Annotated in this window: 47 protein-coding genes and 1 pseudogene (2 of these 48 running past the window's edge); 31 read left to right on the top strand and 17 right to left on the bottom strand. The window is 73.2% G+C overall.

Annotated elements, in window-relative coordinates; all coding sequences use genetic code 11:
- Positions 1-349, top strand: partial view of a hypothetical protein gene (locus HNR13_RS18415; protein ID WP_179608092.1) — the final stretch only. Its footprint begins 584 nt before the window's first position; the window shows 349 of its 933 coding nt (coding positions 585-933); its start codon lies beyond the left edge, outside the window; the stop codon is at positions 347-349.
- Between the two features lie 41 nt (positions 350-390).
- On the top strand, positions 391-2,721 hold the full coding sequence (locus tag HNR13_RS18410; RefSeq protein WP_343063612.1) for an FUSC family protein: 2,331 nt from the start codon (positions 391-393) through the stop codon (positions 2,719-2,721).
- A 34-nt stretch (positions 2,722-2,755) separates the two neighbouring features.
- Here the strand turns inward: HNR13_RS18410 and HNR13_RS18405 are convergent, their stop codons facing one another.
- Complete coding sequence (locus HNR13_RS18405) at positions 2,756-3,427, bottom strand: FadR/GntR family transcriptional regulator (protein WP_179608091.1); 672 nt, start codon at positions 3,425-3,427, stop codon at positions 2,756-2,758.
- Between the two features lie 286 nt (positions 3,428-3,713).
- Here HNR13_RS18405 and HNR13_RS18400 point away from each other — a divergent pair, with 286 nt between their 5' ends.
- On the top strand, positions 3,714-5,387 hold the full coding sequence (locus HNR13_RS18400) for a 2-isopropylmalate synthase (RefSeq protein WP_218881265.1): 1,674 nt from the start codon (positions 3,714-3,716) through the stop codon (positions 5,385-5,387).
- Between the two features lie 17 nt (positions 5,388-5,404).
- Here the strand turns inward: HNR13_RS18400 and HNR13_RS18395 are convergent, their stop codons facing one another.
- Positions 5,405-6,133 (bottom strand): ABC transporter ATP-binding protein, encoded by a 729-nt coding sequence (locus HNR13_RS18395; protein ID WP_179608089.1) that lies wholly within the window; start codon positions 6,131-6,133, stop codon positions 5,405-5,407.
- Positions 6,130-7,215: an FtsX-like permease family protein gene (locus tag HNR13_RS18390; protein WP_179608088.1), complete on the bottom strand. Its 1,086-nt coding sequence runs from the start codon at positions 7,213-7,215 to the stop codon at positions 6,130-6,132. Before HNR13_RS18390 ends, HNR13_RS18395 begins: the two co-directional genes overlap by 4 nt.
- Positions 7,216-7,367: 152 nt before the next feature.
- Here HNR13_RS18390 and HNR13_RS18385 point away from each other — a divergent pair, with 152 nt between their 5' ends.
- The 5 genes from HNR13_RS18385 (at position 7,368) to HNR13_RS18365 (ending at position 13,074) form a co-directional block, all read left to right on the top strand.
- Positions 7,368-8,558, top strand: coding sequence for a sensor histidine kinase (locus HNR13_RS18385; RefSeq protein ID WP_179608086.1), 1,191 nt, complete (start codon positions 7,368-7,370; stop codon positions 8,556-8,558).
- Positions 8,555-9,175: a response regulator gene (locus tag HNR13_RS18380; RefSeq protein WP_179608085.1), complete on the top strand. Its 621-nt coding sequence runs from the start codon at positions 8,555-8,557 to the stop codon at positions 9,173-9,175. Before HNR13_RS18385 ends, HNR13_RS18380 begins: the two co-directional genes overlap by 4 nt.
- A gap of 195 nt (positions 9,176-9,370) precedes the next feature.
- Entirely contained in the window at positions 9,371-10,489 is a 1,119-nt protein-coding gene (locus HNR13_RS18375; protein ID WP_246312807.1) for a hypothetical protein, read from the top strand.
- An 84-nt stretch (positions 10,490-10,573) separates the two neighbouring features.
- A complete protein-coding gene (locus tag HNR13_RS18370; RefSeq protein WP_179608083.1) occupies positions 10,574-11,953 on the top strand; it encodes a flavin monoamine oxidase family protein in 1,380 nt (459 codons plus the stop codon).
- 467 nt (positions 11,954-12,420) lie between these two features.
- The gene (locus HNR13_RS18365) at positions 12,421-13,074 is read left to right on the top strand and encodes a hypothetical protein (RefSeq protein WP_179608082.1); all 654 of its coding nucleotides are present in this window, start codon (positions 12,421-12,423) and stop codon (positions 13,072-13,074) included.
- Here the strand turns inward: HNR13_RS18365 and HNR13_RS18360 are convergent.
- Positions 13,071-13,985: an aldose 1-epimerase family protein gene (locus HNR13_RS18360; RefSeq protein WP_179608080.1), complete on the bottom strand. Its 915-nt coding sequence runs from the start codon at positions 13,983-13,985 to the stop codon at positions 13,071-13,073. The two genes, HNR13_RS18365 and HNR13_RS18360, sit on opposite strands and share 4 nt — an antisense overlap.
- Positions 13,986-14,131: 146 nt before the next feature.
- Here HNR13_RS18360 and HNR13_RS18355 point away from each other — a divergent pair, with 146 nt between their 5' ends.
- The 5 genes and pseudogenes from HNR13_RS18355 to HNR13_RS18335 form a co-directional block, all read left to right on the top strand.
- Complete coding sequence (locus HNR13_RS18355; RefSeq protein WP_179608078.1) at positions 14,132-15,853, top strand: circularly permuted type 2 ATP-grasp protein; 1,722 nt, start codon at positions 14,132-14,134, stop codon at positions 15,851-15,853.
- Positions 15,853-16,779 carry an alpha-E domain-containing protein gene (locus HNR13_RS18350; RefSeq protein WP_179608077.1) on the top strand — a complete coding sequence of 309 codons (927 nt, stop codon included), beginning with the start codon at positions 15,853-15,855 and terminating at the stop codon, positions 16,777-16,779. The genes HNR13_RS18355 and HNR13_RS18350 overlap by 1 nt, the downstream gene beginning before the upstream one ends.
- A complete protein-coding gene (locus tag HNR13_RS18345) occupies positions 16,776-17,621 on the top strand; it encodes a transglutaminase N-terminal domain-containing protein (RefSeq protein ID WP_179608075.1) in 846 nt (281 codons plus the stop codon). The genes HNR13_RS18350 and HNR13_RS18345 overlap by 4 nt, the downstream gene beginning before the upstream one ends.
- A gap of 106 nt (positions 17,622-17,727) precedes the next feature.
- Complete coding sequence (locus HNR13_RS18340; protein WP_179608074.1) at positions 17,728-18,720, top strand: D-alanine--D-alanine ligase family protein; 993 nt, start codon at positions 17,728-17,730, stop codon at positions 18,718-18,720.
- 84 nt (positions 18,721-18,804) lie between these two features.
- Positions 18,805-19,107, top strand: a pseudogene (locus HNR13_RS18335) (hypothetical protein); the annotation flags it as partial.
- Between the two features lie 115 nt (positions 19,108-19,222).
- Here HNR13_RS18335 and HNR13_RS18330 read toward each other — a convergent pair.
- Entirely contained in the window at positions 19,223-20,674 is a 1,452-nt protein-coding gene (locus tag HNR13_RS18330) for a PucR family transcriptional regulator (RefSeq protein WP_179608070.1), read from the bottom strand.
- 95 nt (positions 20,675-20,769) lie between these two features.
- Between HNR13_RS18330 and gabT the strand changes: the two genes are divergently transcribed.
- From gabT to HNR13_RS18305, 5 genes are all read left to right on the top strand, one after another.
- On the top strand, positions 20,770-22,131 hold the full coding sequence (gene gabT / locus HNR13_RS18325) for a 4-aminobutyrate--2-oxoglutarate transaminase (protein ID WP_179608069.1): 1,362 nt from the start codon (positions 20,770-20,772) through the stop codon (positions 22,129-22,131).
- Entirely contained in the window at positions 22,128-23,618 is a 1,491-nt protein-coding gene (locus HNR13_RS18320; protein WP_179608067.1) for an NAD-dependent succinate-semialdehyde dehydrogenase, read from the top strand. The genes gabT and HNR13_RS18320 overlap by 4 nt, the downstream gene beginning before the upstream one ends.
- A 95-nt stretch (positions 23,619-23,713) precedes the next feature.
- Entirely contained in the window at positions 23,714-24,571 is an 858-nt protein-coding gene (locus HNR13_RS18315; protein ID WP_179608066.1) for a universal stress protein, read from the top strand.
- Between the two features lie 123 nt (positions 24,572-24,694).
- A complete protein-coding gene (locus HNR13_RS18310; protein WP_179608064.1) occupies positions 24,695-25,618 on the top strand; it encodes a ZIP family metal transporter in 924 nt (307 codons plus the stop codon).
- Between the two features lie 70 nt (positions 25,619-25,688).
- Positions 25,689-26,150 (top strand): phage tail protein, encoded by a 462-nt coding sequence (locus HNR13_RS18305; protein WP_179608062.1) that lies wholly within the window; start codon positions 25,689-25,691, stop codon positions 26,148-26,150.
- A gap of 21 nt (positions 26,151-26,171) precedes the next feature.
- Here the strand turns inward: HNR13_RS18305 and HNR13_RS18300 are convergent, their stop codons facing one another.
- Positions 26,172-26,405 carry a three-helix bundle dimerization domain-containing protein gene (locus tag HNR13_RS18300; protein WP_179608061.1) on the bottom strand — a complete coding sequence of 78 codons (234 nt, stop codon included), beginning with the start codon at positions 26,403-26,405 and terminating at the stop codon, positions 26,172-26,174.
- Positions 26,406-26,440: 35 nt separating this feature from the next.
- Between HNR13_RS18300 and HNR13_RS18295 the strand changes: the two genes are divergently transcribed.
- Entirely contained in the window at positions 26,441-27,136 is a 696-nt protein-coding gene (locus tag HNR13_RS18295; protein WP_179608059.1) for a PhzF family phenazine biosynthesis protein, read from the top strand.
- Positions 27,133-28,020 (top strand): Vgb family protein, encoded by an 888-nt coding sequence (locus HNR13_RS18290; protein WP_179608058.1) that lies wholly within the window; start codon positions 27,133-27,135, stop codon positions 28,018-28,020. Before HNR13_RS18295 ends, HNR13_RS18290 begins: the two co-directional genes overlap by 4 nt.
- Positions 28,021-28,491: 471 nt before the next feature.
- Here the strand turns inward: HNR13_RS18290 and HNR13_RS18285 are convergent, their stop codons facing one another.
- Positions 28,492-29,985, bottom strand: a complete 1,494-nt coding sequence (locus tag HNR13_RS18285) for a catalase (protein ID WP_179608056.1) — start codon at positions 29,983-29,985, stop codon at positions 28,492-28,494.
- A 13-nt stretch (positions 29,986-29,998) separates the two neighbouring features.
- The gene (locus tag HNR13_RS18280) at positions 29,999-30,445 is read right to left on the bottom strand and encodes a Fur family transcriptional regulator (RefSeq protein WP_179608055.1); all 447 of its coding nucleotides are present in this window, start codon (positions 30,443-30,445) and stop codon (positions 29,999-30,001) included.
- 115 nt (positions 30,446-30,560) lie between these two features.
- On the opposite strand from HNR13_RS18280, the gene HNR13_RS18275 reads away from it, so the two are divergent.
- On the top strand, positions 30,561-31,613 hold the full coding sequence (locus HNR13_RS18275; RefSeq protein ID WP_179608053.1) for a P-loop NTPase family protein: 1,053 nt from the start codon (positions 30,561-30,563) through the stop codon (positions 31,611-31,613).
- Here the strand turns inward: HNR13_RS18275 and HNR13_RS18270 are convergent.
- Together HNR13_RS18270 and HNR13_RS18265 are read right to left on the bottom strand one after the other, a co-directional pair.
- Positions 31,595-33,322 (bottom strand): cation:proton antiporter, encoded by a 1,728-nt coding sequence (locus tag HNR13_RS18270; RefSeq protein WP_179608051.1) that lies wholly within the window; start codon positions 33,320-33,322, stop codon positions 31,595-31,597. The genes HNR13_RS18275 and HNR13_RS18270 overlap by 19 nt on opposite strands.
- 82 nt (positions 33,323-33,404) lie before the next feature.
- On the bottom strand, positions 33,405-34,001 hold the full coding sequence (locus tag HNR13_RS18265) for a TetR/AcrR family transcriptional regulator (RefSeq protein WP_343063611.1): 597 nt from the start codon (positions 33,999-34,001) through the stop codon (positions 33,405-33,407).
- 183 nt (positions 34,002-34,184) lie between these two features.
- Here HNR13_RS18265 and HNR13_RS18260 point away from each other — a divergent pair, with 183 nt between their 5' ends.
- The gene (locus tag HNR13_RS18260) at positions 34,185-35,861 is read left to right on the top strand and encodes an MFS transporter (protein WP_179608050.1); all 1,677 of its coding nucleotides are present in this window, start codon (positions 34,185-34,187) and stop codon (positions 35,859-35,861) included.
- Positions 35,862-36,260: 399 nt separating this feature from the next.
- Here the strand turns inward: HNR13_RS18260 and HNR13_RS18255 are convergent, their stop codons facing one another.
- Positions 36,261-36,794, bottom strand: coding sequence for a GIY-YIG nuclease family protein (locus HNR13_RS18255; RefSeq protein WP_179608048.1), 534 nt, complete (start codon positions 36,792-36,794; stop codon positions 36,261-36,263).
- Between the two features lie 138 nt (positions 36,795-36,932).
- Between HNR13_RS18255 and HNR13_RS18250 the strand changes: the two genes are divergently transcribed.
- The 5 genes from HNR13_RS18250 (at position 36,933) to HNR13_RS18230 (ending at position 45,950) form a co-directional block, all read left to right on the top strand.
- Complete coding sequence (locus HNR13_RS18250; RefSeq protein ID WP_179608047.1) at positions 36,933-38,333, top strand: LLM class flavin-dependent oxidoreductase; 1,401 nt, start codon at positions 36,933-36,935, stop codon at positions 38,331-38,333.
- A 66-nt stretch (positions 38,334-38,399) separates the two neighbouring features.
- Positions 38,400-41,438 carry an FtsX-like permease family protein gene (locus HNR13_RS18245; protein ID WP_179608045.1) on the top strand — a complete coding sequence of 1,013 codons (3,039 nt, stop codon included), beginning with the start codon at positions 38,400-38,402 and terminating at the stop codon, positions 41,436-41,438.
- Entirely contained in the window at positions 41,438-44,197 is a 2,760-nt protein-coding gene (locus HNR13_RS18240) for an FtsX-like permease family protein (protein WP_179608044.1), read from the top strand. The genes HNR13_RS18245 and HNR13_RS18240 overlap by 1 nt, the downstream gene beginning before the upstream one ends.
- Before the next feature lie 5 nt (positions 44,198-44,202).
- Positions 44,203-45,198, top strand: a complete 996-nt coding sequence (locus HNR13_RS18235) for an ABC transporter ATP-binding protein (RefSeq protein ID WP_179608042.1) — start codon at positions 44,203-44,205, stop codon at positions 45,196-45,198.
- Positions 45,195-45,950, top strand: a complete 756-nt coding sequence (locus HNR13_RS18230; RefSeq protein ID WP_179608041.1) for an ABC transporter ATP-binding protein — start codon at positions 45,195-45,197, stop codon at positions 45,948-45,950. The genes HNR13_RS18235 and HNR13_RS18230 overlap by 4 nt, the downstream gene beginning before the upstream one ends.
- Here the strand turns inward: HNR13_RS18230 and HNR13_RS18225 are convergent.
- On the bottom strand, positions 45,932-46,675 hold the full coding sequence (locus HNR13_RS18225) for a DUF4386 domain-containing protein (protein WP_179608039.1): 744 nt from the start codon (positions 46,673-46,675) through the stop codon (positions 45,932-45,934). The genes HNR13_RS18230 and HNR13_RS18225 overlap by 19 nt on opposite strands.
- Before the next feature lie 128 nt (positions 46,676-46,803).
- On the opposite strand from HNR13_RS18225, the gene HNR13_RS18220 reads away from it, so the two are divergent.
- Positions 46,804-47,469: a TetR/AcrR family transcriptional regulator gene (locus HNR13_RS18220; RefSeq protein ID WP_179608037.1), complete on the top strand. Its 666-nt coding sequence runs from the start codon at positions 46,804-46,806 to the stop codon at positions 47,467-47,469.
- A gap of 13 nt (positions 47,470-47,482) precedes the next feature.
- Here HNR13_RS18220 and HNR13_RS18215 read toward each other — a convergent pair whose 3' ends face one another.
- Positions 47,483-48,406, bottom strand: a complete 924-nt coding sequence (locus HNR13_RS18215) for a Ppx/GppA phosphatase family protein (RefSeq protein ID WP_179608035.1) — start codon at positions 48,404-48,406, stop codon at positions 47,483-47,485.
- A 46-nt stretch (positions 48,407-48,452) separates the two neighbouring features.
- Complete coding sequence (locus HNR13_RS18210; protein ID WP_179608034.1) at positions 48,453-49,634, bottom strand: ROK family protein; 1,182 nt, start codon at positions 49,632-49,634, stop codon at positions 48,453-48,455.
- 273 nt (positions 49,635-49,907) lie between these two features.
- Between HNR13_RS18210 and HNR13_RS18205 the strand changes: the two genes are divergently transcribed.
- The 3 genes from HNR13_RS18205 to HNR13_RS18195 all read left to right on the top strand — a co-directional run bounded on the left by HNR13_RS18205 (position 49,908) and on the right by HNR13_RS18195 (position 53,619).
- Positions 49,908-50,909 carry an ABC transporter permease gene (locus tag HNR13_RS18205; RefSeq protein WP_246312806.1) on the top strand — a complete coding sequence of 334 codons (1,002 nt, stop codon included), beginning with the start codon at positions 49,908-49,910 and terminating at the stop codon, positions 50,907-50,909.
- Positions 50,903-51,853 (top strand): carbohydrate ABC transporter permease, encoded by a 951-nt coding sequence (locus HNR13_RS22080; protein ID WP_343063610.1) that lies wholly within the window; start codon positions 50,903-50,905, stop codon positions 51,851-51,853. Before HNR13_RS18205 ends, HNR13_RS22080 begins: the two co-directional genes overlap by 7 nt.
- 83 nt (positions 51,854-51,936) lie before the next feature.
- Positions 51,937-53,619, top strand: coding sequence for a type 2 periplasmic-binding domain-containing protein (locus HNR13_RS18195; protein ID WP_246312805.1), 1,683 nt, complete (start codon positions 51,937-51,939; stop codon positions 53,617-53,619).
- A 75-nt stretch (positions 53,620-53,694) separates the two neighbouring features.
- Here HNR13_RS18195 and HNR13_RS18190 read toward each other — a convergent pair whose 3' ends face one another.
- The 3 genes in view from HNR13_RS18190 to HNR13_RS18180 are tightly spaced (at most 16 nt apart) and all read right to left on the bottom strand, a layout consistent with a single transcriptional unit that may run on beyond the window.
- Positions 53,695-54,612, bottom strand: coding sequence for an acetylxylan esterase (locus HNR13_RS18190; protein ID WP_179608032.1), 918 nt, complete (start codon positions 54,610-54,612; stop codon positions 53,695-53,697).
- Entirely contained in the window at positions 54,609-55,244 is a 636-nt protein-coding gene (locus tag HNR13_RS18185; RefSeq protein ID WP_179608030.1) for an SGNH/GDSL hydrolase family protein, read from the bottom strand. Before HNR13_RS18185 ends, HNR13_RS18190 begins: the two co-directional genes overlap by 4 nt.
- A gap of 16 nt (positions 55,245-55,260) precedes the next feature.
- Positions 55,261-56,270, bottom strand: partial view of a X2-like carbohydrate binding domain-containing protein gene (locus tag HNR13_RS18180; RefSeq protein WP_179608029.1) — the final stretch only. It continues 1,561 nt past the right edge of the window; 1,010 of the gene's 2,571 nt are visible here — the last part of the coding sequence; the start codon falls outside the window, past its right edge — the gene reads right to left on this strand; it ends in the stop codon at positions 55,261-55,263.

Below are 56,270 nucleotides of genomic sequence, written 5' to 3'. Positions count from 1 at the left end.
TGACACCGGTTCCGCGGCCACGGGCACCGTGTTCGGGAACGGCGCCGCCGGCGGCGCGGGCACGTCGTCCCGCGACGGATCGTCCACGGGGGCGTCGGGCTCGTCCACGGGGGCGTCGGGCTCGTCCTCCGGAAGGTCGGGCGCCGTGACCGGGAAGTCCGGCAGCGGGGGCCAGCCAGCCGGAGACGGCACCACCGCCGAGAAGCCGGCCCCCGCCCGCAACGCGACCGGCTCCGCGCCGCCCTCCTCGGCCCGCCCGGGAGGCTCCGGCAGCTCCGGCAGCTCTGGCAAGCCCGGCAAGGCCCCCTCCGCAGGCGACTCCCAGGGCTCCGCGGGCTCGGACCGCTGATCCCGCTGCCGTCCGCGCCTCTCGCCGGGCTAGGGTGTCCGGTGACGAGCGAGGAGGTGCGGATGCGCGCGGCGACCTGGCTGAAGCGCCACGATCCCGACTACTCCGCCCTGCGCCGCGCCGGCCGCGCCGCCATCGTCATGCCGCTGCTGTTCGCGTTCGGCGGTCTCGTGCTGCACGACCCCCAGGTCGCGACCTTCGCCGCGTTCGGCTCCTTCGCGATGCTGCTCCTCGTCGACTTCACCGGGCCCCTCGTCGAGCGCGTCCAGGCCCAGCTCGCGCTCGCCGTCGTCGGCGCCGTACTCGTCTGCCTCGGCACGCTCGCGTCGCGTCCGGTGTGGCTCTCCGCCGTCGCGATGGCCGTCGTGGCGTTCGCCGTGCTGTTCGCGGGCTCGGTGAGCTCGGTCACGGCGTCTGCGAGCACGTCCCTGCTGCTGGCGTTCATCCTGCCGGTCACCCTGCCGGGGACCGTCGCCTCTCTCGGCCCGCGGCTGCTCGGCTGGGGGATCGCCGCCGCGGTCGCGGTCGTCGCGATCGTCGCGCTCTGGCCGGCGCCCGCCCGCGAGCCGCTGCGCGGGCCGGCGGTGGACGCCTGCCGGGCGCTCGCCGCCCGGCTGCGCGCCGAGGCCGCCGCGATGCTGCGCGCCGGGAACCCGGAGCTGGCGGCAGAGCGCGACCGCGCGATCGGGGAGGCAGACGCGGCGGTCGACGCGCTGCACACCGCGTTCCTGCGCACGCCGTACCGGCCGACCGGGCTGAGCACGTCCGCGCGGACGATCGTCCGCCTGGTGGACGAGCTGAACTGGCTGAACTCGGTGATCGCCCAGTTCGACCACGTGCGGATCCCGAACGCGGCCACGCCCGGGCCGGTGCACGTCGCCGCGTTCGAGGTGAAGAGCACCGCTGCGGCGGTCCTGGAGGAGGGGGCCGCCCTGCTCGCCCGGCACGGCGGGGACCCGGCCGCGCTGGAGCGGGCGCTCGCCCTTCTGGTGGAGGCGCGCACCGGCGTGGAGGCCGCCACGATGGCGCTGCCGGTCGCGGCGGACCCGGACGGGCGGCACAGGGTCGCCGACGACATCGTGACGGCGCTCGATCCCGGGTTCCGCGCGCAGGAGCTCGCCCAGGCGGTCGAGACGGTCGCCGGGAACATCGCGCTCACCGCCCGCGCCGAACGCCGCAGCTGGTGGCAGCGCGCCCTCGGCCGGCAGCCCGGCGACCTGGCCGGACCTGTTGCGGTGGCGGCCGAGCGCGCGAGCGGGTTCATCGGCTGGAACTCCGTGTGGCTGCGCAACAGCATCCGCGGCGCGATCGCGCTCGGCCTCGCCGTGCTGCTCGCCAATCTGACCGGAGTGCAGCACTCGTTCTGGGTGGTCCTCGGGACGCTCTCCGTGCTCCGCTCGAACGCCCTGAGCACCGGACAGACCGTGCTGCGCGGCGTGGTCGGGACGGCGGTCGGCGTCCTGCTCGGCGCGGCGGCTATGGTCGCGATCGGTGACAACCGAATCGTGATCTGGTTCCTGCTGCCGCTCGCGATCCTGGTGGCGGGCATCGCGCCCGCGGCGATCTCGTTCGCGGCGGGGCAGGCGGCGTTCACCATCCTGCTGGTGCTGCTGTTCAACCTGATCGCGCCGTCCGGCTGGACCGTCGGACTGATCCGCATCGAGGACATCGCGCTCGGCTGCGCCGTCAGCCTGGTCGTCGGGCTGCTGTTCTGGCCGCGGGGCGCCGCTGCGTCGTTGCGGCAGGCGCTGGCGGAGGCCTACCGGGAGAGCATCCGGTATCTCGCCGCCACCGTCGCGTTCGGGCTCGGGCGCTGCGAGATGACCGCCGCCGACCAGCCGGAGCCGCGCCAGCAGGCGCTCCGCGCGGCCGCCGCCGCCCGCCGCCTGGACGACGCGTTCCGCACCTACCTGGGCGAGCGCGGCGCCAAGCAGCGGCCGCTCGCGGAGGTGTCGGCGTCGGTCGGAGGCGTGGCGGGCGTCCGGCTGGCGAGCGACGCGATCCTCGACCTGTGGCGGCGGCAGGAGATCGCGGGGGAGGAGCGGGCGAGCGCGCGCCGGTCGCTGGAGGCCTCGGTCGAGCGGCTGGACGGCTGGTACGGGCAGCTCGCCACCAGCCTGGTCGCGCGCGAGCCGCTCCCGGAGCCCGTCCCGGCGGACCCGGCCGACCGCCACCGCCTCGCCGACGTCGTCGCCGACGACCTCGGCGACGGCACCGGCCACATCGTCGCGCGCGCGGTCCGGATCATCTGGACCGGCGACTACCTCGACGTCGTCCGGCGCCTGGAGTCGGTGATCGTCGGCCCCGTCCACGCGCTGGGCGACGACCTGGCCGCGGGAAGGCGGGTGTCCGGGGGCGACCGCGCGGGCTAGACGCAGGCGGCCGGGAGGTCGTCGACGCGGCGACTCATCCGGTCAGGTTCGTCGTGAGTGACGCGAGATGCTCACGTGCGGCGGCGGCTGCGGACGCGGGGTCTCCGTCGGCGATCGCGTCGTAGATGCGGTGGTGCGAGGCCTGGTCGGCGTCGCTGCCGTGATCGCCTCGTCTGCGGAGCATGGCGATCATGGCTTCGCGGCTGCGCGGTGTGAAGCTGTCGAACATCTCCAGCAGGATCGGATTGCCGGCCGCTGCGACGATGGCGCGGTGGAAGGCGGTGTCCGTGTCGACGTGCTGTTCGATTCGCTCGCGGTGCGCCTCACGGGCCTCGAGCGCCTTCTTCAGGCGGCGCAGCTCTGCCGGGGTGCGGCGTTCGGCCGCGAGTGCCGATGCTTCGACTTCGATGGCGATGCGGGCCTCGATCACGGCGCGGATGTCGGCACGGCCGATCTTCTGCGTCCAGTCCTCCGAAGCGTCGAGCGCCGTGACGAAGACGCCGGCGCCTTGCCGGGTGGCGAGGATCCCGCGGCCGGCGAGCTGGCGGATCGCCTCGCGGATGGTGGAGCGGCCCACGCCGAGCTGCGGCGCCAGTGTGGTCTCTCCCGGCAGCTTCGCTCCGAGTGCCCACTCGCCGGCGCGGATGCGGTCGAGCAGGAGTTCGGCGGCCTGATCGGCGAGCGGTTCGCGGCGAACGGTGGTCATCAGCCCATCATCCCAGAACCACCGACTCCTCTACTTGTCTGAGGAGTTGTGGTAGCCTGCTGGCCATGCGCTCCTTCGAGCTCCTTCTTAGCCGCCGCGGCGGGGCATAGCCGGACCGGCTCCCCGACGCGGAGCCGAAACGCGCGCCGGTCCCTCTCTCATCCGACCGAAGAAGGACCCTGTGCACAACACGAAAACGAACACGAACACGTTCTCTCGCCTCTCCACCCCGTCCGGCCCGATTCCCGCCGATGTGCCCGCGTGGAATCGTCAGCGTCGTTCGCAGATGCCCTCGCACCGGTACCGCGACGTCTACTCCCGCGTCGAGGTGCCCCTGACCGAGCGCGAATGGCCGACGAAGCGCTTCACCGCAGCACCGCTGTGGGTGCCGGTCGATCTGCGGGACGGCAACCAGGCGCTCGCCGAGCCGATGGACCCCGAGCGCAAGCGGCGCTTCTTCGAGCTGATGGTCCGGATGGGCTACACGGAGATCGAGGTCGGCTACCCCTCCGCGTCGCAGACCGACTATGACTTCGTGCGCCTGATCGCCGAGACCGGCATCGCGCCGGACGACGTGACGATCGTCGTCTTCACCCCGGCCCGCCGTGACCTGATCGAGCGCACCGTCGAGTCGATCCGCGGCATCCGCAACGACGTCGTCATCCACCTGTACACCGCGACCGCGCCGACGTGGCGCGACGTGGTGCTCGGCCACGACCGCGCGGCGCTGAAAGAGCTGATCCTCGCGGGCGGCCGCGACGTGCTGGAGTTCGCGGGGGACCTGCCGAACGTGCGCTTCGAGTTCTCTCCGGAGGTCTTCAACCTCACCGAGCCGGACTACGTGCTGGAGGTGTGCGATGCGATGACCGGGCTCTGGGACGCGACACCCGAGCGGCCCGTCATCCTGAACCTCCCCGCGACGGTCGAGATCGCGACCCCGAACGTCTATGCCGACCAGATCGAGTACATGCACAAGAACCTCGCCCGGCGCGAGGCCGTGATCCTGTCCGTCCACCCCCACAACGACCGCGGCACCGGCATCGCCTGCGCCGAGCTCGCCGTGCTCGCAGGAGCTCAGCGCATTGAAGGGTGCGTGTTCGGGAACGGGGAGCGCACCGGGAACGTGGACATCGCGACGCTCGCCCTCAACCTGCACGCCCAGGGCATCGACCCGATGATCGACTTCTCCGACATCGACGAGATCCGCCGCACGGTCGAATACTGCAACCGCATCGAGATCCACCCGCGCCACCCCTACGTGGGCGATCTCGTGCACACGGCGTTCAGCGGCACCCATCAGGACGCGATCAAGAAGGGCTTCGCCGAGCACCGCGCGCGTGCCGCAGCCGAAGGCCGCGCCGAGGCCGAGATCGAGTGGCGAGTACCGTACCTCCCGATCGATCCCGCCGACCTCGGGCGCAGCTACGACGCCGTGATCCGCGTGAACTCGCAGTCCGGCAAAGGCGGAATCGCCTACCTGCTGGAGAACGAGTACGGCATCGAGCTGCCGCGCCGACTCCAGATCGACTTCGCCCGGCATGTCCAGCGGCACACGGACGCCAGCGGCGGCGAGGCCACGGCCGCCGAGCTCTGGGAGATCTTCCGCGAGGCGTATCTGGCGCAGCCGGACGAGCCCGACGCACCCGCGCTGCACGCATTCGACACCACAGACACGGCGACGACGATCACGCTCCGCATCGACGGTGCCGAGCGCCGCAGCGTCCACGAAGGCATCGGCCCGGTGGAAGCGCTCGCCCACGCCCTCGCACAGCACGGCATCCGCATCGAGATCGTCAGCTTGCATCAGACCAGCATCGGCGCCGGCGCCGGCACCGACGCCCTCACGCTCATCGAGTACCGCGACGGCCGCGACACCCGATGGGCTGCAGGAACCGACCGCTCCGTGCTCGCCGCGACCCTCGAAGCGGTCCTCCGTGCAGCCGCATCCACGACACAGTGATCGCGCACCGCACCGCGCTAGACGACGGCGGACTTCACCGGACCGTCGATGGTTCCCGTCGTCGCGGCCACCCCGGTCACCCTCCCGTCGACCACCGTCACCAGCTCGTCGAGCGCGGGCGAGTGGACGAGGTCGTGCGTGACCAGCAGCGTGGCGGTGCCGCGCTCGTGCGTGAGCCGGGCGATGAGCTCCATCACGGCCGCGCCGCTCTCCTGGTCGAGCGCGCTGGTCGGCTCGTCCACCAGCAGCACCTGCGGGCTGCGGACGAGCGCCCGGGCGAGGGCGACGCGCTGGCGCTGGCCGCCGGAGAGCTGGGCCGGCCGCTTGTCGGCGTGGGCGCTCAGGCCGACCGCGTCGAGCAGCTCGTCCACCCGCTCCCGCACCTGCGCCCGCGCCGCCTTCCGGTGCGAGCCGCCCAGTTCGCCCATCACCTGCAGCTGCTCGCGGGCGGTCAGCGAGGCGAGCAGGTTGGACTGCTGGAACACGATCCCGATCCGTTCGCGGCGCAGGCTGGTCGCCGCGTCCGCGCTCAGGGCGGCCGCGTCCTCCCCGCCGATCAGCACGCGGCCGGAGTCGGGGCGGATCAGGGTGGCGGCGAGGGCGAGGATGCTGGACTTGCCGGAGCCGGACGGCCCGGTGATGCCGGTGACCACGCCCGCGCGGCCGGTCAGGGTGACGTGGTCGACCGCGGTGACACGGGAGGATCCGTCGGGGAAGGTGAGGGTGACGTCGTCGAGGGTGATCATCGGTTGCTCCCGAGTGCGGTGAGGGGGTCGGCGGAGGTGACGGTGCGGAGGGCGAAGGCCGCTCCGGCGAGACCCAGCAGGGTCATCGCGGCGGCCGGCACCACGGTGGTGAGCGGCGCGACGAGGAACGGCAGCGCGCCGGAGGCGAGGGCGCCGAGGCCGAGGACGACGAGCATCCCCGCGCCGATCCCGGCGACGAGCACGACGAGGGCCTGCCCGAGCGCGTCCGCGACGAGGGACCGCTGCGTCGCGCCGAGCGCCTTGAGGACGGCGATGTCGCCGGAGCGCTGCATCGTCCACACCGTGAAGAAGGCGCCGACGACCAGGGCCGAGATGCCGAACAGCATGGCGACCATCAGGCCGAGCGAGCCGATCTCGCTCTTGAACGTCTCCAGTGCGCTCAGGCTGAGGAGCGTGGGCTGGGCGGAGGTCCCGGTCCGGCCGGCGACCGCGGACCAGTCCGGGCTGCCGGACACCGCGAGGACGGTCGGCTCGCCGTTGCCGCCCATGCGCTTGTCGGCGGCCGCCCAGGCGTCAGGGGTCAGTGCGATCACCGGCGTGTGGCTGTACCAGGCATCGCCGCCGACGAGCGCGACGCGGTAGTCCGCGCCGAGGATCGAGACGGTGTCGCCCGCGGCGGCGTGCAGCTCCTTGGCGGCGCCGGCGGACAGCCCGACCTCGGCGTCGCCGGAGGGGGCGAGGCGGGTGAGGTCGGTCGCGCCGGTCGCGCCCGCGTCGGCGGGGAGGCCGAACAGGGCCACGCCGGCCGAGGTGCCGTCCTGCGTCGCCCGCGACTGCGCGATCCCGACCGGGACCACGGCGCTCACGCCGTCGGCCTGCCGCCAGGCCGCGACGGCGGAGGGGGACAGCGACGACTCGCTGAAGCTCGCAGCGCCCCCGGCAGGCTTCTGCAGCACGAGCTGGTCGCCGGGGAGGCCGAGCACGGCGGACACGTTCTGGGCGGCGAGGCCGCCGGTGAGGCCGGCGAGGAAGCCGACCAGCACGGTGATGAGGGCGACGACGCCGCCGATGAGGATGAACCGGCCGCGAGCGTGCCGGAGGTCGCGCCAGGCGACGAACACGAGGAGTCCTTTCTGCGGGCCGGAACGGTTCCGCCCGTGTCCCTCCAGCCTTCGCTCATCGCCCGCGCGTCACATCGTCGATGCGGTCGAACCTGTTCTCCGACTTTCCATTGATGCCGCGCGGGGGCCTCCCTCCGTAGGCTGGGCGTGTCATGTCCCACAGCGCCCTCACCCCGGTCTTCGTCGGGCTGCGCGTCGGGCTGCACGTTCTCATCGCGGGCCTGCTCGTGCTGGTGGCCGTGCGGTTGCCGGCGCTGCCGCCTCCCGCCGCGGTCGCCGGCCTCGTGCTCGTCGTGCTGTTCGCCGCGGTCTACGTGTCGAGCGTGTTCGTCCGGCGCGTGCCGGAGGGCAGGCGCCGCGCGGCGGCGACCGTCTGGGTGACAGCGCTGGCGCTGATCTGGGTCGGCCTGGTGATCCTCGTGCCGGAGGCCGCGTACCTGTCGTTCCCGCTGTTCTTCCTCTTCCTGCACCTGCTCCCGCACCGGGTCGGTCCGGTCGCCGTCGTCCTCACGACGGTCGTCGCGATCCTCGCGCTCGGCCTCCACCAGGGCTTCTCCGTCGCCGCGGTCATCGGGCCGCTGATCGGAGCGGGGGTCGCCATCCTGCTCGGCCTCGGCTACCGCGCCCTCGCCCAGGAGGCGGCGGAGCGGGAGGCGATCCTCGCCGAGCTGCTCTCCACCCGAGACCGCCTCGCCGAGACCGAGCGGGAGCAGGGCGCCCTCGCCGAGCGGGCGCGGCTCGCCCGCGAGATCCACGACACCGTCGCGCAGGGCCTGTCCAGCATCCAGATGCTCCTGCACGCGGCCGAGCGGGCCGACCCGGACCGGCCGGGCATCGAGCACGTCCGTCTGGCGCGCCAGACCGCCGCCGAGAGCCTGGCCGAGACGCGCGCCTTCATCCGGGAGCTGACCCCGCCGGCGCTCGACGCCGGCCTCGGCGAAGCGCTGCGCCGGCTGGGGGAGGCCCAGTCCACGCCGGGAGGCCTCCGGGTCGAGGTCGACGCGCCGCCGTCGCTCGACCTGCCGATGGACCTGCAGACGGCGCTGCTGCGGATCGCCCAGGGCGCGATCGCGAACGTCCGGCAGCACGCGAACGCCGGCCGGGCATCGCTCACCGTGCGCGCGGACGGCGGCTCGACCGTGCTGGTGATCGCCGACGACGGCGCCGGGTTCGACCCCGCGGCGGTCGCCACCGGTCCGCGCGGCGCCGACTCGTTCGGCCTCCGCGCGATCGCCGAGCGCGTCGCCCAGCTCGACGGGACGCTCGAGGTCGACAGCGCGCCGGGGCGCGGCACCCGGCTGACGGTGACCGTGCCCACGACACGAGCAGGGAGCGACGCATGATCCGCATCGTCATCGCCGACGACCACCCGGTGGTCCGCGCCGGCATCCGCGCGCTGCTGGACGCGGAGGACGACCTGGAGGTTATCCGCGAGGCGGCGACCGCCGACGATGCCGTCGTGCTCGCGGACCAGCTCGCGCCCGACCTGGTGCTGATGGACCTCCAGTTCGCCGACGGCCCGCGCGGCGCCGAGGCGACGCGCCGCATCCGCGCGCTGGACGACCCGCCGCACGTGCTCGTGCTGACCAACTACGACACCGACGCGGACATCCTCAACGCCATCGAGGCGGGGGCCAGCGGCTACCTGCTGAAGGACGCCCCGCCGGACGAGCTGGTCGCCGCCGTGCGGGCGGCGGCGGCGGGCGAGAGCGCGCTCGCGCCGGTCATCGCCGGCCGGCTCATGGCCCGGATGCGCGCGCCGCTGACCAGCCTGTCCGCGCGCGAGCTGGAGGTGCTGGAGCTCGTCGCGGCCGGCGCCTCCAACACCGACATCGCCGGCCGCCTCCACATCACGGAGGCCACCGTGAAGTCGCACCTGGTGCACATCTTCACCAAGCTCGACGTCGGCTCCCGCACCGCCGCCGTCAGCGCGGCCCGCGCCCTCGGCCTGCTGCGCTGAGGGCCCACCGCCGCGCTCCACCCCGCCGCGATTCGTCACGAATGTCGCGAATCCCGTTGCGTTTCTCCACATTCGGCGCGAATGCGTGCGGCCAGGAGCTCCGCTGACACGCGTATAGCCGCGCCGCGGCGCCCGGCGTTACATTGTGCGCGACGTCGACCGGCCTGGTCGCGCGGGAGTGCGGAGGTGGTCGCGATGAGCACCAGGGATCGGGTCCTGCCGACGTTCGGCGGCCTCAGCGCGCCTGCCCGGCTCACCGTCGAGGGGGCCGGGATCGTGGTCGGCGCCGCGACCTTCGTCCTCGCGGGCGTCGTCGCGCTGATCGTGTTCTGGGGCAGCAGCCTGCCGATCGCCGGCCCGGACTCGGTCGGCCAGTTCGTGGCGATCGCGGCCGGTGTGGTCGCGTTCCTCGCGTACTTCGTCGGCCGGCTGTGGCGCCGGGAGGGCCCGACCCCGTTCCAGATCGCCGCTGCGCCCGACGGCCGGCCGCATCGCGCGACGGGTGTGGACATCTTCGACACCTTCGCGATCGCGCTCGCCCACGGAATCCTCGCCCTGCTCGGCTGGCTGGTGCTCGGCGCCGTGCTCGCGAACGGGTTCCAGGACGCCACCGTCTACTTCCTGTCGGCGACCGTGCTCGCGGGCGCCGCCACCGGCGTGACCGCGTACGCCGTGTTCCTCTCCGCGGCCCAGATGGACCTGATGCGGCTCTCCACCGTGCTGGCGGCGTTCGCCGTGGTCGGCATCCTCGCGTCCATGCTCAGCGCGCCCGACCCGCACTGGTGGATGAAGCACCTGAGCGCGCTGGGGATGTCGCAGAGCGTCTCCTCGCTCACCTTCAACCTCACGCTGATCGTGGCGGGCGTCATCGTGACCGCCATCGCCCGGTACGCGACCGACGCGCGCGGCATCGTCGACCCGAAGCGGCGGGCCGCGGTGGTGCGCGTGCGCGTCGGGCTCATCCTGATCGGCGTGCTGCTCGCGTGCGTGGGCATCTTCACGCTGAACATCTCGATCCTGCTGCACAACGTGTCCGCGGTCGGGATGGTCCTCGTCTTCGCGCTCGTCGTCTTCTGGGTGCGCGCCGCGCTGCCCACCGCGCCGCTGTCGTTCTTCGTGCTCGGCTACGTGTTCTTCGCGACGATCATCGCCGTCCTGGTGCTCTTCGCCGTCGGCTACTACGTGCTGACCGCCGCGGAGCTCGTCGCCGGCGTCCTGGTGTTCAGCTGGCTCATCGTCTACCTGCGGATGACCGGCGCGGCGACCGCCGAACTGCGCGCCCAGCAGCAGAACGTACACGTCGTCGAGGAGTGACCAGTCCCTTCGACACCGTGTACATGATTCCGGGTCGCACGCCCGCCTAGCATCCTCGTGAACCCCGATGGAGGAGTGATAGCCATGAACAGCATCGAACGTGACGTCGTCATCGTCGGCGCTGGAGCCTCCGGCCTCACGGCCGCGACGGAACTGACGAAGGCCGGCCTGAGCGTCGCCGTGCTGGAGGCCCGCGACCGCGTGGGCGGCCGGCTCTGGACGGACGACATCGACGGCGCGACCCTGGAGATCGGCGGCCAGTGGGTCTCGCCCGACCAGGACGCCCTGATCGGCACCCTCGAAGAGCTCGGGCTGGAGACCTACTCGCGCTACCGCGAGGGCATCAACATCTACCTCGGCGAGAACGGCGCCCGCCGCACCTTCGAGGGCGAGATCTTCCCCGTCGCCCCGGCGACCGAGCAGGAGATCGTCGGCCTGATCGAGCGCCTCGACGCGCTCGTCGCCGAGATCGACCCGGACCGGCCGTGGGAGCACCCGCAGGCGAAGGAGCTGGACGAGATCTCGTTCCGCCGCTGGCTGGAGACCCAGACCGACGACGAGGAGGCCCGCCTCAACATCGGCATGTTCATCGCGGGCGCCATGCTCACCAAGCCCGCGCACGCGTTCTCGGCGCTGCAGGCCCTGCTCATGGCCGCCAGCGCCGGCAGCTTCAGCAACCTGGTCGACGCCGACTTCATCCTCGACAAGCGGGTGAAGGGCGGCCTCCAGCAGGTTCCGCTGCTGCTCGCCGAGCGGCTGGGCGACGACGTCCACCTGAACTCCCCGGTGCGTACGCTCCGCTGGGACGCCGAGGGCACCGGCTCCGGCGTCACCGCGATCACCGACGACCTCCAGGTGCACGCCCGGTTCGCGATCCTGGCCGTGCCGCCGGTGCTGATCAGCCGGATCTCCTACGAGCCGCCGCTGCCGCGCCGCCAGCAGCAGCTGCACCAGCATCTGTCGATGGGCTTCGTCATCAAGGTGCACGCCGTCTACGAGACGCCGTTCTGGCGCGACCACGGCTACAGCGGCACCGCCTTCAGCCCGTACGAGCTGGTGCACGAGGCGTACGACAACAGCTACCACGGCGACCCCCGCGGCACCCTGGTCGGCTTCGTCTCCGACGAGTCCGCGGACGACGTCTTCCGGCTGAGCCCGGAGGAGCGCAAGGCGCGCATCCTCGAGTCGCTGTCGCACTACTACGGCGTCCAGGCGCTGAGCCCCGTCGTGTACTACGAGAGCGACTGGGGCAGCGAGGAGTGGACCCGCGGCGCCTACGCCGCGAGCTTCGACATGGGCGGCCTGGCGCGCTACGGCGCGGACCTGCGCACGCCGGTCGGCCCGATCCACTTCTCCTGCAGCGACATGGCGGGCAAGGGCTACCAGCACGTGGACGGCGCGATCCGCGTCGGGCGCGAGACCGCGGCGGCGATCGTCGCGGCCCTCCAGCCGGCCGGGCGCTAAGCCTCCCCAGACCGCGCGCGGCCAGTCGTGGATGGCCGCGCGCACCACTCCCGGTCGGCCGGGACGCGCACCGTCGTGGGATGCGCGTCCCGGCCGCCGGTGACGAACGCCCGGAAATGCTTTCATAGCATCCCGGAAACCTGCGAAATCTCACATGGGGCATGTATCGTGTGACTACGGGCACCGTGAAGCATCCGGTGGCCCGGTGGCAGACGGCAGGTGAGAACGGGTACTCGCCTTCGTCATCAATGCCACGCTGCTCCTAGTGCAGCCATTCGATGCCCCCAGCCGGTCGGGTTCCGCTGGGGGCATCGCCCGTTTTCCGGGAAACTCGCGCAGCTGAGGTCGAAAGATGTGATGGTGCTTGACGTTTCGGGAGCGCTTCAGCAGAGTCTCTTCGATGGGTGCCGCGGGTGGGGCGTCCGCTGGGCCGTTGTCTGCGGCTCGGATCGACGAGGGAGTGGGACGTGACGGATGAGCCGGTGAGCGCGTCGCGGGCCACGCTGATATGGGGCGGGGCGGGCCTCGTGCTCGCGACGGTGGTGCCGATCGTTGCGGAGGTGGGCTGGATCTTCCCGCCACCGGGCACGTCGTGGCTGTACTTCGCGGTCACGCCCTTCGCCGGGACGGCATCCGCCGCCGTCCTGGTCATCGCGTTCGTCCTGCTGGCGTTCGGTGTCCGCGGTGAGCGGGGCATCGCCGGTGCGTCTCGGGTCGGAAGGACCGCCCTCGTGGTGTTCGCCCTGACGAGCGTTGTGTCGGCCGGATACGTCTCGATGAACCTGACCGTAGTCGCCGTGAGTCCGGGACAGATGGCGGTCGTCAGCATCCTGTTCTGGGCCCTTGCGCTCGTCCGCGTGGTCGCCCTCATCGTCGCTGCCCTGGCCGCCTTCCGGGCCGGAGTGCTCACCGGGCCGGCTCGCTGGGCGCTCCCGGCCCTCGCGCTGCTGCTGGTGGCCACGCATGTGCTGGGCCGGATACCCCTCCCGGTTGCGACCGACGCCTGGCTCTGGGGGCTCGTCGCGATCCCGTCCGGGCTGCTGCTGACCGGCGTGCTCTTCCTCGTTCAGGGACTGCGCTCCCCGCGCACGATCGAGGCGCCCGCCGCCCCCTCGGGCTAGAGCGCCCGGATCGTCCACCCCGCCGCGGCCGACTCGCCCGGTGCGAGCACGATCAGGTCGGTGCCCGAGTTGAACGCGTCCGGCGGGCACGTCATCGGCTCGACCGCGAGGCCCAGGCGGTTCAGCTCCGGGATGTCGCGGTCGGCCGTGTGCACCTGCACCCACGGGCACGCCGCGTCCCACGTCATCGCCACGCCGGTGCCCTCCGGGGCGATCAGCGAGACCGTCGCCGTGCCGTCGGCGTCGCGGCGCAGCCCGGTGAACGCGTGGTCGATGAACGTGTCGCCGATCGGTCGCGCAGCGCGGAAGTCGAAGGGGCCTCCCATCACGTCGGCGAGACCCACCGGGATGAGCCGGTCCTCGGTCACCGTCAGCACCCGGTCGGCCGGGAGGTCGAGCGTCCAGTCGTCGACGCGGCCCTCGCCCGCGACCAGGTACGGGTGCGGACCGGTGCCCCACGGCGCCGGCGACGAGCCGGTGTTGGTGCCGGTCACGGTGGTGTGCAGGCCGTCGTCGTCCAGCACGAACGCGACCGCGACCTCCACCCGGTGCGGGTAGCCGTCCTGCGCCTCGATGGTCGCCGCGAGGGTCACGCTGTCCGCCGCGCGGTCGATCGCGGTGAAGTCGAGCCACGTGGCGAGGCCGTGCAGGGCGTGGCCGCGGCCCGGCTCGGTGAGCGGGAGCTGCTGCGCCACACCGCCGAACGTGTACCGGCCGTCGACCACCCGGTTCGGCCACGGCGCGAGCGTCGCGCCGCGGAAGGCCGGGCGCACCTCGTCGGCGTCGAACGGGACCACGAGGGGCCTGCCGTCGAACTCCAGGGTCCGCAGCGACGCGCCCACCGAAGCGATGGTCGCGTGGTAGTCGCCGGCGGTCAACCCGAAGTGCGTGCCCGAAATCGGAATGCTCATCCGCCCATTCTGTCGGCAACAGCCGAGTACGCAGAAATTCAGGCGAAAACCGCGAAGTACGCAGACTATTCGCGTACTCAACCGGTTGTGACGTGGCGGAAACCTGGCGAAATCTGGGGGAAACCGACGCTCGGTAGCGTCCTGCCATGGGCGATCTGTTCGGCGGGTACGGCACGCACGCCGCGCGGCGGCGCCGCGGCCGCACGGCGCCGTTCGACGAGATGTTCGCCGGCACCCGCGGCGCCGCCGCCGAGCGCACCCGGCCCCCCTACCGCGAGCTGTTCACCGCGCTGGCCGCGCTGACGCAGGAGGAGCTCCGCGGCCGCACCGACGCGCTCGCCAGCTCCTACCTCGCCCAGGGCGTCACCTTCGACTTCGCGGGGGAGGAGCGGCCGTTCCCCCTCGACGCCGTGCCGCGCGTGATCGAGCAGTCCGAGTGGGCGCGGATCGAGGGCGGCGTGAAGCAGCGCGTCCGCGCCCTGGAGGCCTTCCTCAGCGACGTCTACGGCGGCCAGAACGCGGTCCGCGACGGTGTCATCCCGGCCGGGCTGATCACCTCGTCCGCGCACTTCCACCGCGCAGCGGCGGGCGTGGAGAGCGCCAACGGGGTGCGCATCCACGTCTCCGGGATCGACCTGATCCGGGACGAGCAGGGCGGCTGGCGGGTGCTGGAGGACAACGTCCGGGTGCCGAGCGGTGTCTCGTACGTGATCTCCAACCGCCGGGTGATGGCGCAGACGCTGCCGGAGCTGTTCACCTCGATGCGCGTCCGGCCGGTCGGGGACTATCCCTACCGGCTGCTGCAGGCGCTCAAGGCGAGCGCACCGGGCGGGATGGAGAACCCGAACGTCGTCGTGCTCACCCCCGGCGTGTACAACTCCGCCTACTTCGAGCACACCCTCCTCGCCCGGCTGATGGGGGTCGAGCTGGTGGAGGGCCGCGACCTGTTCTGCTCCGGCGGGACGGTGTGGATGCGCACCACCTCCGGCCCGCAGCGGGTGGACGTGATCTACCGCCGGATCGACGACGACTTCATCGACCCGCTGCAGTTCCGCGTCGACTCGGTTCTCGGGACGCCCGGGCTCATGCTGGCCGCCCGGCTCGGCACCGTGACCATCGCCAACGCGGTCGGCAACGGCGTCGCCGACGACAAGCTGGTCTACACCTACCTGCCCGACCTGATCCGCTACTACCTGGCCGAGGAGCCGATCCTCCCCAACGTGGACACCTGGCGGCTGGAAGAGCCGGACGCGCTCGCCGAGGTGCTCGACCGGCTGGACGAGCTGGTCGTGAAGCCGGTCGACGGCTCCGGCGGCAAGGGACTGGTCATCGGCCCCGACGCCGACCGCAAGGAGCTGGCCCGGCTGCGCGCACAGCTCGTCGCCGACCCGCGCGGCTGGATCGCGCAACCGGTCGTGCAGCTCTCCACCATCCCCACGCTCGTGGACGACGGCATGCGGCCGCGCCACGTCGACCTGCGGCCCTTCGCGGTGAACGACGGGCGGGACATCTGGGTGCTCCCCGGCGGCCTGACCCGGGTGGCGCTCGCGGAGGGGCAGCTCGTGGTGAACAGCAGCCAGGGCGGCGGATCGAAGGACACCTGGGTGGTGGGCGCGCCGGTGGCGGGGACCCAGGTGGAGGGAGCGCACGCGGCGGGCGAAGAGGGCACCGGCGGGCCGGCGGCGCCCCGGGAGGACCGGCCGGAGCCCAGGAACCTCCCCGGCCTCGTCGCGGACCAGGCCGCGGCGCCTCCGCTGCCCGCGCCGGAGCACTCGCGGGAGGACGCCCCGCGCACCGACCAGCAGCAGCAACAGCAGCAACAGCAGCAGCAGCGGACCGCGGCGGCGCCGCGACGGGAGGCGCCCTGATGCTCAGCCGGATCGCCTCCTCCCTCTTCTGGATCGGCCGCTACGTCGAGCGCAGCGACGGCACCGCGCGCATCCTCGACGTCCACCTCCAGCTGCTGCTGGAGGACCCGTGGATCGACGAGGACACCGCCTGCCGGTCGCTGCTCGGGGTGATGGGATCCGCCGCCGTCCCCGGGCCGATCGCCCGGGAGGACGTCCTGCGCCTGCTCGCCGTCGACCGCGGCACCCCGGCCTCCATCGCCTACTCCCTCGGCGCGGCGCGGGAGAACGCCCGCCGCGCCAGGGAGATCGTCTCGACCGAGCTGTGGGAGTGCCTCAACACCACGGCCGCCGGGGTGCCGCGGCGGGTGACCAGCGACAAGGTGCACGAGTTCTTCACCTGGGTGCGCGACCGCACCGCGCTCGCCGTGGGGATCATGGACTCCGGGGCCAGCCGGGACGAGGCCTGGCACTTCTTCACGCTGGGCCGCAGCCTGGAGCGGGCCGACATGACCGCGCGGCTGCTCGCCACCCGCTCGCTCACGGAGGCGAGCGGCCCGAGCTGGACGACCATCCTGCGCTCCTGCGGCGCCTACGAGGCGTACCTGCGGACCTACCGGGGCGTGCCCTCCACCCGGAACGCGGCGGAGTTCCTGCTGCACGACCGGCTGTTCCCCCGGTCGATCCTGTACGCGATCACGCGCGCGGTGGAGAGCCTGCGCGACATCGAGCCGCGGCACGAGCGCGCCGGGGTGTCCGACCGGGCGGTGCGGCTGCTCGGCCAGGTGCAGAGCGAGCTGGAGTTCCGGCCGGTCGCGGAGGTGCTGGACGACCTCCCCGCGCACATGTCCGCCATCCAGGACGCGACCAGCGCGGCGACGTCCGCGATCACCCGCCGCTACTTCCCGGAGAGCACGGCGCCGAGCTGGACGGGGGAGCGGGTGTGAAGCGGCTGCGGGTGACCCACTCGACCGGTTACCGGTACGGGGCGGAGGTGTCGGCCTCCTACAACGAGGCGCGGATGCTGCCGGCCTCCGGCGAACGGCAGCTGGTGCTGCACAGCGCCCTGGACGTGCGGCCGGTGTCGTCGCACCACCAGTACACCGACTACTGGGGCACGCGCGTCCTGGCCTTCGACGTGCTGAACCCGCACCGCGAGCTGACGATCACGGCGACCAGCCTGGTGGAGGTGCTGGACGCGGCGCGCGCGCCGGACCCTCTGGGGTGGGAGGAGCTGGCGGCGGCCGTGGCGCGTTCCGGGGAGTGCGTGCAGCAGCTGCGGCAGACCCCGCTGACCGAGCCGTCCGCGTCGCTCGCCGCCTTCGCGGCGTCGGCCGGCGCCGCGGAGGACGACCCCTGTGCGACGGCGCACGCGATCGCGGTCGCGGTCGGCGAGGCGATGACCTACGAGAGCGGGGTCACCGGCGTACGCACGACGGCGGGCGAGGCGTGGGAGGCGCGCGGCGGCGTCTGCCAGGACATCGCGCACGTCGCGATCGGCGCGCTCCGCTCGGTCGGCATCCCGGCCCGCTACGTGTCCGGCTACCTGCACCCGAAGGCGGACGCGGCGGTGGGCGAGACGGTGGTCGGCGAGTCGCACGCCTGGGTGGAGTGGTTCTGCGGCGGGTGGCACGGCTACGACCCGACCAACGGCATCGAGATCGGCGACAGGCACATCCGCGTCGGCCACGGCCGCGACTACGCCGACGTGGCCCCGCTCCGCGGCGTCTACTCCGGCGCGGCGGGGTCGGAGCTCTTCGTGTCCGTCTCCATCACCCGCGAAGCCTGACCCCCGCCCCCGCTCCCGAGACCGTCGAGTACGCGAATAATCAGGCCGAAACGCTCGAGTACGCGGATTGTTCGCGTACTCGGCGGGTTGTCGGTACCGTGGCGGGATGCGGATCGCAGTGCTGTTCGGCGGCTCCAGTGAGGAGCGCGATGTCTCGATCGCCAGTGCGGCGCCGGTGGTGCGCGCACTGCGCGGGCTCGGCCACGAGGTCCTGGCGGTGGACACCGCCTCCGGCGCGCTCGACGCCGCCGCGGAGGAGCGGGTGCTGACCGGCGCCGTCGGCGTCGCGCCTCCCGAGTCGACCGCCCTGGCCCGGCTCGCCGGCGCCGGGAGCGCGCTGCGGCTGCCCGCGGACGTCGCCGGCGTCGATCTGGTGTTCCTCGCGCTGCACGGCGGCTCGGGCGAGAACGGAGAGCTGCAGGCGCTGCTCCAGCTGGCCGGCGTCCCGTACACCGGGTCCGGGCCGCTCGGGAGCGGGCTCGCGATGGACAAGGAGCTCACCAAGCGCGTCCTCCTCCAGGCCGAGGTGCGCACCCCCGACTGGTTCCTCGACCCGCTCGAGCCCGGGGCCGCGGCGGCGGAGCTCGGGCTGCCGGTGGTCGTGAAGCCGAACGCGCAGGGCTCCACCGTCGGGCTCAGCATCGTGCGCGACCCCGACGAGCTGGAGGCCGCGGTCGCGAAGGCGGGGGTGTTCGGCCCGGTGCTGTTGGAGCGCTTCGTGCCGGGGCGCGAGCTGACCGTCGGCGTGCTCGGCGACGAGGCGCTCGCCGTGGGGGAGATCGCGGTCGACCCCGAGGCGGCGTTCACCTACGGCGACAAGTACCAGCCCGGCGCGGTGGCCGAGACCTTCCCGGCCGACGTCCCCGCCGAGGTCGCGGCGGAGGCCAGGGCGGCGGCGCTGACGGCGCACCGGGCGCTGCGGCTGTCCGGCTACAGCCGCACCGACTTCCGGCTGGACCGCGACGGCGTGCTCTGGACGATCGAGGTCAACTCGCTGCCGGGCCTCACCGCGACCAGCCTGCTCCCGCAGTCCGCGGCGGCCGTGGGGATCGGCTACGCCGAGCTCTGCCGCCGGATCTGCGAGCTCGCGCTGCGCTGAGCCGACGCGGCAGAGCGGCCATCCGCGGGCGCGGCGAACCTGAACGACCGGTAACGATCGGCCTGCCGGGGTTGCCCGGCGGACCGCGAGGGTTTCAATGGAGTCATGCGCAGTGTGGTCTGGTCGTTGTTCGGGTTCGCGTTCGTCGTCGCGGCCGTCGCACTGGGCGCGCTGACCACCCCCGCCGTCGACCACGGGCTGGCCACGGTCGCCGTCGGCCACCACGACGGCTTCACCCGCCGGCAGTGGGCGGACCTCGCGATCGCCGCCCTCTTCTTCATCGCGGCCGCCGCCGCCGCGGGCACCCTCGTCATCACCCGCCTGCGCGCGGCCTCCCGCCCCGCGGAGGCCCCCGCGCCCGACGCGCTGGTCCCCGCCGACCGCTGACCGGCTCAGCGCCGCGCCCAGCGCCGTGCACACAGGGGTCGCAACACGCCGTTACGCACGCCGTTTAGCGGCGTGTTGCGACCCCGGTTCGGGCGGCCGTCCGGTCGTTCGCGGGCTACTCCGCCGCGCGGAGCGCCGCGTAGAGGTCGGCGCGGGCGGCGAAGCCGCCGAGGTCGCGGCCGAGCAGCCGCTCGGCGTCGGCGACGCGCGCCCGCAGCGTGTGCCGGTGCATCCCGAGCCGCCGGGCGGCCACGTCGTACACGCCGTCCGCGTCGAGCCAGGTGCGCAGGATGCCGGGCAGCGCCGGGTCGGCCTCCGCCAGCGGGGCGAGCGCGGTGGCGGCGACGGCGCGGGCGTCCGGCGTCTGCAGGAGGGCGAGCATGCCCGCGGCGGCCACATCGTCGAAGGAGGGCACGGGCTCGTCGCGGGTGGAGCGGCGGGCCGCCACCCCGGCCTGGGTCACGCCGGACGCGAGCGCGGCGTAGCCGACGGGGGCGGAGGAGCCGCCGCGCAGCTCGAACCGCTCGGCCAGCTCCGCGACCGTCTCCGGGTCCGCCCCGAGCACGATCAGGTCCTGTCCGTCGCGCGCGAAGAAGCCGTCGCCTCCGGCCTCCAGCCAGTCCGCCGCGGCCGCCGCCGCGGCGCCGTGCAGCACCGTCACCCGCGCGGGCTGCTCGGGCAGCGCGCCGAGGACCGGCTCGGCCACCGCCTCCGCCAGCGGGAGGTCGCCGGCCAGCAGCGCCCGCCACACCGCCGTGCGGAGCCGCGCCCGCGCCGCGTCGGTCGCCCGGCTCTGCTCGAGCGCCAGCCCGGCGAGCGCGACGACGCCGGTCACCACCTGCTGCGCCGCCTGGTCGAGGCCCTCCGAGCCGATCGCGAGCACGCCGCGCAGTCTCCCGGCCGCGCCCAGGGTCTGCAGCGAGAACGGCCCGGCGGCGGTCGTCGCGGTCCCGGCCGCCCGCCGTCTGCTGCGCAGCAGGGGCTCGGCGGCCGCGGACAGCACCGCGCGCGCCGCGGCGTCCACCGAGCCGGACGGGGCGAGCCTGTCGAGCGTCCCGTCCGCCCCGAACAGCGCGACCGGCCGGTCGATCTGGCGGGCCAGCTCGGCGAGCACCGAGCCGAGCGCGTCCGGCCGCAGCGCCGCGAGCGAGATCGCCCGGGAGGCCCGCAGCGCCCAGGTGTTCCTGGCGTAGGCGTCGGCGGCGAGCCGGTCGGCGACGAACCGCGCGACCGCGATGAACGGCGTTCGGTACGGCACCTTGAACAGCGGGAGGCCGTGCCGCGCGCACGCCTCGACCAGCGGCTCCGGGGTGTCCCGCACGACCTCGGTCCCGAAGCCGAGCCCGGCGATCCCGTGCTCCACCAGCCGGGACACGTACGGGTCGACCTCCTCCGGTGTCCCTGTCACGAGCAGCACCTGGCCCGGCGACAGGAACGGAGTCGGATCGGGGAGGTCGGAGCTGTGCGCCCACGACAGCGGTGTGTCGAGCTCGCCGACGTCCCCCGCGGTGAGCAGGCGGAGGCCGAGCTCGGGGCGGGCGAGCAGCTGGGCGAGGGTCGCGGGCATCGGAAGCACTCCATCTGCCAGGATGTCGATTCCTGACGCTGGAATTGTACGGCCCGTCCAGGCGCAGGTCACGCCCGGCTCCCTACGATGCCGCCATGACCATCGTTTCCCCCGCCTCCGCAACCTTCGTCGGCGGACCCTCGCTCCCGCAGGAGCGCCGGCTCGTCACCCCCATCCCCGGCCCCGAGTCGCGCAAGCGCGCCGAGCGCAAGGCGCAGGCCGTCGCCGCCGGCGTCGGCGCCACCATCCCCGTCTACACCGTCGCAGCGGGCGGGGGTGTGCTCGTCGACGTCGACGGCAACTCCCTCATCGACTTCGGCTCCGGCATCGCCGTCACCGGTGTGGGCAACGCCGCCCCGCGCATCGTCGAGGCCGTGACCGCCCAGGTCGCCGCCTTCACCCACACCTGCTTCACCGTCGCGCCGTACGACTCCTACGTGGACGTCGCGGAGGCCCTCAACCGCCTCACCCCCGGCGACCACGTCAAGCGCAGCGCCCTGTTCAACTCGGGTGCCGAGGCCGTCGAGAACGCGGTCAAGATCGCCCGCCACTACACGGGCAAGCAGGCCGTCGTCGCCTTCGACCACGCCTACCACGGCCGCACCAACCTCACGATGGGCCTCACCGCCAAGAACCAGCCGTACAAGAACGGCTTCGGCCCGTTCGCGCCCGAGATCTACCGCGCCCCGCTCAGCTACCCGCTGCGCGACGGCGGCCTCTCCGGCGCCGAGGCGGCCAAGCGCGCCATCACCCTGATCGAGAAGCAGATCGGCGCGTCCAACCTGGCCGCGATCATCATCGAGCCCATCCAGGGCGAGGGCGGCTTCATCGTCCCGGCCGAGGGCTTCCTCCCCGCGCTGCAGGCCTGGGCGAACGAGAACGGCGTCGTCTTCATCGCCGACGAGGTGCAGACCGGCTTCGCCCGCACCGGCACCATGTTCGCCTCCGAGCAGTTCGGCATCGTCCCCGACCTGATCGTCACCGCCAAGGGCATCGCCGGCGGCCTCCCGCTGTCGGCGGTCACCGGCCGCGCCGAGATCATGGACGCGCCGCAGGTCGGCGGCCTCGGCGGCACCTACGGCGGCAACCCGCTCGCCTGCGTCGCGGCGCTCGCCGCGATCGAGACCTACGAGCAGGAGGACCTGGCCGCGCGCGCCCGCGCCATCGGCGAGATCCTCTTCGAGAAGCTCGGCGCCCTCCGCGACGCCGACCCGCGCGTCGCCGAGGTCCGCGGCCGCGGCGCCATGGTCGCGATCGAGCTGGTCGACCCCGAGACGGGCGAGCCGGACGCCGCACTGACCGGCAAGGTCGCCGCCGCCGCGCACGCGGCCGGCGTCGTGCTGCTCACCTGCGGCACCTACGGCAACGTGATCCGCTTCCTCCCGCCGCTGAGCATCCCGGACCACCTCCTCATCGAGGGGCTGGACGTCGTCGCGGAGGCGGTGGCCAACGCATGAGCGCCGTCGACACCACCGCGACCGCCGAGCTGACCGCCCGCGAGGCCGAGCTCCTCTCGCGCGTCCCCGACGGCCTGTTCATCGGCGGCGCCTGGGAGGCCGGCACCCGCCAGCAGATCCAGGTGCAGGACCCGGCGACCGGCCGCGTCATCAAGCGCATCGCCAACGCCACCCCGGAGGACGGCATCCGCGCCCTCGACGCCGCCGTCGCAGCGCAGGAGGCCTGGGCCGCGACGCCGCCGCGCACCCGCGCGGAGATCCTGCGCAAGGCGTTCGACCTGCTGCAGGAGCGTCGCGACGACTTCGCGCTGCTGATGACGCTGGAGATGGGCAAGCCGCTGGCCGAGGCCAACGGCGAGGTCACCTACGGCGGCGAGTTCCTGCGCTGGTTCTCCGAGGAGGCCGTGCGCATCTCCGGCCGCTACGGGCAGAACCCGGAGGGCACCGGGACCATGGTCGTCTCGCAGCGTCCGGTGGGCCCGTGCTTCTTCATCACGCCGTGGAACTTCCCGCTGGCGATGGCGACCCGCAAGATCGCGCCCGCCCTGGCCGCCGGCTGCACGGTCGTCGTCAAGCCGGCCGAGCTGACCCCGCTGACCACGCTGTTCTTCGCGCAGCTGCTCGCCGACGCCGGCGTGCCGGCCGGTGTGGTGAACGTCGTGCAGACGAACACCTCCGGCGCCGTCTCCGCACCGATCATCGCCGACCCGCGGCTCCGCAAGCTGTCGTTCACCGGCTCCACCCCGGTCGGTCGCGCCCTGCTCGCACAGGCCGCTCAGAACGTGCTGCGCACCTCCATGGAGCTCGGCGGCAACGCGCCGTTCATCGTGTTCGAGGACGCCGACCTGGATAAGGCGGTCGAGGGTGCGATGCTCGCGAAGTACCGCAACATCGGCCAGGCCTGCACCGCCGCCAACCGGTTCATCGTGCACGAGTCGGTCGCGGATGAGTTCTCGCGGCGGGTGGCGGCGAAGGTCGCTGCGCTGCGCGTCGGTCCCGGAACCGAGGAGGGCGTCACCATCGGCCCGCTGATCGACGACCGTGCGGTCGCCACCATGCAGGCGCTGGTCGGCGACGCGGTCGAGCGCGGCGCCCGCGTCCTCACCGGAGGAACCGCGCCCGAGCGCGACGGCTTCTTCTACGAGCCGACCGTGATCGTGGACGTCCAGCCCGGCTCCGAGATCCTCCGCGAGGAGATCTTCGGCCCTGTGCTGGCGATCACGACCTTCTCCACCGAGGACGAGGCCGTGGCGCGCGCGAACGAGACCGAGTACGGTCTGGTCGGCTACGTGTTCACCCAGGACCTCGCGCGCGGCCAGCGCATGATCGACCGCGTGGACACCGGCATGATGGGCCTCAACACCGGGCTCGTCTCCAACGCCGCGGCGCCGTTCGGCGGCGTCAAGCAGTCGGGCCTCGGCCGTGAGGGCGGGCTCGAGGGCATCCACGAGTACCTGAGCACGAAGTACACGCTCATCCCCGCCTGACCCGGCGGCACGGGCGGCCCGTTCCACCCCGGCGGGCCGCCCCCACCCAGCACCATCCCCAACCTCCGAACCACCCGAGCCGGAAGAAGCAGACCATGACCACCACTCAGCGCATCCTCGTCGGATATGAGGCGACACCGGCCGGAGAGGACGCCCTCGCCGCCGGAGCCGCGCTGGCCGCCTCCTTCGGAGCGGACCTCGATGTGGTCCTGGTCATGCCGGACACCTCCCGGCGCGGCAACGTGCCGAACGACCCGGCCTACGACGCCCTCCTGCGCGACACCGCGGAGGGCTGGCTGGCAGACGCGCGCACCCGCGTCCCGTCGTCGGTCGCCTTCAGCGGGCGGGTCGTCTTCGGCGACTCGCTCGCCGAGGGCCTGATCACGACCGCGGAGGAGCTGGGCGCGACGGTGATCGTCGTCGGCGCGGCGCGCGGCGGCCTGCTCGGCCGCTTCACCGTCGGCTCGGTCGCGGGCGCGCTCCTGCACGCCTCCCCGGTCCCGGTGCTGCTGGCGCCGGAGGGCTGGCGCGATCGCGCGCAGCAGCTCACGCGCGTCACGAGCATGGTCGGCACCCGCGCGGGTGCGGCGGACGTGCTGACGACCGGTGAGCGGCTCTCGGCCGCGGCCGGCGTACCGCTCCGACTGGTCTCGCTGCTGGCGCTCGACCTCCCGGGCGACGCGGCAGCACCCAAGCAGAGCGTCGGCGAGCACCACGCGGCGGCGGTGCTGGAGGAGGCTAGCGCGGCGACCGGTGTCGTCGCGACGGCGGTCGTCGCCAAGGGCGACAACATCCAGCACGCGGTGGCGCGCCTCGACTGGGAACCCGGTGAGATCGTCGTGGTCGGCTCCAGCCGCCTCGCGCAGCCCAGCCGCCTGTTCCTCGGCTCCACCGCGGCCGCCATGCTGCGCGAGCTGCCCGTGCCGATGGTCGTGGTGCCGCGCACGGAGTGATCCTGCGACTCCTCTCATCGGATTCTGTGTAAGGCAGGATTCTTTGTAAGGGGAGGCTTACCTTACAATCGAATGCGGCCGGAGCCGCCGCTTCGATCTCAACAGCCTCCACGAAGGATCTTCATGTCCCCCATGGGTGTCGCCGCTCTCGGCGCCGTCGCTGGTCTGACCATCTTCCTCGGCCTCCCGATCGGCCGGCTGCGCTCGAACGCCGTCGGCCTGAAGGCCGCGCTGAACGCGCTCGCGACCGGCATCCTGATCTTCCTGCTGTGGGATGTGCTCTCGCAGGCGTGGGAGCCCGTGGACAAGGCGCTCTCGTCGCACCAGCTCGGCCCGGCGCTCGGCCAGGGCCTGCTGATGGCCGCGTGCATCGGCGTCGGGCTGCTCAGCCTCACCTACGTCGACCGGTACATGAAGCGGCGCGCGCTGGCGCTCGCGTCGCCGATCCGGCCGCAGGCCGGTCCCGACGGATCGCCCGCCGGCTCGCACCCCGGCGCCGGCTCCCAGCCGCACGGGCACCACGGCTCCGGCACGGGCGCCGTCGGCACCGCCACCGGCGTCGCCATCGTCGCCGCCACCGAGGTGGAGTCCCGCGCGGGCGCGCGCCGCCTGGCGCTCACCATCGCGATCGGCATCGGCCTCCACAACTTCGCCGAGGGCCTGGCGATCGGCACCGCAGCTGCGCAGGGCGAGCTCGCCTTCGCCGTCCTGCTCATCGTCGGCTTCGGCCTCCACAACGCCACCGAGGGCTTCGGGATCGTCGCCCCGCTGAGCGGCACCCGCCCGTCCTGGGGCTACCTCGCGCTGCTCGGCCTGATCGGCGGCGGCCCCACCTTCCTCGGCACCATCATCGGCCAGTCGTTCAGCAGCTCGATCGTCTCGATCGCGTTCCTCGGCCTGGCCGCCGGCTCCATCCTCTACGTCGTCATCGAGCTGTTCGCCGTCGCCCGCCGCACCGGCATGAAGACCCTCGTCGCGTGGTGCATCTTCGCCGGGATCGTCGCCGGCTTCGCCACCGACGCCATCGTGACCGCCGGCGGGGCCTGAACCCGGGCGGGTCATTCGGTAGCCGGGCGGATTCAGTAGGCTCGTTCCCGGAGCGAACGAGGAGGCCCGCATGCGCCAGGTGGTCGATTTCACGGACGTCTCGACGGAGGGACTGGAGTCCAGCCCCGTCGCGCCCGCCCTCGCCGGGCTGCGCGCCAACGAGGCCCGCTACTTCAAGAACAAGTACGACCACGACTTCGCGACCGCGCCGGCCGACGAGGAGCAGGAGGCGCTCGACTGGGTCAGCCGCATCCTCGCCGACGAGCGCGGCATCGTGATCGCGTCGCCCGCCCTCGAGGTCACCTCGTTCGAGGTGGACGGCATCCGGATGGCCTACGTCTTCTACGAGTCCGGCCTGTCGATCAACGTCATGTACACCATCGACGACGCGGGCAAGCGCGCGGTCGGCTTCAAGCTGTCCGACGGCATGGAGGTGCCGGAGGAGCTGTCGGCGTTCAAGTTCGCGCGGCAGAAGTCGAAGCTCGCGGGGACGATCCGCGGCTCCTACTTCGTCATCAAGGGCACGTACTGACGAGCCCTGCGCCGCCTGCGCTCAGGCCAGCGGGGTCACTTCCGCGGCCAGCTCCCGTTTGACGTCGTGCTCGATGAGCACGGGGATGAAGTCGCGCACGGGCGCGCCGGTGTAGTCGATGTGCCGCTGGTGCACCAAGTCGACGATGCGGTCCCGGGGGACCTGGGGGAAGCGCTCCGCGAGCCGGTCGACGGCGTGGTCGATGGCGACCTCTTCGTCGGTGGGGGCGGCGGGGGTGGGGGCCTCGTCACTCATGGCGCGATTATCTCTCGCATGCCAGGGTGGAGGCTATGGATGAAATCGAGGTAGTGGTCGTCCGCGTCTTCACCGACGAGCGCGGCACGAACGGCAACGAGCTGGGCATCGTGACCAGCGCGCCGGCGACGGCGGGGCGCGAGCAGGAGATCGCGGCCGCGCTGGGCTTCAGCGAGACGGTGTTCGTCGACTCGTTGGACACGACGGCGGGCCTCGCGGCCATCCGGATCTTCACGCCGGCGGCCGAGCTCCCGTTCGCCGGCCACCCGAGCGTGGGGACGGCCTGGTGGCTCGCCCACGAGCGCACCCCGGTCGGCGCCCTCGTCGAGAAGGCGGGCGATGTGGCGGTGTCCGTCGACCTCGACCGGGATTCGGCGACGATCGACGCCCGCGCCGCGTGGACCCCCGACTTCACCTGGCACGCGCTGGGCACCCCGGCGGAGGTCGAGGCGCTCGACGCCTTCGCGTTCACCGAGGGACAGCACTACGCGTACGCCTGGATCGACGAGGCGGAGGGCCGGCTGCGCGCCCGGATGTTCGCCCCGGCCATGGGCATCGTCGAGGACGAGGCGACCGGCGCCGCCGCCGTCGCGCTCACCGCGAAGCTCGGCCGGGCGCTGCACATCCTGCAGGGCGAGGGCTCGGAGATCACGACGCAGCCCCTCGACGGCGGCCTCGTCCGCGTCGGCGGGACCGTGGTGTACGACCGCACCATCGACGCCACCCTGTGAGCGGGGATACTCGGCACGGCTCGGTCGAGCTGATCCCGGTCGGCGCGCCGGGGGAGGGGCCGTACGGAATCGCGGTGACCGGCGACGGCGCCGTATGGTTCACGCTCGTGCACGGAGCGGCCGTCGGCCGGCTCGATCCGTCCGGCGTGCTGACCCGGCTCGACCTGGGCGCGGGCGCACAGCCGTCGGTGGTCGCCGCGGCGAACGGCACAGACGTGTGGGTGAGCGACACGACGGGAGGCCGCCTGCTGCTGGGACCGGGCCCGCGGCTCCTAGCCGAGGCCATGGCGCCCACGGCGGGCGCCCAACCGTTCGGCGTCGTCGCGCTCTACGACGGCACGACCTGGTTCACCGAGCTCGCCGCTGACGCGCTCGGCCGCGTCGGGGTCCTCGGTGAGGTCGACGAGTTCCCCGTCGGCCGCGAGGGCGTGATGGCGTCGATGATCGCGGCCTCCGGCGACTCGCTCTGGTTCACGATGAACGCCGTCGACGCCCTCGGGCACGTGCGCGGCGGCGACGCCGCGGTCGCGGTCACCGAACTGCCCGCCGGCTCCGGCCCCGTCGGCATCACCGTTGCCGAGGACGGCGCGATCTGGGCCGCCCTGATCGGCGGCGACGCCCTGGCCCGGGTGGGCACGGACGGCGCGCTCGCGCTGCATCCGCTCGGCGCCGGCGCCAAGCCGCACGCGGTCGCGCCCGATGCGACCGGCGGGGTCTGGGCCTCGCTCTGGGGCGCGGACGCCCTGGCGCACGTCACCGCCGCCGGCGAGACCGCCCGCGTCGCGCTGCCCCCGGGCTCCGAGCCGCACGGCATCGCCGTCGCCCCCGACGGCACGGTCTGGGCCGCCCTGGAGTCGGGCGCCCTCGCCCGCCTCCACCCCTGACCGCCCGAGTCCGTCCCAGCCCGACCCCAGGAAGACCGCCCGTCCGGGCCCCCGCCAGCCCCACCCGCCCGGGCCCCCGCCAGCCCCCACCCGCGGACCGGCCCGGCCCGGCCCCCGCCAGCCCCCACCCGCGGACCGGCCCGGCCCCGGCCCGCAGCCAACGGAGGACATCCACCCTCCCCCGGCCCCAACCTCCTCCGCTGACTGCGTTTCGGGCCCAGCCGGCACCCGATCTCCTCCGCTCCCGACGCTGCAGCCAGCGGAGGAGTTCTAGCTCCGACACCCCCCGCAACGCAGCCAACGGAGGAAGCCGGCCCCAGCCGGCACCCGATCTCCTCCGCTACCGACGCTGCAGCCAGCGGAGGACATCCATCACCGCAACCCCCGGAAACGCAGCGAACGGAGGAGACCGCGGCCGGTCAGGCCACGGACTCCTCCGTTCGCGTCAGTTCTGTTCGCGGAGGGAGAGGGTTACTCCCCGACGCCCACGAACTCGGCCGCCTCGTCCGGGTCGGCGACCCCGGACTCCAGCCGCGCACGCAGCGCTGCACCGAGCGCCGAATCCACGTTCGTCCAGTACTGGATCGCGCGCTCGCGGATGTCCTCGCGGGTCACCCCGCCGACCGCGCCCGCGATCGTGTCCAGGAACCGCTCCTTCGCCGCGTCGTCGTAGACCTCGCGGTAGAGCGTCCCCGCCTGGCCGAAGTCGTCGTCCTCCGCGTGCAGCGTCGCCGCCGCGCGCACGAGCGCGCCGTCCGACTCCCACGATCCCTCTCCGGCTGCTGCGGCATTCGCCGACGGGCCGCCGAACGAGTTCGGCGCGTACACCGGCGCGGACGCCGGCTTGAAGCCGTGGCGGGCCGCGCCGTCCTGCGAGTAGTTGTGCACCGGGGCGACCGGCGCGTTCACCGGCAGCTCGTTGTAGTTGGTGCCGACGCGGTAGCGCTGGGCGTCCGGGTAGGAGAACACGCGCGCCATCAGCATCTTGTCCGGGCTGATGTCGATGCCCGGGACGGTGTTGGCCGGGGAGAACGCCGCCTGCTCGATCTGCGCGAAGAAGTTCTCCGGGTTCTCGTTGAGGGTGTGGACGCCGACCTCGATCAGCGGGTAGTCGCTGTGCGGCCACACCTTGGTCAGGTCGAACGGGTTGAACCGGTAGGTCTTGGCGTCCTCGTACGGCATCACCTGCACGCTCACCTTCCACGCCGGGAAGTCGCCGCGCTCGATCGCCTCGTAGAGGTCGCGGCGGTAGTAGTCCGCGTCCTCACCCGCGATCCGCTCCGCCTCCGCGCCGTGCATCTCCTCGTTGCCCTGCAGCGCGTGGAAGTGGTACTTCACCCAGAACCGCTCGCCGGCCGCGTTGATCCACTGGTAGGTGTGCGAGCCGTAGCCGGGCATGGTCCGCCAGGAGCGCGGCAGGCCGCGGTCGCCCATCAGGTAGGTCACCTGGTGCGCCGACTCCGGGGAGAGCGTCCAGAAGTCCCACTGCATGTCGGCGTCGCGCAGGCCGGAGCCGGGGAGGCGCTTCTGCGAGTGGATGAAGTCGGGGAACTTGATGCCGTCGCGGATGAAGAACACCGGAGTGTTGTTGCCGACGATGTCGTAGTTGCCCTCGGTCGTGTAGAACTTCACCGAGAAGCCGCGGACGTCGCGCCAGGTGTCGGGGGAGCCCTGCTCGCCGGCGACCGACGAGAACCGCTGCACGGTGCGGGTGGTGGTGCCGGGCTGGAAGACCGCGGCCTTCGTGTACGCGGTCACGTCGCCGGTGACGACGAACTCGCCGAACGCCCCGCCGCCCTTCGCGTGCACGATCCGCTCCGGGATGCGCTCGCGGTTGAACTGCGCGAGCTTCTCGACGAGATACCGGTCGTGGAGCGCGGTCGCCCCGTCCCGTCCGGACGTCAGCGAGTGCGCGTCGCTGCCGACCGGGCTTCCGGTCTGGGTGGTCGTGTGGTTCTCCGTCATGGTTCTCCTAACCTCATCCGGCGCGCGACGGGGCTTTCGCCGCACGTTCCTGACAGGACGGGCACAGCCCCCAGAAGGTGACCTCCGCCACGTCCACCACGAACCCGGCCGCCCCCGAGGGATGCAGGCAGGGTGCGTGGCCGACGACGCACTCCACGTCCGCGACCGCGCCGCACGCGGTGCAGACCACGTGGTGGTGGTTGTCGCCGACGCGCCGCTCGTAGAGCGCGGGAGAGTGCGCCGGCTCGATCCGCCGCAGCAGACCGGCGGCGGTGAGGTCGCCGAGCACGTTGTGGACGTTCTGGATCGAGGTGCCGGGCAGTGCGGGTAACACCGCGCGGTACACCGACTCGGCGTCCACGTGGGGGTGCGCGTCGAGCGCGCGGAGCACGGCGAGCCGTCCCTGCGTCACCCGCAGCCCCGACGCGCGGAGCACGCCTTCGAGCTGTGCGGTGTCCATGCCGGCCACGCTACCGGTTCTGTTTTGAACAACTCAAAACAACGTGCATCCCGGGAGTGGCGCTTTCCGGCCCCGTAATCTTGCATGAGAAGTTTCAACCCGGGGAGTGGATCGGATGGCGCGCGAATTCCTGGTGGACGCCCTCGGCGAGCGGGTGCGGGTGACGGTCGAGGGGATGCCGGACTCCGACGCCGGCCGGCTGGAGGACCAGTGGCGCCGGCTGTCGACCGCCGGAGAGGCCACGAGCGCGCTGACGGTCGCCGGCAGCCCGGGGATCGGCGCGGAGGTCACGGGCCGCGACCTCGACGAGGTGGCCGTCGCCCTCCGCCGTGCGATCAACCTGCGGGCGATCGAGGCGACCCGCGGGGAGCTGCTGGTGCTCCACGCCGCGGGGCTGGCCGATCCGGCCACGGGCGACGTGATCGCGCTCGTCGGCCCGTCCGGGGCAGGCAAGTCGACCGCCGCGGCGACGCTCGGGACGGCGCTGGGGTATGTGTCGGATGAAACCGTGGCGGTCACGCCGGGCGGCGACGTGCTCCCCTTCCCGCAGCCGCTGGCGTTCAAGCTCCCCGGCGGGGGCAAGCGCGTCCAGGGGCCGGACGAGCTCGGGCTGCTGCGAGCGGGGCCGCGCCTCCGGCTGTCGTGCGTCGCCCTCCTCGATCGCACCGACGCGGTGACCGTCCCGGAGGTCGAGCCGGTCGGGCTGGGGGAGGTCGTCGCCGACTTGGTCGGGCAGGTCAACTACTTCGACGCGCTCCCGCGGCCGCTGTCGGCCCTCGACGCCCTCGTCCGGCGGTGCGGGGGCGTCCACGTGATCCGGTACCGGGAGGCGGCCGACCTCCTCGGTCCGGTGCGCGCGCTGCTCGGCGCCACGGCGGGCGCTCCGCTGTACAGCCGGGTGGAGGCCGACGACGCAGTCGCCCTCGACTCCGGCGCAGCCGTCCTCGCCGCGGGCCGGATCACCGTGCTGACCCCGCTCTCGGCGCTGCTCTGGGGCCTCCTCGTCGTCCCGCAGCCGCTGCCCCGGCTGGTCGCCGCGGCCGAGCGGGAGTTCGGGCCGGCTCCGGACGGCGGCGGGGAGGCCGCCGTGCGCGCGGTCCTCGGCGAGTTGGCCGACGCGGGGCTCGTGCGGCCGCCGCGGTCCGGGCGTCACCGGGCGCGGGACTGAAGCCGGGTCTCCTCGATGTCGAGCATGGACTGCGCCTCGCTCAGGATGCGCGACGGGTAGGCGCCGCGCGCCCGCTCCACGTGCAGCCGGTCGCGCTCGGCGTCCACGACCGCCAGCCGCAGCGTGCGGTAGACGTGGTGCGGCCGCCCCTCCGGCGGGGTGTCGTGGAGGACGATGCGCTCCCAGGCCGCCTCGGCGCGGAGGTAGGTGGTCTGGCGCACGCGTTCCACGACCTCCGGATCGACCGGGGAGGTCGCGCCCGAGGCGGCCTCCGGGTCGTCCAGCACCGCGAGGCCGGCCTCGCTGAGGTCGTCGAGGAGCTGCGCGAGCAGCCTCCTGTCGTCCTTCACGTCGATGCCCTGCAGCCCGAGGGCCCGGATCAGCCAGGGGAGGGTGCCGCCCTGCACGACCAGGCTGACGAACGCGACCGTGAACGCGATCAGGATGAGCTGCGGGCGGTACGGGATGTCCCCGGGCAGCGACTGCGCGGCCGCCAGCGTGACGACGCCGCGCATCCCCGACCAGCCGAGGACGACCCCGCCCTTCCAGTCGATGGCCTCCTGGCGGAACTCCTCCAGGTCGCTGCGGTGCCGCTCGTAGCGCTGCTCGGCGCGCTGCTTGCGCTGCGCCTGCCAGCGGTAGCGCACCGGATGGTCGCGGAAGTAGCTGATCATCAACCACTCCCGCAGCACTTGCTTCTCGGCGCGTTCGCCGCGTCGTCGGAGCGCGAGGATGAGCGGCCCGATCAGGATGTAGCGGATCACGACCAGGGAGGCCATCGCGATCAGCCCGATGCCGACCGCGTCCCAGACGCTGAGGATCTCCGGGTGCTCGACGTCCGCGATGAGGGTGCGCAGTTCCAGCCCGATCAGCAGGAAGACGCCGTTCTCGAGCAGGAACTGGATGGTGCGCCAGTTGATCTGGTCGCTGATCCGCGCCTGCGCGCTGAACTGCCGCGGCGACGCGTGCCCGGTGTAGAGGCCGGTCACGACGACGGCGAGGACGCCCGAGCCGTGCAGCGCCTCCGTCGGGGCGAACGCGGCGAACGGCACGACGACCGACAGCGCGGTGTCGAGCACCGGGTCGCTCAGCTTGGAGCGCACCCACACGGTGACGAAGCCGACCACCAGGCCGATCACGAGGGCGATGATCACGGCCGAGAAGAAGTCGAGCACGCCCGCGAGCGGCGTGGCCAGGGTGCCGACCGCGGCCGCGAGGGCCGTGCGCAGCAGCACCAGCGCGGTGGCGTCGTTGACCAGGCCCTCGCCCTCCAGCACGGTCAGCAGCCGCGGCGGGAGACCGAGCTTGCGGCCGATGGAGGTCGCCGCGACCGCGTCGGGCGGGCTGATGATCGCGCCGAGCGCGATGGCCGCGGCCAGGTTGAGGTCGGGCAGCATCGTGTAGAGCACGAATCCCGACGCGAACGCCGTGACCACCACGAGGAAGACCGAGAGCCCCGCGATCGGCGCGAGGTTGCGGCGGAAGTCGGTGAGCGGGACGCTGATCGCCGCCGCGTAGAGGATGGGCGGGAGCAGCCCGTCCAGGATGATCTCCGGCGGCACCTCGATGTCCGGCACCCCGGGCAGCACCGACAGGGTGACGCCGACGATCACGAGGATGATGGGCGCGGCGACGCCGAGCTTGCGGGCGAAGGCGGCTACGCCGACGATCACCGCGACGGCGATCACCGCATAGACACCGAGCTCCATGCCTTCCAGCCTACGGAAGATTTCACACGTCTGAGAACACTCTCAGACGCGGGGGCCGTGGGGAGGGGCGCGTGGGCGCTGTTCAGCGGGCCCGGAGGCCGTCGATCGCCATCGCGACGACGCGGTCGCGCTGCTCGTCGTCGTCGAAGGCGACGCCGGCGATGCCGGAGACCATGCGGATCACGTCGCCGATGGTGGCGTCGGTGCGCAGCTCACCCGCTTCCTGCGCGCGGCGGACCAGCGGCTCGCCCGCGTCGTAGAGGGAGGTGCGGCAGCTGAGCAGGACGGGGGAGTCCTTGTTGAGCCCCTCCAGCAGGGCCTTCTTGGTGCCGACGTAGAGGAGGAAGCGGCGCAGCCAGGCCTGGACGGCCTCCCACGGCTCGAGGGCGGCGGCGTCGTCGGCGGCGCGGACGACGGCCTCCACCTCTTCGACGTAGACGGCCTCGACCAGGGCGTCGCGGGTGGGGAAGTTGCGGTAGAGGGTGCCGATGCCGACGCCCGCGCGGCGGGCGATGTCCTCGAGGGAGGCGCCGGCGCCGTCCTGCGCGAACGCGTCGCGCGCGGCGGCGAGCAGGGCGTCGAAGTTGCGCCGGGCGTCCGCGCGCTGGGGGCGGGCGATCAGGGGGCGCGCGGTGGCGGTGTCGGCGACGTGGGTGTCGGCTACCTCTGTGCCGGTCACGGCTCGGTCCTTCCGGGTTGGCGAAACTGAGGGTTGCGAAGCGGAGGCACCCTCCGGTATCGTATCCAATGTAACCGGAGGCACCCTCCGAACGGAGCCTCCCTCCAATTGTAACTCCTCTCCCGCAGAGATTCACCCGGCCGACCACACCTCGGCCTCCCTTCGAGAAACGGAAGACCGTACATGTCTCGATCCCGTCCATCCGCCACCTTCGCCGTCCTGGCGTTGAGCGTGGCCTCCTTCGCGACCCTCCAGTCGCTCGTCGTCCCCGTCCTGCCGGTCATCCAGCAGGACCTGCACACCACCACCGCCGGCGTCACCTGGACCATGACCGCCTGGCTGATCGCCGCCGCCGTCGCAACGCCCCTGCTCGGGCGCGTGGGCGACCTCGTCGGCAAGCGCCGGGTCTTCGTCCTCGCGCTGCTGGCCGTCGCGCTCGGCAGCGTGATCGCCGCCGTCGCGCCCTCCATCGGCGTCCTCATCGCGGGCCGCGTCGTCCAGGGCCTCGGCGGGGCGATGTTCCCGCTCGCGTTCGGCATCATCCGGGACGAGTTCCCCGCGCACCGCCTGCCGTCCGCCATCGGCGCGATCGCCTCGATCATCGCCGTCGGCAGCGGCCTCGGCACTGTGCTCGCCGGCCCGCTCGCCTCCGCCCTCAGCTGGCGCGGCCTCTTCCTGGTCCCGGTCGCGCTGACCGTGACCGCGGCGGTCCTCGCGCTCGTGATCGTCCCCGAGTCGCCCACCCGGGCGACCGGAGGGGTGAACCCGTGGTCTGCCGTGCTGCTCTCCGGCTGGCTGATCGCCCTCCTCCTCCCGCTCAGCACGGGCGCCCAGTGGGGCTGGTCGTCGCCGCAGGTGATCGGGCTGTTCGCGCTCGCCGCTCTGCTGCTCGCCGCGTGGGTGGTCGTGGAGCTGCGCTCGCGGCACCCGCTGGTCGACATGCGGCTGATGCGCGAGCCCGGCGTCTGGTCGATGAACGCCGCGGCGGTCTTCATCGGCGCGGCCATGTTCGCTGTGTTCGCCTTCTTCCCGCGCTTCGTGCAGACGCCCGTCTCCACCGGCTACGGGCTCGGTGCGAGCGTCGCGGAGTCGGGGCTGCTGATGCTGCCGATGCTCGTGACGATGGCGGTGACCGGCTTCGTCAGCGGGCCGCTGGAGCGCTGGCTCGGCTTCCGCACCCAGATCGTGATCGCGGCTGTCGTCATGGCGGGGTCGAGCCTGTCGCTGGCCTTCCTGCACGGTTCGCTCGCCGCGGTCGCGACGGCGTCCGGCGTCTTCGGCATCGGCCTCGGCCTGATCTACGCGGCGATCACGAGTGTGGTCGTCCAGAGCGTGCCGGCCACGCAGACCGGCATCGCGAGCGGGATGAACGCCAACCTCCGCACCGTCGGGTCGGCGATCGGGGCGGCCGTGATGACCGCCCTCGTCACCGGAACGCTCGGTGCCGGCGGCCTCCCCGCGGAGTCCGGCTACACCGAAGGCTTCGCCACGGCGGGCGTGCTCGCCTTCGGCGCGGCGGTGGTGACGGTGGTGGCGGCGCTGGTGCTGCGGGCGCGGGCGGGGCGGGTGGCGCAGGATGGCGTGGCGGCCGAGCTCGCCGCGGTGGCCGGGCTGGCCCGGCTGGAGGCGGCCGAGCTGGCGGGCCTGGCCCGGCCGGAGGCGGAGGCCTCCCCGGCGGCGGGCGAGCTGGCCGGCCTGGCCCGGCCGGATGGGGAAGCCTCCGCGTCGGCGCCGGCGGCGCTCCGCTCTGCGGTGGCGGCTCCGCTCCCGACCGCGGCGGCGGAGGCGGCAGAGATGGCGCGCCTCATCGAGAAGGTGGAGGCCGATCGCCCCACCGAGCCCGCCGTCTCGGCGGCCTAGCGCCACCTCCCGCCTGGACCCCCGAATCCGACCGTGACTCCGGGGACCCGCACCGAATCGGCGCGGGTCTCCGGAGTTTCTGCATCCCCGGTCACCAACGCCGGAGAATCGGGCCGCGCCGGCGCGGATCTCCGTTCCGACGGACTCCGCCGCGGCGGCCTGCGGCCTGGCCGAGCTGTCCCCGTCCCGCGCCGCCGGGGTCGAGAACGGAGGACTTCTGCAGTCCCGCCCGATCGTTCTCCTCCGTTGGCTGCCCGGGCCGGCGTGTCGTGGGCGGTTTCCTCCGTTGGCAACGCCGGTGTTGCCAACGGAGGACATCGGGGCCCGCCGACCCCGGAAACGCAGCCAACGGAGGAGACCAGCCGAGAACACGGGCCGATCTCCTCCGTTGGCCACGCGTCAGGCGCGGGCCGCGGCCTCGCTGCGCCAGCGGGCGAGGAGCAGCCAGGGGTCCCCGGTCCGCAGTGCGGCGACGTGCGCCGAAAGGACGTCATCGGTCTCGAACCATTCGGTGCCGGGGATGCGCAGCGCCGCGAACTGGGCGTGCCGGCGTTGCTCGATAGTGCGGTCGCCGCGCTCGAAGGCGAGCACCTCGTCGTGCGGGAGGCTCGCGAACCGCTGCGCGGGGTTGGCGGTGGTGCCGATCTTGATGCGGTCGCGGTAGCGGAGGTAGTAGACGACGTCCACCCGGGAGGCGCGCGCACTGTCCGGAGGCGGCTCGCCGACCCGCCATTCGCAGACGGCGCAGAGCCAGCCGGACGGGTACCGGACGCCCAGCCGCGAGCCGCAGAACGCGCACGGCGACGGCAGCAGGTCGGTCTGGCCGAACTCACCCTCCACCCACTCGTGCGCCTCCAGCAGGTGCGGAAGGCACAGCGCTAATGGCGCCCCGGGGTGTGCGGGCGCCCCGCACAGCGCGCATGGCTCGGTCACGCGGCGACGGTACCGCGCGCTGCCGACACCCGGCTTCGAGCGCCGCCGCAGACGTACACTCATGACCTGATCGCCGCGATCCAGGAGTTCGCCAGGGACAGGTCGCGAGCAGCAGCAGCAGAACCCGGAAGGCGACGCATGACCGAACCCAAGCAGCTCTTCGTCAACCTGTTCGAGATGGCGTGCGTGAGCCACATCACGCACGGACTCTGGCCGCTGCCCGGCAACAATCGTGAGCGGTTCGCCGACCTCGACTACTGGCTGGAGCTCGCCCGGCTGCTGGAGCACGGCGGTTTCGACGGGATCTTCCTTGCCGACGTGGTCGGCACCTACGACGTCTTCCGGGGCGGCCCGGAGACGGCCCTGCGGGAGGGCCTGCAGAGCCCGAACCTCGACCCGCTGCTGCTCGTCCCGGCGATGGCGGCCGTCACGGACCGGCTCGGTTTCGGGGTGACGTTCTCGACCACCTACGAGCCGCCGTTCGCGTTCGCCCGCCGGATGTCGACCCTGGACCACCTGACCAAGGGGCGGATCGGGTGGAACATCGTCACCTCCTACCTCCCGAACGCCGCCCGCAACTTCGGGCTGGACGACGAGGTTCCGCACGACGAGCGCTACCGCCGCGCCGAGGAGTACCTGGATGTGCTCTACAAGTTGTGGGAGGGCTCCTGGGACGACGACGCGGTCATCGCCGACCGGGAGGCGCGCGTCTTCACCGACCCGTCGAAGGTGCGCTACATCGACCACGTCGGGGAGCGCCACCGCGTCGCCGGGCCGCACATCGTGCACCCGTCGCCGCAACGGACGCCCGTGCTGTTCCAGGCGACCGGGTCGCCGGCGGGCATCGAGTTCGCCGGCCGGCACGCCGAGGTGGTCTTCACGGGCGGGCGCACCAGCGAGGAGTTCCGCCGCAACGCCGACGGGATGCGCGACGCCGCCGAGCGCCACGGCAGGCGGCGCGACGACGTGAGGTTCATCGCGATGGCCGGCGTCATCGTCGGCCGCACGACCGAGGAGGCGGAGGACAAGTGGCGGCTGTACCGGCGGCACGCCAGCCTGGACGGCATCCTCGCCCACAGCAGCCTTCCCGTCGACCTCACGGCGTTCCCGCGCGACCTCACCGTGCGGGAGGCGCTGGCGCGGGCCGAGTTCCCGGCCGAGCGGGTGCCGTTCCTGCCGTTGGACACGACCGTCGGCCAGGCGCTCGACTTCATCAAGTACGGCCGCGACGACCGGTTCCTGGTGGTCGGCGACCCGAAGACGGTGGCCGACGAGATCGAGCGCTGGCTGGACGAGGACGGGCTGGACGGCATCAACCTGCGTCAGTATTACTCCTTCGACACGGCGCGCGACTTCGCCGACCTGGTCATCCCCGAGTTGCGCAGGCGCGGCCGGCTGCCGCAGGAGGGCGAGCGCTCGGGGACGCTGCGCGAGCGGCTGTTCGGGGACGGGCACAGCAGGCTCCCGCAGCGGCACCCCGCGACGCGGTACCGCGGCGGGGCGAACCTGCGCGAAGGGGCGGTCCCGGCGACGCCCTGACGGGATCTCCCGTCGAAAGCCGCGGAAACGCACGGGTTGTGCGCGTGCGAGCGCTAGGTTGGAGCAATGCGTGCGAGGGGGGCGTTCTGGCTGCAGCGCTCCCGCGCGCACGCCGGCACCCTGATCGCCACGGGACTCGTCGTCGTGGTCGTCGCCGCGCTGGCGAGCGTGATGACCGGGCTGGCGTTCCGCTCGCCGACCGCCGCTGTCCACGCGACGCTCGCCGCGGAGCCTGCCGCGGTGACATCGCTCGCGCTCGAATCGAGCGCGCTGCCCGACCTCGCGGCGCAGGACACGGAGGTCCGCCGCACGCTCGGCGCCCGGTTCGCGGGTCTGCCGGTCGCCGTCGCCGCCACGTTCTCGGCGCCGTCGGTCCCCGTCCACGGAGGGCGCAGCGCGCTGCTCCTGGTCTCCGGCGACGACCTCCGGCAGCGCGTTTCGCTGACGCAGGGCCGCTGGCCCAGCGCGGGAGCCGCGGGCGGTGTCCAGGAGGCGGCGGTGGACGCGGCCTTCGCGCGCTCGCACTCGGTGGGCGTCGGCGACCGCCTGGTGCTGGACGGTCCCGCAGCGCCGGTCACCGTCGTGGTCACCGGGGTGTGGCGCCCCGCGGACCCGTCGGCGCCCGCCTGGTTCGGCCTGACCTCCGGGGACGGCCGCATCGCGCTGCCCGCGGCGGCCGCGACGGCCGCGAGCGACGGCGTCGTCGGCCGGTGGGTCGTGACGCCGGACGCCCCCCGCACCGTCGCCGCCGACCTCCCGCGGCTGCACAACGCGCTCGCCGGGGCGGCGGCGGAGCTCAGCGGCGACTCGGCCGCGGGCAGCAGCCCGTTCTCCACGAGCGGCGACGCCGTCGCGACCGTCGCCGCGATGCAGCGGTCGGTCGTGGCGCTGCACGCCGTCATCCCGGTGCCGCTCGCCGTCCTCGCCGCGTGCTCGGCGATCGCGCTCGTCCTGCTCGCTCAGCTCCTCGCCGGCGCCCGGCGGGTGGAGACCCGGCTGCTGCGCTCGCGCGGCGTCACCATCCCTGCGCTCGCCGGGGCGACCGCGATCGAGTCCGGGCTGGTCGCCCTGGTCGCGACCGCGATCGGTACGATCGCCGCGCAACTCGTTCTGCTCGTGACGACCGGGCCGCCGTCCGTGGCGCTCGACCTGCTGCTGCCGCCCGTGCTGACCATCGCGGTCGCGATCGCCGCCGCGACGCTGACCGTCGTGTTCTCCGCCCGCGCGGCCTCCGAGTCTCCCGGGGCGGTGGAGGCGGGCCGGGGCCGCACCGCGGTGTCCGCGGGTCTCACCGTGCTCGCCGTCATCGCCGCGGCGGTGACCCTGTGGCGGTTCGTGGCCTTCGGCCCGACCGTCGGAGGCGGCGCCGACACGATCGACCCGACCGGGGTGGTCGCCCCCGCCGCCGTCCTGTGCGCGATCGCCCTGATCGGCCTCCTGCTGTTCGGGCCGGCCTCCGCCGCGGTCGAGCGGATCGCCGGCGCGGGGCGCGGGGTCGCGGGCGTCCTGCCTGCGCGCCAGGTGGGGCGCGGGGTCGCGCTGTTCGCGGGACCGGTGGCGCTGATCGTGCTCGCGGTCGGCTCGCTGACCTTCGCGGCCGGGTACGCCGGCACCTTCGGCGGCTTCCTCCGCGACTCCGCCCTGCTGGTGAACGGCGCGCCCGTCCGGGTGGACCTCGGGATCGGCGGGAGCCCGCACGGGCCCTCCGACGTGTCCGGCGCCGACCGGCTCGGCCGCCTGCCCGGCGTCACCGCCGCCTCTCCGGCCGTGGTCGACGACGGGACGGTCGCGGACACCGACGTCGCCGTGGTCGCGGCGAATGCGTCGACGCTCCCCGCGCTCCTCCCGGTCGGCGGGTACCTGCTCGACACCGAGGCGCTGTCCCGCGGGATCACGCCGCCGAAGCCCGTCGAAGGCGCGAGCCTCGCAGCGGGCGACCTGCGCGCGACGGTCGCGGTGCGCGCGGCTGGGGGCTCCGTGACCGTCGTCGGCGCGACCGCGTGGCTGGCGACCGCCACCGGGGAGGTCGTGCCCGTCGGCGCGGTCCCCGCGGCGGACGGCTCGGTCGCGTTCGCCGTCCCGGCGGGCGCCTCCCGGCTGGTCGCGGTGGATGTCACGGCCGAGTCCGTGGCCGGCGCCGACGACGTGACCGTGACGCTCACCGGTCTGACGGCGGCGACCGCGCGCTGGGTGCAGGCGCCGTCGGCGTTCGGGGCGGGGAGCCCGTTCCAGCCGGACGGCGCCGCGACCGGCGCATCCGGAGGATCCGGCGCCCTCACCGCCCGGGCCGCCTCGCTCACCGGCGACAGCGGCATGCGCTTCGTCCCGCCGGGCGACGCCGCCCTCCCGCTCGCGGTCACGACCGCGCTGGCGCAGGACGACTCCCTCCAGCTCGGGCAGCGCATCGAGGTGCGCAGCCCGCTCGGCGACGTGCAGGGCACCGTCGCGACGATCGTCCCTGCGCTGCCGGGGACGACGGCCGAGCGAGCCGTGCTCGCGGACCTCCCCGCGCTGACGGCCGTGCTGCTCCGGACCTCCGCCTCGGTGCCGCGCGCCTCCTCGGTCTGGCTGGCGACGGACGACCCGGCGGCGGTCGCCGCCGCCACGCGCGCGGACGCCGGCTCGGAGGCGACGGTCACGACGGCGTCCGGCGCGTTCGTCGCCCGGTTCCTCGGCGGCGCGGTCGCCAGCACCTGGCTCGGCGCGGCCGGCTGCGCGCTGCTCGCGGTCGCCGCCGTGGCCGCGGCGATCACGGCCGCGCTGCGCCGCCGCCGCGGCGAGGTGGTCGTGCTGCGCGCGGTCGGGCTGTCCGGCCGGCAGCAGGCCTGGGCGCGGCGGCTGGAGGTGATCGGCGTCGCCTGCGCAGCCGGCGTCTTCGGCCTCCTCGGCGGGATCGTCGTGGTGCTGCTCGTCGGGAACACCCTGGCCCGGCTGTCGGTCGTGACCGCCCCGGCGACGCTGTCGGTGCAGGGCAGGGTGGACCCGCTCGGGATGGCCGTCGGCGCCGTCGCGCTGGCCGCCGCTCTCGCCGTGGCCGTCTGGGGCTACGGCGTGGCCGTGCGCCGCCAGGCCGCGGACACCGCCTACCGCGAGGAGACCCGCTGATGGCCCGCGCGACGCACGGCTCGCGGCTGTCCGACGCCGGCCTCGCCCTGCGCTCGCTCCGCGCCTTCCGCGGCGGCCTGGTCCTGCTCGCCCTGGTGACGGTGTTGGCCGCCACCGCGCTGTCGGCGTGGCCGCGGGTGTCCAGCATGCTGCTCACGAGCGAGCTGCGGCACGAGCTCACGCAGGCCGGCGCCGGCGGCCGCGACGTGACCACGACGATCCGCACCGGGAGCTTCACCGCCGGTCCCGTCCTCGACGCGGTCGACGTGTGGCGCGACCTCCCCGCCATCGGGCGGTCGGTGCGGCAGGGGATGCGTCCGCCGCTGCGCGCGGTCGCGGGCCCCGGCGACAGCGCGGCGCGCAGCTACGACGTCCCGATCGCTCCGCCTGCCGGCGCCGCCTCCAACAGCCGCTACGCGGTCGGGGTGGAGGCGTACCTGGGCCTGCGCGATCAGGCGCGGCTGCTGAGCGGGAGCTGGCCGGCCCCGGTCACGGCGCCGCTCGCGCCGCCGCCCGCCGGAGGCAGCGTCGTGGAGGTCGTGCTGACCCCGGAGGCGGCGAAGCTGCTCGGCTGGCCGCTCGGCGCCACCCGGCCGATCGCCTCGGATCCGCGCCTGGAGCTGAAGCTGACCGGCCTCGTCGAGCCGAAGGACGCCGCGAGCGACTTCTGGAACCTGGACGCGGTGCGCGCGCACGGCCACTTCGTCGACGCCGGAGACGCCGGCAAGGAGTACGGCGCGGTCGCCTGGCCGGACCCGGGCTCCTGGCCCGTCGTCGCCCCGGCGTTCGGGGGGACGGTCGCCTCGCTGTGGTTCCCCGTCGCGCCGAGCGCGTTCCGGGTGGAGGACCTGCCCGCCGTCCGCGGTGCGCTCGGCAGCTTCCTCGCCCTCCCGCCGGTCGCGCGCGTCGGCGAGGTGCCGGTGCCGCTGACCTTCGGCACCAGCCTGCCCACGCCGCTGGACGCGTTCCAATCCCGCGCGCAGCCCGCGAACACGCTGTTCGCGATCCTCGCCGCGGGCCCGCTCGTGGTCGCGCTGACGGTGCTGGCGCTCGGCGCTCGGCTCGTCGTGTCCCGCCGCCGGGAGGCTCTCGCGCTGATGGCCGCGCGCGGGGCCTCGCCGTGGCGGCTGCGCGGGAGTCTCGCCCTCGACGGCGCGCTCGCGTCCGTGCCCGCCGCGGCCGTCGGGCTCGTGATCGCGCTCGCGGTGACCCCGGGGGCGGTGCCCGTGCTGCTGCCGGTCGGCCTTGCGGCCCTCTGCGCCCTGGCCCCTCCGCTCGCGCTCGTGCTCGCGGCGGGGTCGCTGACACCGCGGCCGGTCGCACCGCCCGCGCGCTCGCGCTGGGCGTGGGTCGCCGAGGTCGTCGTCCTGGGCCTGGCGGTGCTCAGCGTCGTGCTGCTCGCGCGACGCGGCCTCTCGGCGCCCGCCAGTGGGCTGGAGGTCGACCCGCTGGCCGCGCTGACCCCGGTCCTGGTCGCGCTGGCGGCGTGCGTCGTCGTGCTGCGGGTGACCGTCGTGCCGCTCGGCTGGCTCACCGGGGCGCTCCGGCGGGGGAGGGGCGCCGTCGCCTTCCTCGGCGCGGCCGGCTCGCTCGGCGCCACCGGAAGACGCGGGCGCGGCGCCGTCCTCTGGCCCGTGTTCGCCCTGGTTGCCGGTGCGAGCATCGCCCTGTTCTCGGTGAGCGTGCTCGCGACCGCCCGCGACGGCCTGGACCAGGGCGCCCGGGCGCGCGTCGGCTCCGACCTGTCGCTGACCGCGGCCTCCACCCTCGACACCGGTCAGCTCGCCGCGGTGAAGCGGATCCCCGGCGTGGCGGCCACCGCGACCGTGGACTGGGCGGGCGGCGTCGCGATCAGCGCCGGCGGAACCACGGAGGTCGTCTCGGGCTACCTCGTCGATCCGAAGCAGCTGGATGGCGTCCAGCGCGACCTGCCCGCGTCCGCGCGCCTCTCGACCCTGCTCACCGGCGGCCTCCCCGGCCGCACCGGCGCGGTGCTCGGCGGCTGGGAGAGCCGCATCCCGGTCACCAGCGCCCTGATCGTCGGGCAGGGCAGCAACGTGCACCTGGCCGTCACCGAGCTGGACTTCGCGCCGGGCGTGTACGTGCGCGACGCCCGCTGGGCGATCATCGACCGCTCGACGCTGCCGCGGTCGAGCGAGGTCGCCGGCGCCCCGCAGACCGTCCTGGTCGCCCTCGCGCCCGGCGCCGACGCCGCGGCGGTGCACTCCGCGCTCGCGCGCATCGGCGGGAAGGGCGCCCTCGTCGGCGACGCCGTGGCCGAGCGGGCGGCCCTGCACGCGTCGCCGCTCGTGGCGGGCACCGAGGCGGTCGCGCTGCTCTCGATCGCGCTCACGGCGCTGCTCTGCGTGGCCGCTCTGCTGCTCACGCTGGTGATGAACACCGCCTCCCGGATCCGGCTGGTCGCCACCCTGCGCACGGTCGGCTTCAGCGCGCGCCAGACGGCCGGCGTGCTGGCCTGGGAGCTCGGGCCGGTGCTGGTGGTCGGGCTGATCGCGGGGACCGTCGTCGGCCTGCTGCTGCCGGGCGTAGTTCTCGGCCCGCTCGACCTCCGCGGCTTCACCGGCAGCCCGGTGCAGCCGGCGATCGTGCGGGACCCCTGGCTGAGCGCCGCGGCCCTGGCCGGGTTCGCGGCGGTCGCCGCCCTGGCCACGCTCGTCGCGCTGGCCGGCGCGCGCCGCTCCTCGCCCGCCGCCGTGCTGCGCGCCGCGGGCGACCTTCCGACGACAGGAGGACAATGACCGGGATGACCACACCCACCGTGCTCGGCGCCGCCGCGACCGGAGCCGACGCCGCGACCCGAGCCGACGCCGCGATCCGCTGCGCCGACCTCGTGCGCATCTTCACCGCCGACGGCGTGGAGGTGCAGGCGCTCCAGGGCCTCACCCTCAGCGTCGACAGCGGCGAGCTCGTCGCCATCGTCGGAGCGTCCGGCTCGGGCAAGTCGACGCTGCTCGGCATCCTCTCCGGCCTGGACAAGCCGACCGCCGGGCAGGTGTCGGTCGCCGGCCGCGACCTCCTCGCCCTGTCGTCGCGGGAGCGGGTGGACTACCGCCGGCGCACGGTCGGGTTCGTCTGGCAGCAGACCTCCCGCAACCTGCTCGGCTACCTCACCGCCCGCGAGAACCTCGCGCTCGCGATGTCGCTGGCGAAGACGCCGGACCGGGAGCGCCGCTCCGCCGAGCTGCTCGACCTGCTGGAGGTCGCCCACTGCGCGGACCGCCGCCCGTCCGAGCTGTCCGGCGGCGAGCAGCAGCGCGTCGCGATCGCCGTGGGTCTCGCCAACGAGCCGCGCGTCCTCCTGGCCGACGAGCCGACCGGCGAGCTGGACGAGGCGACCAGCGCGGAGGTGCTGGAGGCGATGCGCGGCGTCAACCGCGAGCTCGGGGTGACGACGCTGATCGTCACGCACGACCCGACCGTCTCCGAGCACGTCGCCCGCACGGTCCGGATCCGCGACGGCCGCACCTCCACCGAGGTGCTGCGCCGCACGGGCGTCACCGCGGAGGGCGACGAGCACACCGTGGCGGAGGAGTACGCGGTGCTCGACCGGGTCGGCCGCCTGCAGCTCCCGCAGGAGTACCTGACGACGCTCGGGATGCGCGAGCGAGTCCGGCTGGCGCTGGAGGCCGACCACGTCGGGGTGTGGCCGCACGCCCAGCCGGCCGGCCACGCGGAGCAGTCGCAGCCGGACACCTACCAGCAGGACCCGTCGCAGCAGGACCAGGAGGCCGCCCGATGACGAGCGTCGACACCGTGACCGACCGTGCCGAGGCCGTGCCGGAAGGGCCGCTGCTGGTCGCCGACGGCGTGAGCCGCGTGTTCGACACCGCGGCGGGCCCCGTGGTGGCGCTGGCCGAGGCGTCGCTGGAGGTGCACGCCGGCGAGCTCGTCGTCATCAAGGGCCGATCCGGCTCGGGCAAGACCACGCTGCTCAACGTGCTGAGCGGCCTCGACCGGCCGACTTCCGGCACCGTCGTCGTCAACGGCGTGGAGGTCGCCACCGCCGACGAGGCCGCCCTCGTGCGGCTCCGCCAGCGCGACGTGGGGTTCGTGTTCCAGTCCTTCGGGCTGATCCCCGTGCTGTCGGCCGCCGAGAACGTGGAGCTCCCGCTGCGGCTGCTCGGAACGGAGCCCATGGAACGGGACGCCAGGGTCGCGGAGCTCCTCGACCGGGTCGGCCTCGCCGCGCACGCCCGCCAGCGGCCGACCGAGCTCTCCGGAGGCCAGCAGCAGCGCGTCGGGATCGCCCGCGCGCTCGCCGCGGACCCGCCGCTCCTGTTCGCGGACGAGCCGACCGGCCAGCTGGACAGCGTCACCGGCCGGCAGATCATGGACCTGCTGGTCGACCTCGTCCACGGCGGCGGGGTGGCCGCGGTGGTGACGACGCACGACCCGCTGCTGATGGCCCGCGCCGACCGCGTGCTGGAGCTGCACGACGGCCGGCTCGGGCACGCCGCCCGCCGCCGCGGCCGTCACTCCGCCGAGGGCTGAGGCCGCGCGGCGCCGCGGCGGTGCGCCCGGAACCCCACGAAAGCGAAGTACACCCCGAGGAACGCCTCCCAGACGATCTCCGGCAGCGTCGCGACGGCGGAGACCGGCGAGCCCTGGCTCCACAGCCCGAACAGCACGCCGACGCCGGACAGCGCCACGAGCGCGCCGCCGGCCATGCCGACGAGCGCCATCGGACGCGGCACGAGGCCGGAGCGCAGCAGCAGCCAGCCGAGCAGGACGCCGTTGCCGAGCCCGGCGACGAAGCCGGGGCCGAGCAGGAAGGTCCAGTTCCGCAGCGCGACCAGCGTCTGCGCCGACGCGACGAGGGCGTCGGCGTCCCCGATCGCGGCCGCGTGCTGGCGGAGGCTGACCACGGTGAGCACGCAGAGCATCCCCACCGCGATGAAGACGCACTCCATGACCCGCGCGACGACGTAGCCGAGCGCGAGGCCCTCGGCGCGACGACGGAGGACGGGGAACAGCGCGAGCGCGGTGCCGAGGTTGGCGGCGATGAGCACCGCCTCGCAGAGGACGCCGAGCAGCACGCGGGTGTCCTCCCCGGCGCCGAGCACGTAGTGCGCGTCGTCCAGCACCGGCGCGTAGAGCAGCACGCCGGCGATGGCAGAGACGAAGGTGACGAGGAAGAGCACGCCGGCGGTGAGCGAGCGACGGCGGTCGACGCGGTCGGAGGCCGTGGCCGCGGCGGCCGTGGTGAGGGTGGTCATGGGTGCCTCGGATTTCGGGTGGGTGGTGGCTTAGGATGGCTGGTGTACGGTGTACACCCGAACGATAGGTGTACGGCGTACACCTTGTCAATATCCCTGCGCCCGACCTGCCACCCAAGGAGACGCCCATGCCGGAGTCTGCGCGCCCGCGCCTGACCCGCGACGCCGTGCTCGCCCGCGCGCTCGAGCGCGCCGACGCCGGCGGGCTCGACGCGCTGACCATGCGCGCGCTCGCCGCCGAGCTCGGCGTCGTCCCGATGGCGCTCTACAAGCACGTGGCCAACAAGGAGGAGCTGATCGACGGGATGGTCGACCTGGTCTGGGCGGAGGTCGAGCCGCCGGCGATCGGGGCGCCGGGCGTCCCGTGGCGTCCCGCCCTGCGCGCCCGCGCGGTCTCGCTGCGGAACGCCCTGCGGCGGCACCCCTGGGCCGTCGGGCTGATGGAGTCGCGCATGCGGCCGGGGCCGGCCAACCTGGCGGCCCACAACGCGATGATGGGCTGCCTGCGCGAGGCCGGCTTCTCGTTCCGCGCCACCGTGCACGTCACCTCCGTGCTCGACGCCTACGTCTACGGCTTCGCGCTGCAGGAGAAGACGCTCCCGTTCGACACCCCGGAGGAGTCGGGGCGGGTCGCCGCCGAGAAGGAGCAGTCGGTGCCGCCGGAGCTGGCGCTGGCCTTCCCGTACCTGCTGGAGGTCGTCGCCGAGCTCGCGCGGGCCGGCTACGACTACGACGAGGAGTTCGCCACCGGCCTCGACCTCGTCCTCGACGGCGTGGAGCGCCTGGAGCCCTGACCCGCGGCGATGGCTACTCGAGGTGGTCGAGGTAGCGGAGGATGATGCCCTCGCGCAGCGCCCACGGGCACACCTCTAGCACGGGGACGTCGAAGGCGCGCATGGCCTCCCGCAGCACCACGCCGCCCGCGACGATCTGGAACGTGCGGTCGGCGGTGATCCCCGGCAGCGCCGTGCGCGCGTCTGCCGTCAGTTGCGCCAGGCGCGGCACCCAGTCGGAGAGCTCGGAGCGGCGCAGCAGGCTGCGCTCCGTCCCGCCCGGTCCGCTCGCGGTCGAGCCGGCCAGCCGGGCGAGCGAGCGGATGGTCTTGGAGGTGCCGATCACGTGCGCGGGCCCGCGGTCGGTGAAGCGTCCGACGGCGTCCGCGAGCGTCGTCCTGGCGTGGTCGCGGAGCGCCGTGAGCTGGTCGGCGGTGGGCGGGTCCTGGTGCAGGAACCCGATGGTGCTGCGGCCGGCGCCGAGCGGCAGCGACACCGCCGTGTCCGGGTACTCGTCGACGCCCGCGGCGATCTCCAGCGAGCCGCCGCCGATGTCCATCAGCAGGATCGAGCCGGCCGACCAGCCCGACCAGCGGTGCACGGCGAGGAACGTCAGCCGCGCCTCGTCCTCGCCGGAGAGCACCTGGAGGTCGACGCCGGTCTCCTCGAGTATCCGCGCCAGGATCGCGGGACCGTTGGCGGCCTCCCGGATCGCCGAGGTCGCGAACGGCAGCAGCTCCTCGATGCCCTCGGCGCGGCCGACCTCCACCGCCGACCGGATCGCCTCCAGGATCGCCGTCTCGCCCTCCGCGCTGATCGCGCCGTCCGCGGTGATGTAGCGCATGAGGCGCAGCACGGACTTGTGCGTGGCCGCGGGGAGCGGCCGGGCGCCCGGGTGCGCGTCGACGACGAGAAGGTGGACGGTGTTCGATCCCACATCGAGGACTCCGAGTCGCATAGTCCGACAGTAGTGGTCGCCGTCGGCCGCCGTGACCCGGCCGGACTCAGTCGGACGGGCCGCCCGGCGCGACGCTGATGGCCTCGCGGAGCGCGGCGACCGCGGCGCCGCGCGCCCAGTCGACGAAGGTGTGCCGCCGCACGATCAGGCGGCAGTTCGCCGCCGTGCCGAAGACGTGCGCCAGGAACTCCTCGCGGAAGCGGCGCTCGTAGAGGTCGTAGTCCATGACGCCCTCGCCGGCGATCACGACCACCTCCGGCCCGAAGAGGTTCACCGTGGTGGCGACCGCGGCGCCGATCGCGGTGCCCGCGCGCTCGAACGCGTCGACCGCGCTCGGGTCGCCCTCGTGCGCGAGGCGGATCGCGTCGGCCAGGGTGAGCGTCGGGTCGTCGTGCCCCTGGCACACGGCGTCGCGGATGGCGTGCGAGGAGGCGACCGCCTCGACGCAGCCCCTGCGTCCGCAGACGCAGAGCGCATCCGAGGGCCCGAGCGGGAGGTGGCCGATCTCGCCGGCCACGCCGTGGGCGCCGACGACGACGTCGCCGTTCACGTAGATCCCGCAGCCGATGCCCGCGCCGATCGTGATGATGGCGAACGAGTCGGCGTCCGTCCCGACGCCGAACCACTGCTCCGACTTGGCCAGCGCCCGCACGTCGTTCTCGACGATGACGGGGAGCCCGAGCCGTTCGGAGAGCAGGCTGCCGAGCGGGACGTGCGTCCAGCCGAGCAGCGGGGAGTCGCGCACGATGCCGTCGGCGGTGTCGATGTCGCCGGAGACCGAGACGCCGACGCCGGTGAGGAAGCGCGCGTCGTCGCCGAGCTGGTCGACGAGCGCGGTCACCGACTTCACGATGGCGGTGATCGTGGTCTCCGGAGCGTGGCCGGTCAGCCGGCGGCGGGTGGAGCCGATCACCTCGTTGCCGAGGCTCACCGTGACGGCGAAGATCTCGTCGGCGTTGACCTTGACCCCGACGGCGATCATCGAGCGCGGCACGACGCTCAGCGGACGAACCGGCCGGCCGGGGAAGGCGTGCTCGGCGTGCTCGCCGACCGTGACGAAGCCGTCCGCGATGAGCGGGCTGACCGTCTTGGTCACCTTCGCCTGGGACAGCCCGGTGAGCCGGCCGATGTCGAGCCGGCTGACGGGGCCGTGCGTGATGATGCGCGTGAATATCTCGGCCGACGCCGCCGTGCCCAGCACGGGTCGGCGTGCTGTGTGTTCGGACATGCTCACGGTCATCGTGCACCTGATCTGTATCGCGGCGGGCTTGGGAGCATCTTATTTCCAACGTGATGTAACTCTCAATCCCATTGATCGGTGTGTTTTCAAGGGAGTAGGGCGGTCCGATCATGCGTGAGCCAACACAGAGGGGGGAGATTATTGACAGCGGCAAAGAAATAGGTTTTGCTATAGACCACCCCCTCGCGGCGCTCTCCGGCCCGCGGTGCGGACCCGGATCATCTCTTGTTGGGAGTCTTCGATGACGAAGGTTGCGGCCTCATGACGAGCGCACCGCCGGTGACGCCGGCGCCGCCGGCCACGCGGGTCCCCGCCGCGGCGACCCCGAGGCGCGTGCCGCGGAACCGGCTGACCCTCGGTCAGCGCTGGCGGGTCGCCCTCCGGCGGCACTGGCAGCTCTACCTGCTCACGATCCTGCCGCTGGCGTACTTCGTGATCTTCAAGTACGTGCCGATCTCCAACGCGATCATCGCGTTCAAGGACTACAGCCCGGTCCTCGGCGTCTGGGGGAGCCCGTGGTCCGGCTGGGCCAACTTCGCCACGATGATCCAGAACCCGGTGTTCCCGACGCTGATCCAGAACACCCTGATCCTGTCCGGCTACGCGATCCTGGCCAGCTTCCCCATCCCGCTCATCCTGGCCCTCGCGCTCAACGAGGTCCGGCACCGCTGGTTCCAGAAGACCGTCCAGATGGTCACCTACGCGCCGTACTTCATCTCGACCGTCGTCGTGGTGTCGATGCTGATCCTCATCATGGCCCCGCGCCTCGGCGTGCTGAGCCAGGTGTTCGGCTTCTTCGGCGTCCAGTCGCCCGACTTCCTCGGCAACCCCGACTACTTCCGGCACATCTACGTCTGGTCGGACGTCTGGCAGACCGCCGGCTACTCCGCGGTGATCTACATGGCCGCGCTGTCCGGCATCGACCCGTCGCTGTACGAGGCGGCGAAGGTCGACGGGGCGTCCCGGCTCCGCAAGATCTGGCACGTCGACATCCCCGGCGTCCTGCCCACGGCGATGATCGTGCTGATCCTGAGCGTCGGCAACATCATGTCGATCGGGTTCGAGAAGGTCTTCCTGCTGCAGAACCCGCTGAACCTCGGCCAGTCCGAGATCATCGCGACCTACGTCTACAAGCTGGGCATCCTCAACGCCGACTTCGGCACGGCGACCGCCGTCGGCCTCTTCAACTCTGTGATCAATCTCGTGCTGCTGCTCATCGTGAACTGGGTGGCCAAGCGAATCAGTGGGAGTGGACTGTGGTAACCATCGAGAGCCCGACCGCGCGCCGGCGCACCCGCCCGACGACGGCGGCCAAGAAGACGCGCCGCATCCGGGAGTCCGCCTCCGACCGCGCGCTCCTGGTCGTCATCTACCTCGGGCTGACGCTGGCCGTCCTCATCGTGCTGCTGCCGCTGCTGTTCATCGTGGCCAGCTCGTTCTCGTCGCCCCAGGCCGTGACCGCCGGGCGGGTGTTCCTCTGGCCGGTCGACTTCACGCTGAAGGGCTACCAGACGGTTCTGGCCGACCCGCAGGTGCTCCTGGGCTACGCGAACTCGCTGTTCTACATGGTCGCGGGCACGTTCATCAGCACCACGCTGACCGTCTGCATCGCGTGGCCGCTCTCGCGCCGGACCTTCATGGGACGCAACGTGATCATGTCCCTGCTGCTGTTCACGATGCTGTTCAGCGGCGGCCTGATCCCGACCTACATGGTGGTCCAGAACCTCGGGATGCTCGACACCCGCTGGGCGCTGCTGCTCCCGCAGGCGATCGCGGTCTGGCAGGTCATCATCGCCCGCACCTTCTTCAAGTCGGCGATCCCCGAGGAGCTGGTCGAGGCCGCATCGCTCGACGGCGCGAGCGACCTGCGCTTCCTCTGGAGCGTCGTGCTGCCGCTGTCGAAGCCGCTGATCGCCGTCATCGCGCTCATGTACGCGATCGGCCAGTGGAACGGCTTCTTCGACGCCCTGCTCTACCTGAAGAGCTCCGACCTGTTCCCGCTCCAGCTGGTGCTCCGCAACATCCTCGTGCTCAACGCCACCAACGGCGGCACGAACGACCTGGCGGCGCAGGCGCAGAACCAGGAGCTGGTCAACCTGCTGAAGTACTCGCTCATCGTCATCACGAGCGTCCCCGTCCTCGTCATCTACCCCTTCGTCGCCCGGTACTTCAACAAGGGCGTCCTCATCGGATCCGTCAAGGGCTGAGCGGGCGCACGCCCGCCCCCGGATCCCCCCAGACCCACCACTTGCACCACCTACGCACTGCATTTCCAAAGGAGGAAAGACACATGCCACTCATCACCGACAGTCACGCCCGCCGGCGGCGGCGGCTCGTCCGCACGCTGACCGCTGCGGCGAGCGGTCTCGCGCTGCTGGCGATCACGGCCTGCACCAGCTCGCCGACCAACGCCGACGATAAGATCGGCGGCACCGCCAAGATCACCGTCTTCGCGCAGCAGGGCACGGGCCAGGACCTGGCGACGAACGCGTTCACCAAGCAGCTCGAGAAGAAGTTCAACATCAAGTTCTCCTGGCAGACCACGACGCAGGACTCGTCGGTGGCGCCGGAGAAGCGCCAGATCCTGATGGCCAGCGGCGACTACCCCGACCTCTTCCTCCTCATCCCGTGGGTGGACCAGTTCAACCAGGTGGACGTCGAGAAGCTCGCCCAGCAGGGCGTCGCGCTGCCGCTGAACGACCTCATCAAGCAGTACGCGCCGAACATCCAGAAGGTGATCGACACCAACCCGGACTACAAGGCGATGGTGACCTCGCCGGACGGCAAGATCTACGGCCTCCCGCAGCTCGCCCAGACCCTGCACATCCAGTACCCGTCCAAGCTCTGGATCAACACCGACTGGCTGAAGAAGCTGGGCCTCCAGATGCCGAAGACCACGGCCGACATGACCAAGGTCCTCACGGCGTTCAAGAACGGCGACCCGAACGGCGATGGAAAGGCCGACGAGATCCCGCTGAGCGGCGACTCGCACGACACGCTGATCCCGTTCTTCATGAACGCCTTCATCTACGACCCGCAGAACCCGGACAAGGGCATCCAGTCCACGACCGTGCTCAACAAGGGCAAGGTCGACATCCAGGCGAACAAGGACGGCTGGCGCGAGGGCCTGAAGTACATCAAGTCGCTGTGGGACGCGGGCCTGATCGACAAGGGCGCCTTCACCCAGAACCCGGCGGCGCTGGCTCAGGAGGGCAACAATTCCGGTCCGGTGCTGCTCGGGGCCGCGAGCGCCCTGCACCCGTACATCTTCGTCAGCCCCGGCGCCAAGGACGGCCGTGACAAGCAGTACGACGCGGTGCCGCCGCTGACCGGGCCGGACGGGGCGAACTTCGCGACGTACGCCTTCGGGAGCACGCCGGGCGCGACGTTCCTGCTGACCAACAAGGCATCGAAGAACGACCAGGTCGCCGCGATCAAGATGGTGGACTACCTCTTCACCAACGAGGGCCAGCTCGACGGCAACTTCGGTCCGGAGGGCCAGGGCTGGGGCAAGCCCGCCGCCGGCGACCAGGCGCTCGACCCGAGCGAGAAGCCGCTGTTCAAGAACCTCCAGCTGTCGCAGGACGCCGCCAACGCCGTCCAGTGGGGCGCGCTGTCGACCTACAACCAGAACGCGGCCTTCCGCGGGGCGCAGGTCGAGCCGACCGACATCTACGACCCCTCGGGCTACGAGCGCCGGCTGTTCCAGGCGACCCAGCTGTACAAGGGCCACGAGGACACCAGCTCGATCTACCCGACCTGGAAGGTGTGGCCGGACGCGGCGAAGGCCACGCAGGTCGCCACGGAGCAGACGAACATCGACAACTACGTGACCCAGAACGCGCTGGCCTTCATCACCGGCTCGAAGAACCTGGACACGGACTGGAACTCGTACGTCGCCGGCTTCAACGGGCTCGGTCTCAAGGACTACCTGAGCACGCTCCAGACGGCCTACGACAAGAGCAAGAAGTAGCCGCCTGACACGCCCGGCCCGGTCCCGACATCGTCGGGGCCGGGCCGGAGTCCGTTAAGCCTCAGCCGGTGAGCCTCAGCCGGCGGCGAACTGCCGGCGCAGGACGCGCAGCGCGGCAGCGACGTCCGCGCTGCCGCCGGACTCGTGCCCGGCGCCCGGCCACTCCCGGAACGCGACGGGGGCCGCATACGCCGCGACCGCGGTGCGCGTCGTCTCGGGCGGGCAGATGTCGTCGGCGAGCCCGTCGGAGATCCAGCCGGGAGCGGTCGCGTGGCGCGCCGAGGTGACCCCGTCGACGTAGGCGAGGGTGCGGGCGACCGCGTCCGCGCGCTCCGGACGCTCGGTCAGGTAGCCGCGCAGCTCGGTCCACGGCCCCTGCGCGGCCCGCCGCAGTGCGGTCGGCGCGTCGGTCAGGAACGGCGACTGGGCGAGCACCGCCGCGAGGCCGTTCGCGAGCGCGCCGACGCCGAGCGCGATGCCGCCGCCCTGGCTGTTGCCGATCATGGCGACGCGCGACGGGTCGACGACGTCGAGCTCCCGCACCGCGTCCACGGCGCGGGCGCCGTCGACGAGCACGTCGCGGTAGTAATAGCGCTCGCGGTCCTCGATGCCGTCGAGGAGGTGGCCGGTGCTGCCGCCGCCCTGGCCGTGCGTGTTCACAATCAGCTCCGCGTAGCCGGCGGACGCCCAGGTCAGGTCGTCGATCGGGGAGAGCCGTCCGGCGCCGTAGCCGTTCGCGTGGACGACGGCGGGGATCGTCCCCTCGCGGTGCCGCGGGAGTCGCAGCCAGCCGGTGACGGCGCGCCCGCCGGCGCCGGCGAAGGAGAAGTCGAAGACGTCGATCGTGGTCAGCAGGGTGTCGACGGGGACGGCGCGCGGCGCGACGCTGTGCCGGCGCGCCCGCTCGAGGGCATCGGCCCAGTAGTCGTCGTAGTCGTCGGGGGTCGGCAGCGGCTCGGTGCCGAGCAGGGCCGGGAACGGGGCGTCGGTCATCGCGGCAGTCCGCCGAGCGGAGCGGCCGCCTCGTGCCACGCGTCGGCGATGATCCGGTGCCCGGCGGGGGTCGGGTGGACGCCGTCCGGGGCGATCGCCGGGATGCCCTGGTCGCGGGCCGTTGAAGTCATGGGGTCGTGCAGCCGGACGAGTGCGGCGCCGTAGTCGGCGGCGACCCGGGTCACGGCGGCGCGCTTGCCGTCGAGGTCGTCGAGCCAGCTCTCCTGGTCGGTCGTGACGGGCAGGAAGAACGGCTCGATGAGGAGCAGTCGCGGGCGCGGCGAGGGCAGCGCGTCGAGCAGGCGGCGCAGGGTCGCCTCGAAGTCGGCCGCGCTGGTCGGGTCGTCGCTGTCGAAGCGCCGCCACATGTCGTTGACGCCGACGTAGAGCGTGAGGACGTCGGCCTGGGCCGGCAGGACCTCGGCGGCCCAGCGGGCCTCGAGGTCGACGGCGCGGTCGCCGGAGACGCCGAGGTTGCGCACCTCGGCGTCCCCGGCGCCGCCGGCGTGCCCGGCGAGGGCGTCCGCGATGTGGCGGACGTAGCCCTCGCCGAGCGACGCGGGGTCGCTCCGATCGCGGCCGCAGTCGGTGATCGAGTCACCGACGAAGACGAATCGGGCGGGGTGGGGCATGGGACTCCTCAGACGGTCATTTCGCGGTGTACTGGAACACATCGTGCCGGAGGACGTCCCCCGACACCTTCTTCACCAGGATGGTGTGCCGCCCGTCGCGCAGCCCCGTCACGCCGAACAGCTTCTGCCCGGTGCGGCGCGTGTCCGCGTGCGTGTCGACGGTCTTGGCGAGCTTCCCGTCGATGTAGACCTCCGCCGTGCCCTGGTCGGGCGCGGTCGGTCCGATCCACGAGACGCCGGTGCCGGCGAAGGTCAGGGCGACGGTGTCGCCGTTCGTCGTCGTCGCGTGGACGTCGTCGTGCGCGTCGCCGCGGAACGAGAACCCGAGCGAGACCGTGCCGTTCGCCAGGCCCGCGAGGTACGCCGAGGCGATCGTCACGGTCGAGCCGGAGACGGTGTAGTCCGTTCCGCGCTTCAGCGCCGTCCCGTCCCGCACGATGCCGGCGAGCTCGCCGCCGTCGCGCTGGAGGGTGACCGTCACATCGGTGGGCTTCGCCTTGTCGAACACCGCGGTGTCGGGGTCGAGCAGGCTCGCCAGCGTGACGTCGAGCTTGTCGAGCAGCATGAACTGGCCCGACTTCTTGACCACCCGGAGGGTGTGCGAACCGTTCGGGAGGCCGCTGGCGCTCCAGACCACCTGCTGGGCGAGCCGCGGCTGCCCCGCCGGCCGGCCGGTGTCCACGGTCTTCTGGAACTGGCCGTCGAGGTAGACGTCCACGGCGCCCTGGGACTGGTCGAGCTCGGTCACGTAGTCGATGCCCGTGCCCGTGAACGTGTACTGGAACGACGAGCCGTCGCCCTCGGTGTAGTGCACGTCGTCCTGGTAGTCGCCGAGGCCGCGGCCTCCGCTCTGCCCCCAGCCGCCGGTGTAGGTGATGCCGGGATCGCTGTCGTTGACCGCGACGATCCGGCCGGACGCGGGCGGCGTCGGCACGGTCCCCGTCGAGGAGTCGCCGACCGCGACCTGCAGCGGCTGCGTGGTCGCCGCGACCTCGTTGCCGCCGTTGCGCGTCCACTGGCCCGCGT

Source organism: Leifsonia shinshuensis (genome assembly GCF_013410375.1).
GTDB lineage: Bacteria > Actinomycetota > Actinomycetes > Actinomycetales > Microbacteriaceae > Leifsonia > Leifsonia shinshuensis.
Note: the sequence above shows the minus strand (reverse complement) of the source record. Positions and strands in the feature narration are given on the sequence as shown.

Excerpts from the sequence above, each read along its gene's own strand:
- HNR13_RS18405 (WP_179608091.1), bottom strand. The coding sequence starts at position 3,427 with ATGACCACCGTTCGCCGCGAACCGCTCGCCGATCAGGCCGCCGAACTC.
- HNR13_RS18400 (WP_218881265.1), top strand. The coding sequence starts at position 3,714 with ATGCCCTCGCACCGGTACCGCGACGTCTACTCCCGCGTCGAGGTGCCC.
- HNR13_RS18395 (WP_179608089.1), bottom strand. The coding sequence starts at position 6,133 with ATGATCACCCTCGACGACGTCACCCTCACCTTCCCCGACGGATCCTCC.
- HNR13_RS18385 (WP_179608086.1), top strand. The coding sequence starts at position 7,368 with ATGTCCCACAGCGCCCTCACCCCGGTCTTCGTCGGGCTGCGCGTCGGG.
- HNR13_RS18380 (WP_179608085.1), top strand. The coding sequence starts at position 8,555 with ATGATCCGCATCGTCATCGCCGACGACCACCCGGTGGTCCGCGCCGGC.
- HNR13_RS18375 (WP_246312807.1), top strand. The coding sequence starts at position 9,371 with ATGAGCACCAGGGATCGGGTCCTGCCGACGTTCGGCGGCCTCAGCGCG.
- HNR13_RS18370 (WP_179608083.1), top strand. The coding sequence starts at position 10,574 with ATGAACAGCATCGAACGTGACGTCGTCATCGTCGGCGCTGGAGCCTCC.
- HNR13_RS18360 (WP_179608080.1), bottom strand. The coding sequence starts at position 13,985 with ATGAGCATTCCGATTTCGGGCACGCACTTCGGGTTGACCGCCGGCGAC.
- HNR13_RS18355 (WP_179608078.1), top strand. The coding sequence starts at position 14,132 with ATGGGCGATCTGTTCGGCGGGTACGGCACGCACGCCGCGCGGCGGCGC.
- HNR13_RS18350 (WP_179608077.1), top strand. The coding sequence starts at position 15,853 with ATGCTCAGCCGGATCGCCTCCTCCCTCTTCTGGATCGGCCGCTACGTC.
- HNR13_RS18340 (WP_179608074.1), top strand. The coding sequence starts at position 17,728 with ATGCGGATCGCAGTGCTGTTCGGCGGCTCCAGTGAGGAGCGCGATGTC.
- HNR13_RS18330 (WP_179608070.1), bottom strand. The coding sequence starts at position 20,674 with ATGCCCGCGACCCTCGCCCAGCTGCTCGCCCGCCCCGAGCTCGGCCTC.
- gabT (WP_179608069.1), top strand. The coding sequence starts at position 20,770 with ATGACCATCGTTTCCCCCGCCTCCGCAACCTTCGTCGGCGGACCCTCG.
- HNR13_RS18320 (WP_179608067.1), top strand. The coding sequence starts at position 22,128 with ATGAGCGCCGTCGACACCACCGCGACCGCCGAGCTGACCGCCCGCGAG.
- HNR13_RS18315 (WP_179608066.1), top strand. The coding sequence starts at position 23,714 with ATGACCACCACTCAGCGCATCCTCGTCGGATATGAGGCGACACCGGCC.
- HNR13_RS18310 (WP_179608064.1), top strand. The coding sequence starts at position 24,695 with ATGTCCCCCATGGGTGTCGCCGCTCTCGGCGCCGTCGCTGGTCTGACC.
- HNR13_RS18305 (WP_179608062.1), top strand. The coding sequence starts at position 25,689 with ATGCGCCAGGTGGTCGATTTCACGGACGTCTCGACGGAGGGACTGGAG.
- HNR13_RS18300 (WP_179608061.1), bottom strand. The coding sequence starts at position 26,405 with ATGAGTGACGAGGCCCCCACCCCCGCCGCCCCCACCGACGAAGAGGTC.
- HNR13_RS18295 (WP_179608059.1), top strand. The coding sequence starts at position 26,441 with ATGGATGAAATCGAGGTAGTGGTCGTCCGCGTCTTCACCGACGAGCGC.
- HNR13_RS18285 (WP_179608056.1), bottom strand. The coding sequence starts at position 29,985 with ATGACGGAGAACCACACGACCACCCAGACCGGAAGCCCGGTCGGCAGC.
- HNR13_RS18280 (WP_179608055.1), bottom strand. The coding sequence starts at position 30,445 with ATGGACACCGCACAGCTCGAAGGCGTGCTCCGCGCGTCGGGGCTGCGG.
- HNR13_RS18275 (WP_179608053.1), top strand. The coding sequence starts at position 30,561 with ATGGCGCGCGAATTCCTGGTGGACGCCCTCGGCGAGCGGGTGCGGGTG.
- HNR13_RS18270 (WP_179608051.1), bottom strand. The coding sequence starts at position 33,322 with ATGGAGCTCGGTGTCTATGCGGTGATCGCCGTCGCGGTGATCGTCGGC.
- HNR13_RS18260 (WP_179608050.1), top strand. The coding sequence starts at position 34,185 with ATGTCTCGATCCCGTCCATCCGCCACCTTCGCCGTCCTGGCGTTGAGC.
- HNR13_RS18250 (WP_179608047.1), top strand. The coding sequence starts at position 36,933 with ATGACCGAACCCAAGCAGCTCTTCGTCAACCTGTTCGAGATGGCGTGC.
- HNR13_RS18245 (WP_179608045.1), top strand. The coding sequence starts at position 38,400 with ATGCGTGCGAGGGGGGCGTTCTGGCTGCAGCGCTCCCGCGCGCACGCC.
- HNR13_RS18240 (WP_179608044.1), top strand. The coding sequence starts at position 41,438 with ATGGCCCGCGCGACGCACGGCTCGCGGCTGTCCGACGCCGGCCTCGCC.
- HNR13_RS18235 (WP_179608042.1), top strand. The coding sequence starts at position 44,203 with ATGACCACACCCACCGTGCTCGGCGCCGCCGCGACCGGAGCCGACGCC.
- HNR13_RS18230 (WP_179608041.1), top strand. The coding sequence starts at position 45,195 with ATGACGAGCGTCGACACCGTGACCGACCGTGCCGAGGCCGTGCCGGAA.
- HNR13_RS18225 (WP_179608039.1), bottom strand. The coding sequence starts at position 46,675 with ATGACCACCCTCACCACGGCCGCCGCGGCCACGGCCTCCGACCGCGTC.
- HNR13_RS18220 (WP_179608037.1), top strand. The coding sequence starts at position 46,804 with ATGCCGGAGTCTGCGCGCCCGCGCCTGACCCGCGACGCCGTGCTCGCC.
- HNR13_RS18215 (WP_179608035.1), bottom strand. The coding sequence starts at position 48,406 with ATGCGACTCGGAGTCCTCGATGTGGGATCGAACACCGTCCACCTTCTC.
- HNR13_RS18210 (WP_179608034.1), bottom strand. The coding sequence starts at position 49,634 with ATGTCCGAACACACAGCACGCCGACCCGTGCTGGGCACGGCGGCGTCG.
- HNR13_RS18205 (WP_246312806.1), top strand. The coding sequence starts at position 49,908 with ATGACGAGCGCACCGCCGGTGACGCCGGCGCCGCCGGCCACGCGGGTC.
- HNR13_RS18195 (WP_246312805.1), top strand. The coding sequence starts at position 51,937 with ATGCCACTCATCACCGACAGTCACGCCCGCCGGCGGCGGCGGCTCGTC.
- HNR13_RS18190 (WP_179608032.1), bottom strand. The coding sequence starts at position 54,612 with ATGACCGACGCCCCGTTCCCGGCCCTGCTCGGCACCGAGCCGCTGCCG.
- HNR13_RS18185 (WP_179608030.1), bottom strand. The coding sequence starts at position 55,244 with ATGCCCCACCCCGCCCGATTCGTCTTCGTCGGTGACTCGATCACCGAC.